General features: G+C 67.5%; 50 protein-coding genes, 2 tRNA genes and 2 pseudogenes (1 of these 54 cut by a window edge). 32 read left to right on the top strand and 22 right to left on the bottom strand.

Annotated elements, in window-relative coordinates; translation table 11 throughout:
- Window positions 1-1,799, top strand: partial view of a GGDEF domain-containing protein gene (locus tag AC56LK_RS22840; protein WP_497186757.1) — the 3' portion only. It extends 220 nt beyond the left edge of the window; the window shows 1,799 of its 2,019 coding nt (coding positions 221-2,019); its start codon lies off the left edge, out of view; its stop codon occupies window positions 1,797-1,799.
- A 3-nt stretch (window positions 1,800-1,802) separates the two neighbouring features.
- Here the strand turns inward: AC56LK_RS22840 and AC56LK_RS22835 are convergent, their stop codons facing one another.
- Both AC56LK_RS22835 and AC56LK_RS22830 read right to left on the bottom strand, forming a co-directional pair.
- Window positions 1,803-3,788 carry a hybrid sensor histidine kinase/response regulator gene (locus AC56LK_RS22835; RefSeq protein ID WP_497186756.1) on the bottom strand — a complete coding sequence of 662 codons (1,986 nt, stop codon included), beginning with the start codon at window positions 3,786-3,788 and terminating at the stop codon, window positions 1,803-1,805.
- Window positions 3,789-3,935: 147 nt separating this feature from the next.
- Window positions 3,936-4,919 carry a diguanylate cyclase gene (locus AC56LK_RS22830; protein ID WP_497186755.1) on the bottom strand — a complete coding sequence of 328 codons (984 nt, stop codon included), beginning with the start codon at window positions 4,917-4,919 and terminating at the stop codon, window positions 3,936-3,938.
- A 225-nt stretch (window positions 4,920-5,144) separates the two neighbouring features.
- Between AC56LK_RS22830 and AC56LK_RS22825 the strand changes: the two genes are divergently transcribed.
- From AC56LK_RS22825 to AC56LK_RS22810, 4 genes are all read left to right on the top strand, one after another.
- Window positions 5,145-5,426, top strand: coding sequence for a helix-turn-helix domain-containing protein (locus tag AC56LK_RS22825; RefSeq protein WP_497186754.1), 282 nt, complete (start codon window positions 5,145-5,147; stop codon window positions 5,424-5,426).
- Window positions 5,427-5,597: 171 nt separating this feature from the next.
- Window positions 5,598-6,467 carry a protease HtpX gene (htpX, locus tag AC56LK_RS22820; RefSeq protein ID WP_497186753.1) on the top strand — a complete coding sequence of 290 codons (870 nt, stop codon included), beginning with the start codon at window positions 5,598-5,600 and terminating at the stop codon, window positions 6,465-6,467.
- A gap of 23 nt (window positions 6,468-6,490) precedes the next feature.
- Window positions 6,491-7,519, top strand: a complete 1,029-nt coding sequence (locus tag AC56LK_RS22815; protein ID WP_497186752.1) for an AI-2E family transporter — start codon at window positions 6,491-6,493, stop codon at window positions 7,517-7,519.
- A 73-nt stretch (window positions 7,520-7,592) separates the two neighbouring features.
- Complete coding sequence (locus AC56LK_RS22810) at window positions 7,593-8,198, top strand: PEP-CTERM sorting domain-containing protein (RefSeq protein WP_497186751.1); 606 nt, start codon at window positions 7,593-7,595, stop codon at window positions 8,196-8,198.
- Between the two features lie 53 nt (window positions 8,199-8,251).
- On the opposite strand, the gene AC56LK_RS22805 is transcribed toward AC56LK_RS22810, so the two are convergent.
- The 5 genes from AC56LK_RS22805 to AC56LK_RS22785 form a co-directional block, all read right to left on the bottom strand.
- Window positions 8,252-8,326: transfer RNA gene (locus AC56LK_RS22805), tRNA-Val, on the bottom strand.
- 134 nt (window positions 8,327-8,460) lie between these two features.
- Window positions 8,461-8,535 (bottom strand) — tRNA-Val (locus AC56LK_RS22800).
- A 26-nt stretch (window positions 8,536-8,561) separates the two neighbouring features.
- Window positions 8,562-9,281, bottom strand: coding sequence for a DNA polymerase III subunit epsilon (gene dnaQ / locus AC56LK_RS22795; protein WP_497186750.1), 720 nt, complete (start codon window positions 9,279-9,281; stop codon window positions 8,562-8,564).
- 62 nt (window positions 9,282-9,343) lie between these two features.
- Window positions 9,344-9,802, bottom strand: a complete 459-nt coding sequence (rnhA, locus tag AC56LK_RS22790; protein WP_436106149.1) for a ribonuclease HI — start codon at window positions 9,800-9,802, stop codon at window positions 9,344-9,346.
- A complete protein-coding gene (locus AC56LK_RS22785; protein ID WP_497186749.1) occupies window positions 9,799-10,572 on the bottom strand; it encodes a class I SAM-dependent methyltransferase in 774 nt (257 codons plus the stop codon). The genes rnhA and AC56LK_RS22785 overlap by 4 nt, the downstream gene beginning before the upstream one ends.
- Before the next feature lie 47 nt (window positions 10,573-10,619).
- Between AC56LK_RS22785 and gloB the strand changes: the two genes are divergently transcribed.
- Complete coding sequence (gene gloB / locus AC56LK_RS22780) at window positions 10,620-11,423, top strand: hydroxyacylglutathione hydrolase (protein WP_497186748.1); 804 nt, start codon at window positions 10,620-10,622, stop codon at window positions 11,421-11,423.
- A 32-nt stretch (window positions 11,424-11,455) separates the two neighbouring features.
- Here gloB and aceB read toward each other — a convergent pair whose 3' ends face one another.
- Window positions 11,456-13,045, bottom strand: a complete 1,590-nt coding sequence (gene aceB / locus AC56LK_RS22775; RefSeq protein ID WP_497186747.1) for a malate synthase A — start codon at window positions 13,043-13,045, stop codon at window positions 11,456-11,458.
- Window positions 13,046-13,201: 156 nt separating this feature from the next.
- Between aceB and AC56LK_RS22770 the strand changes: the two genes are divergently transcribed.
- Window positions 13,202-14,104 carry a LysR family transcriptional regulator gene (locus tag AC56LK_RS22770; RefSeq protein ID WP_497186746.1) on the top strand — a complete coding sequence of 301 codons (903 nt, stop codon included), beginning with the start codon at window positions 13,202-13,204 and terminating at the stop codon, window positions 14,102-14,104.
- A gap of 60 nt (window positions 14,105-14,164) precedes the next feature.
- On the opposite strand, the gene AC56LK_RS22765 is transcribed toward AC56LK_RS22770, so the two are convergent.
- The 4 genes from AC56LK_RS22765 to AC56LK_RS22750 all read right to left on the bottom strand — a co-directional run bounded on the left by AC56LK_RS22765 (window position 14,165) and on the right by AC56LK_RS22750 (window position 17,501).
- Window positions 14,165-14,368 carry a cold-shock protein gene (locus AC56LK_RS22765; protein WP_027867533.1) on the bottom strand — a complete coding sequence of 68 codons (204 nt, stop codon included), beginning with the start codon at window positions 14,366-14,368 and terminating at the stop codon, window positions 14,165-14,167.
- Between the two features lie 344 nt (window positions 14,369-14,712).
- A complete protein-coding gene (locus AC56LK_RS22760; protein ID WP_497186745.1) occupies window positions 14,713-15,060 on the bottom strand; it encodes an Hpt domain-containing protein in 348 nt (115 codons plus the stop codon).
- Between the two features lie 24 nt (window positions 15,061-15,084).
- Window positions 15,085-15,735, bottom strand: coding sequence for a uracil phosphoribosyltransferase (upp, locus tag AC56LK_RS22755; RefSeq protein WP_436106155.1), 651 nt, complete (start codon window positions 15,733-15,735; stop codon window positions 15,085-15,087).
- A gap of 104 nt (window positions 15,736-15,839) precedes the next feature.
- Window positions 15,840-17,501: an isovaleryl-CoA dehydrogenase gene (locus AC56LK_RS22750; RefSeq protein WP_497186744.1), complete on the bottom strand. Its 1,662-nt coding sequence runs from the start codon at window positions 17,499-17,501 to the stop codon at window positions 15,840-15,842.
- Between the two features lie 355 nt (window positions 17,502-17,856).
- Between AC56LK_RS22750 and AC56LK_RS22745 the strand changes: the two genes are divergently transcribed.
- Both AC56LK_RS22745 and AC56LK_RS22740 read left to right on the top strand, forming a co-directional pair.
- Window positions 17,857-19,590 (top strand): putative bifunctional diguanylate cyclase/phosphodiesterase, encoded by a 1,734-nt coding sequence (locus AC56LK_RS22745; protein WP_497186743.1) that lies wholly within the window; start codon window positions 17,857-17,859, stop codon window positions 19,588-19,590.
- Window positions 19,587-21,080 (top strand): HDOD domain-containing protein, encoded by a 1,494-nt coding sequence (locus AC56LK_RS22740; RefSeq protein ID WP_497186742.1) that lies wholly within the window; start codon window positions 19,587-19,589, stop codon window positions 21,078-21,080. The genes AC56LK_RS22745 and AC56LK_RS22740 overlap by 4 nt, the downstream gene beginning before the upstream one ends.
- A gap of 13 nt (window positions 21,081-21,093) precedes the next feature.
- On the opposite strand, the gene aroC is transcribed toward AC56LK_RS22740, so the two are convergent.
- Window positions 21,094-22,188 (bottom strand): chorismate synthase, encoded by a 1,095-nt coding sequence (gene aroC, locus AC56LK_RS22735; RefSeq protein WP_497186741.1) that lies wholly within the window; start codon window positions 22,186-22,188, stop codon window positions 21,094-21,096.
- A 206-nt stretch (window positions 22,189-22,394) separates the two neighbouring features.
- Here aroC and AC56LK_RS22730 point away from each other — a divergent pair, with 206 nt between their 5' ends.
- Entirely contained in the window at window positions 22,395-24,686 is a 2,292-nt protein-coding gene (locus AC56LK_RS22730) for a putative bifunctional diguanylate cyclase/phosphodiesterase (RefSeq protein WP_497186740.1), read from the top strand.
- Window positions 24,687-24,696: 10 nt separating this feature from the next.
- Here the strand turns inward: AC56LK_RS22730 and AC56LK_RS22725 are convergent, their stop codons facing one another.
- Complete coding sequence (locus AC56LK_RS22725) at window positions 24,697-25,149, bottom strand: CBS domain-containing protein (protein WP_436106161.1); 453 nt, start codon at window positions 25,147-25,149, stop codon at window positions 24,697-24,699.
- A gap of 182 nt (window positions 25,150-25,331) precedes the next feature.
- Here AC56LK_RS22725 and AC56LK_RS22720 point away from each other — a divergent pair, with 182 nt between their 5' ends.
- The 3 genes from AC56LK_RS22720 to AC56LK_RS22710 are packed head-to-tail and all read left to right on the top strand — an operon-like array spanning window position 25,332 to window position 27,779.
- Entirely contained in the window at window positions 25,332-26,642 is a 1,311-nt protein-coding gene (locus AC56LK_RS22720) for an O-acetylhomoserine aminocarboxypropyltransferase (RefSeq protein WP_497186739.1), read from the top strand.
- Between the two features lies 1 nt (window position 26,643).
- Window positions 26,644-27,477: an alpha/beta fold hydrolase gene (locus tag AC56LK_RS22715; RefSeq protein ID WP_497186738.1), complete on the top strand. Its 834-nt coding sequence runs from the start codon at window positions 26,644-26,646 to the stop codon at window positions 27,475-27,477.
- A complete protein-coding gene (locus AC56LK_RS22710; RefSeq protein WP_497186737.1) occupies window positions 27,474-27,779 on the top strand; it encodes an Mpo1-like protein in 306 nt (101 codons plus the stop codon). Before AC56LK_RS22715 ends, AC56LK_RS22710 begins: the two co-directional genes overlap by 4 nt.
- A gap of 15 nt (window positions 27,780-27,794) precedes the next feature.
- Here the strand turns inward: AC56LK_RS22710 and AC56LK_RS22705 are convergent, their stop codons facing one another.
- Together AC56LK_RS22705 and AC56LK_RS22700 are read right to left on the bottom strand one after the other, a co-directional pair.
- A complete protein-coding gene (locus tag AC56LK_RS22705) occupies window positions 27,795-27,989 on the bottom strand; it encodes a hypothetical protein (protein ID WP_497186736.1) in 195 nt (64 codons plus the stop codon).
- Window positions 27,990-28,068: 79 nt separating this feature from the next.
- Window positions 28,069-29,415 carry a YihY family inner membrane protein gene (locus tag AC56LK_RS22700; protein WP_497186735.1) on the bottom strand — a complete coding sequence of 449 codons (1,347 nt, stop codon included), beginning with the start codon at window positions 29,413-29,415 and terminating at the stop codon, window positions 28,069-28,071.
- 64 nt (window positions 29,416-29,479) lie between these two features.
- Between AC56LK_RS22700 and wrbA the strand changes: the two genes are divergently transcribed.
- The 9 genes from wrbA (at window position 29,480) to AC56LK_RS22655 (ending at window position 40,621) form a co-directional block, all read left to right on the top strand.
- Window positions 29,480-30,088: an NAD(P)H:quinone oxidoreductase gene (gene wrbA, locus AC56LK_RS22695; protein WP_497186734.1), complete on the top strand. Its 609-nt coding sequence runs from the start codon at window positions 29,480-29,482 to the stop codon at window positions 30,086-30,088.
- Window positions 30,085-30,486, top strand: coding sequence for a DUF2069 domain-containing protein (locus AC56LK_RS22690; RefSeq protein ID WP_436106167.1), 402 nt, complete (start codon window positions 30,085-30,087; stop codon window positions 30,484-30,486). The genes wrbA and AC56LK_RS22690 overlap by 4 nt, the downstream gene beginning before the upstream one ends.
- Window positions 30,479-31,903: an FAD-binding oxidoreductase gene (locus AC56LK_RS22685; protein ID WP_497186733.1), complete on the top strand. Its 1,425-nt coding sequence runs from the start codon at window positions 30,479-30,481 to the stop codon at window positions 31,901-31,903. Before AC56LK_RS22690 ends, AC56LK_RS22685 begins: the two co-directional genes overlap by 8 nt.
- A 14-nt stretch (window positions 31,904-31,917) precedes the next feature.
- Window positions 31,918-32,346 carry a DUF4124 domain-containing protein gene (locus tag AC56LK_RS22680; protein ID WP_497186732.1) on the top strand — a complete coding sequence of 143 codons (429 nt, stop codon included), beginning with the start codon at window positions 31,918-31,920 and terminating at the stop codon, window positions 32,344-32,346.
- Window positions 32,334-34,895 (top strand): FtsX-like permease family protein, encoded by a 2,562-nt coding sequence (locus AC56LK_RS22675; protein ID WP_497186731.1) that lies wholly within the window; start codon window positions 32,334-32,336, stop codon window positions 34,893-34,895. Before AC56LK_RS22680 ends, AC56LK_RS22675 begins: the two co-directional genes overlap by 13 nt.
- Complete coding sequence (locus tag AC56LK_RS22670; RefSeq protein ID WP_497186730.1) at window positions 34,896-35,975, top strand: lipocalin-like domain-containing protein; 1,080 nt, start codon at window positions 34,896-34,898, stop codon at window positions 35,973-35,975. It abuts the gene before it with no gap.
- Between the two features lie 32 nt (window positions 35,976-36,007).
- Window positions 36,008-37,843 (top strand): ABC transporter transmembrane domain-containing protein, encoded by a 1,836-nt coding sequence (locus tag AC56LK_RS22665; RefSeq protein WP_497186729.1) that lies wholly within the window; start codon window positions 36,008-36,010, stop codon window positions 37,841-37,843.
- Between the two features lie 153 nt (window positions 37,844-37,996).
- Window positions 37,997-40,021, top strand: coding sequence for a methyl-accepting chemotaxis protein (locus AC56LK_RS22660; RefSeq protein ID WP_497186728.1), 2,025 nt, complete (start codon window positions 37,997-37,999; stop codon window positions 40,019-40,021).
- A 162-nt stretch (window positions 40,022-40,183) separates the two neighbouring features.
- Window positions 40,184-40,621 carry a hypothetical protein gene (locus tag AC56LK_RS22655; protein ID WP_497186727.1) on the top strand — a complete coding sequence of 146 codons (438 nt, stop codon included), beginning with the start codon at window positions 40,184-40,186 and terminating at the stop codon, window positions 40,619-40,621.
- 6 nt (window positions 40,622-40,627) lie between these two features.
- Here AC56LK_RS22655 and AC56LK_RS22650 read toward each other — a convergent pair whose 3' ends face one another.
- Window positions 40,628-41,167: a hypothetical protein gene (locus AC56LK_RS22650; protein ID WP_497186726.1), complete on the bottom strand. Its 540-nt coding sequence runs from the start codon at window positions 41,165-41,167 to the stop codon at window positions 40,628-40,630.
- A gap of 111 nt (window positions 41,168-41,278) precedes the next feature.
- On the opposite strand from AC56LK_RS22650, the gene AC56LK_RS22645 reads away from it, so the two are divergent.
- The 6 genes from AC56LK_RS22645 (at window position 41,279) to AC56LK_RS22620 (ending at window position 47,118) form a co-directional block, all read left to right on the top strand.
- On the top strand, window positions 41,279-41,656 hold the full coding sequence (locus AC56LK_RS22645; protein ID WP_497186725.1) for an SRPBCC family protein: 378 nt from the start codon (window positions 41,279-41,281) through the stop codon (window positions 41,654-41,656).
- Between the two features lie 56 nt (window positions 41,657-41,712).
- The gene (thyA, locus tag AC56LK_RS22640) at window positions 41,713-42,507 is read left to right on the top strand and encodes a thymidylate synthase (RefSeq protein ID WP_497186724.1); all 795 of its coding nucleotides are present in this window, start codon (window positions 41,713-41,715) and stop codon (window positions 42,505-42,507) included.
- Between the two features lie 82 nt (window positions 42,508-42,589).
- Window positions 42,590-43,099 (top strand): dihydrofolate reductase, encoded by a 510-nt coding sequence (locus AC56LK_RS22635; RefSeq protein WP_497186723.1) that lies wholly within the window; start codon window positions 42,590-42,592, stop codon window positions 43,097-43,099.
- A 1-nt stretch (window position 43,100) separates the two neighbouring features.
- Window positions 43,101-43,739: a DUF4337 family protein gene (locus AC56LK_RS22630; protein WP_497186722.1), complete on the top strand. Its 639-nt coding sequence runs from the start codon at window positions 43,101-43,103 to the stop codon at window positions 43,737-43,739.
- A gap of 187 nt (window positions 43,740-43,926) precedes the next feature.
- Window positions 43,927-46,185: an Orn/Lys/Arg family decarboxylase gene (locus AC56LK_RS22625; protein WP_497186721.1), complete on the top strand. Its 2,259-nt coding sequence runs from the start codon at window positions 43,927-43,929 to the stop codon at window positions 46,183-46,185.
- A 66-nt stretch (window positions 46,186-46,251) separates the two neighbouring features.
- On the top strand, window positions 46,252-47,118 hold the full coding sequence (locus AC56LK_RS22620) for a sigma-70 family RNA polymerase sigma factor (protein ID WP_497186720.1): 867 nt from the start codon (window positions 46,252-46,254) through the stop codon (window positions 47,116-47,118).
- Here AC56LK_RS22620 and AC56LK_RS22615 read toward each other — a convergent pair.
- Genes AC56LK_RS22615 through AC56LK_RS22605 form a run of 3 tightly spaced genes read right to left on the bottom strand, consistent with a single transcriptional unit; the run spans window position 47,105 to window position 49,254 of the window.
- The gene (locus AC56LK_RS22615; RefSeq protein WP_497186719.1) at window positions 47,105-47,761 is read right to left on the bottom strand and encodes a cation efflux transmembrane domain-containing protein; all 657 of its coding nucleotides are present in this window, start codon (window positions 47,759-47,761) and stop codon (window positions 47,105-47,107) included. The two genes, AC56LK_RS22620 and AC56LK_RS22615, sit on opposite strands and share 14 nt — an antisense overlap.
- 55 nt (window positions 47,762-47,816) lie before the next feature.
- Window positions 47,817-48,383: a dCTP deaminase gene (gene dcd, locus AC56LK_RS22610; protein ID WP_497186718.1), complete on the bottom strand. Its 567-nt coding sequence runs from the start codon at window positions 48,381-48,383 to the stop codon at window positions 47,817-47,819.
- A 37-nt stretch (window positions 48,384-48,420) separates the two neighbouring features.
- A complete protein-coding gene (locus AC56LK_RS22605) occupies window positions 48,421-49,254 on the bottom strand; it encodes an alpha/beta fold hydrolase (protein WP_497186717.1) in 834 nt (277 codons plus the stop codon).
- 202 nt (window positions 49,255-49,456) lie between these two features.
- On the opposite strand from AC56LK_RS22605, the gene AC56LK_RS22600 reads away from it, so the two are divergent.
- From AC56LK_RS22600 to AC56LK_RS22585, 4 genes and pseudogenes are all read left to right on the top strand, one after another.
- A complete protein-coding gene (locus AC56LK_RS22600; RefSeq protein ID WP_497186716.1) occupies window positions 49,457-51,655 on the top strand; it encodes a DUF4214 domain-containing protein in 2,199 nt (732 codons plus the stop codon).
- A gap of 78 nt (window positions 51,656-51,733) precedes the next feature.
- Window positions 51,734-51,811: pseudogene (locus tag AC56LK_RS22595) on the top strand (DNA-binding response regulator); the annotation flags it as partial.
- Window positions 51,812-51,873: 62 nt separating this feature from the next.
- Complete coding sequence (locus AC56LK_RS22590) at window positions 51,874-52,023, top strand: hypothetical protein (protein WP_497186715.1); 150 nt, start codon at window positions 51,874-51,876, stop codon at window positions 52,021-52,023.
- 61 nt (window positions 52,024-52,084) lie between these two features.
- Window positions 52,085-52,686: pseudogene (locus AC56LK_RS22585) on the top strand (sensor histidine kinase).
- On the opposite strand, the gene AC56LK_RS22580 reads toward AC56LK_RS22585, so the two are convergent.
- Together AC56LK_RS22580 and AC56LK_RS22575 are read right to left on the bottom strand one after the other, a co-directional pair.
- Window positions 52,610-54,964 (bottom strand): DNA internalization-related competence protein ComEC/Rec2, encoded by a 2,355-nt coding sequence (locus tag AC56LK_RS22580; RefSeq protein WP_497186714.1) that lies wholly within the window; start codon window positions 54,962-54,964, stop codon window positions 52,610-52,612. The pseudogene AC56LK_RS22585 and the gene AC56LK_RS22580 sit on opposite strands and share 77 nt — an antisense overlap.
- A 51-nt stretch (window positions 54,965-55,015) precedes the next feature.
- Window positions 55,016-55,309 (bottom strand): PAAR domain-containing protein, encoded by a 294-nt coding sequence (locus AC56LK_RS22575; protein WP_497186713.1) that lies wholly within the window; start codon window positions 55,307-55,309, stop codon window positions 55,016-55,018.
- Window positions 55,310-55,525 lie beyond the last annotated feature (216 nt).

Genomic DNA, 55,525 nt, shown 5'->3' with positions numbered 1-55,525 from the left:
GCCTGCTGCGCCGCATCCACGGCGATGCCGGGCAGCTGAGCGAGGCGTATGCGGTGGACGAGCGCATCATCGCCCTCGCCGGCGCCGCCGGCGACGCCCTGCACGTGGCGCTGGGCAGCCTCGGACGCGTCCACAAGCGCCTCAACGACAACGACCCGGCCGCCGCGATGGCCCTGCTGGAAACCCTGAATGCCCGCTACCGCGCACTGGCCGGCAGCGAGTTCGAGGCCCATGCCGAGGTGGCCTACGGCGCGATCTACAACACCACCGGCCAGCACGACCGTGCGCTGCGCCACTACCTGCGCGCGCTGGAGCTGGTCCAGCGCCAGCCCGAACCGTGGGGACCGCGCGAGGCCGACATCCGGCTGGCGCTGGCGCGCCTGTACGTCAACAGCGACAACGCCGCCAAGGCGCTCGAAACCACCCAGGCCTACCGCGAAGCGCGCAGCGGGCGCAAGGCGCCGGCGGATGCGATCCCGCCGCGGGTCGAGGCCCTGATGCATTTCATGGACGGACGTGCCTACGTCTCCCTGCGCCAGTTGCCGCAGGCCCATGCCGCTTTTGAACGCGCGCTGGTGCTGGCGCGCAGGTACGAGCTGCGCTGGATCGAAGCGAACGTGCTCGGCAACCAATCCGACGCCTGGCTCCGGGGCCAGCGCTATGTCGAGGCCGAGCGCGCCGCCCGCGCGGCGGTCGCGCTGTCCGAAGAGGTGACGGACCAGAGCATCATCCAGATGGTGTATGCCAACCTGGGCTTCGCGCTGTACGGCCAGGGCCGGCTCGCCGAAGGCTCGGTGTACATCGACCGCACCGCGCGCGAGCTGCGCAAGGCCGGCGCCATGCTGGCCGTCTCGAACATCCTGGCCGAGAAGAGCGTGGCGCAGGAAAAGGCAGGCCTGCACAAGCAGGCCTTGCAGACGGTGCGCGAGCGCGAGGAGATCCAGGAAACCCTGGCGGTCGAACGCCGCAACAAGGCATTCGCCGCCCTGCAGGAGCAGTTCAACGCCAAGGAGCGCGCCGCCCAGATCGAGCGCCTGCGCCAGGAGAACGCGGTCAAGGACGCCGAGCTGCACAACCGCAACCTGCGCCTGGCGCTGGCCTCGCTCGGGGCGGTACTGGCGCTGGTGCTGCTCGGCTTCGTGTCCATGCTGTACCGGAAGTCGCAGGCGACCAGCCGCCGCCTGGCCGAACTGAACGCCGAGCTGGCGCACAGCTCCGCCCACGATCCCCTCACCGGCCTGTTCAACCGGCGCTCCTTCGTCGACCAGATGCGCGCCAGCGAGGCAGCCTTCAACGATTGCTTTACCCTGCTCGACATCGACCACTTCAAGCGCATCAACGACCAGCACGGCCACGCCGCCGGCGACGCGGTGCTGGTCGAGGTGGGCCGCCGCCTGAACGAGGTGGTGCGCGGTTCGGACATGGTGCTGCGCTGGGGTGGCGAGGAATTCCTGGTGTATTCGCAGGGCGTGAGCGAGGCCCGGCGCCCGCTGCTGGTGCAGCGCATCCTGAACGCCATCGCCAGCGCGCCGGTGGTGCTGGAAGACGGCACCGTGCTGCAGGTCAGCGCCACCGCCGGGGCGGTTTCGCTGCCGCTCGGTTCCGGTGAAGCCTTCGGTTGGGAACAGGCGATCGCGCTGGCCGACCGCGCCCTCTACAAGGGCAAGGAAGCGGGCCGCAACCGCGGCTTCATCGTCGAGGGGGTCGAAGGCGGCGCTGCCGGCCAGAACGCCGGCGACGAGCGCGGCCTCCAGCTGCACCTGGTGCTGCCGGACATGTACTGGCAGCCGGCCAGCTAGCAATCACGCCCGGCTGAGCGCCCGACGCCCCGCCATCCCGATCACGGTCTGCAGCAGCACCGCCGGGCGCAGCGGCTTGGCCAGGTATTCGTCAAAGCCGGCTTCCAGCGCGCGCTGCTGGTCTTCGCGGCGTGAAAAGGCCGTCAGCGCGATCGCCGGCACGCCGGCCAGGTTGCGCTGGCGCCCGGCCCGGATACGCCGGATCAGTTCGAAACCATCCATCAGCGGCATGCCGATGTCGCTGATCAGGAGGTCAGGCTGGTGACGCTCGAGCATGCGCAGGGCGTCGCTGGCGCTGGTGGCGGTCACGATCACGGCGCCGGTCTCGGCCAGCACCTGCTGCACCAGTTCCAGCGAGTCGGGTTCGTCGTCCACCACCAGCAGCGTCATGCCGGCCAGGCTGCCCGTGGACGGGGTGCCCGCCGCGCCGTCCGCCGCGGGAGCGGGAGCGGGCGCCGGCGGCTCGGCCGGGGCCGCGCCCTTGCAGAGCGGCAGGTGCAGGGTGAAGGTGGCGCCCTTGCCCTCCCCCGGGCTGGCGACGCTGATCGTGCCGCCCTGCAGCTCGACCAGCTGGCGCGCGATGGACAGGCCCAGCCCGAGACCGCCGTGGCGCCGCGCCGACGAGGAGTCGGCCTGGCGGAAGCGGTCGAACACGTAGGGCAGGAAGTCCGGATCGATGCCGATCCCGGAATCGGTGACGTCGATCGCCACTTCTTCGCCTTCGCGCCGCACGCTGACGGCGACGCGGCCGCCCGGTTCGGTGAACTTGATCGCGTTCGACACCAGGTTCGACATCACCTGCTGCATGCGTCCGAGGTCGCCCAGCACCGGTCCGGCGTCGTAGTCGACTTCGGCCACGAGCTGGATCTGCTTGCCGAGGGCCGCGGGGCGCGCGGTCTCGAGTGCGGCGTTGACGAATTCGGTCGGCGTCACCGCACGCGCTTCTACTCGTATCTTGCCGGCCATCAGGCGGCTCATGTCCAGCATGTCCTCGATCAGCTGCGACTGGGCGCGCGCGTTGCGCTCGATGGTTTCCAGGCCGCGGCGCAGCATCGCCTCGTCGCGGTGGCCCTGCAGCAGCAGTTGCGACCAGCCCAGCATCGCGTTCAGCGGGGTGCGCAGCTCGTGCGAGAGCGTGGCCAGGAATTCGTCCTTCAGCTGGCCCAGGTGTTCGGCCTCGACCCGCGCCTTCTGTTCGCGCAGGTACAGTTGCTGGCGCTCGGCCGCCGTCTCCAGCGAGGCCGCCAGGGTGCGGGTGCGCGACTCGAGGCGGGTGTCGAAGATGGCGGCCAGCAAGGCGATGCTGAGCACCGCGAAGCTCGCCACCGCGACCAGGATCGCCAGGTGGTCCTGGTTGACCCCGTTGCCGGCGGCGCGGCACACACTGGCGGCATCGAAATGGGCCGCGGCCATGCCGGTATAGTGCATGCCGGAGATCGCTCCGCCCATGACGACGGCGGCGCCCAGCTGCAACAGGCGCCGGCGCCTGACGTTCTCGTTGAGCTTGAAGCTGATCCACAGTGCGCCGGCGGAAGCGCCGATCGCGATGCCGACCGAGGCCAGGAACAGCCAGGGGTCGTAGCGGATGGCCGGGTCCATGCGCATGCCGGCCATGCCGGTATAGTGCATCGCGTTGATGCCCAGGCCCAGCAGCAGCGCGCCCCAGGCCAGGTGGCGCCCGCCCAGTTCGCGGTGGCGCAGCTGCCACAGGGCCAGGCCGGAAACGAATACCGGCAGCAGCCAGGACACGAAGGTGATCAGGGGATCGTAGGCGAGCGGCATCGGCAGGCGGAACGCAAGCATGCCGATGAAGTGCATCGCCCAGATGCCGCTGCCCATGGCGAAGGCGCCGCCGGCCATCCAGGCATGCGGCGCGTAGCCCTGCGATCGCTTGACCCGCAACGCGAGGCTCAGCGCCGTGTAGGACGCGAAGATCGCGACCAGGATCGAGAGCAGCACCAGCTTGGGTTCGTAATGGCCGATCAGCATAAGAAGTCGTGAAATCCCTTCGTGTCCGCAGCAGCGCGCGGCAAGCCTCGCGGCCCGAGTGTACACGAGCCAAGCCGGACTTGGCGCTATCGGATCTGACAGAGATGCGCGCGTTAATATTCTTAACGTTATTTCTTAACGGCAATTCTACAGGACTTGGGCCGGCGCGTCGCCGTCGACCACCACGCGGTCGCGCCCACCCCGCTTGGCGGCATACAGGGCCTTGTCGGCCGCCTCGATCAGGCGCGCCGGTTCATTCAGGCGCGTCTGGTCGAAGCCCGCCACCCCGATGCTGAGGGTGACGTGGGGGCGCAGCGCATTCGGGGCATGCGGCAGCCGCAGCCCTGCCACGTGTTCGCGGATCGCCTCGGCATGGGCGCGTGCCTGCTCCGCCGTGGTGTCGGGCAGGATCGCGGCGAACTCCTCGCCGCCGTAGCGCGCGGCGACGTCGGCCGGGCGCTTGCACATGGCGGCCAGCGCCTGGGCCACCGTGCTCAGGCAGGCATCGCCCTCCTGGTGGCCGAAGTGGTCGTTGTAGGCCTTGAAGGAATCGATGTCCATCAGCAGCAGGGACAGGGCGCCGCCGTTGCGCTGGGCGCGGCGCAGTTCGCGGTCGAGGGCGACGTCGAAGTGGCGGCGGTTGGCGATGCCGGTCAGGCCGTCCACATAGGAACGCGCACGCAGCGATTCGGCGTGGTCGAGCAGGCGCCGCTCGCGGTCCACCGTGCCGCTGACGTCGCGGATCTCGACCAGGCAGAAGCGCTCGCCGCCTTCGCTGAAGGGCGTCACGCTGACCGCCTGCTCGATGCGCGCGCCGTCGAAGCTGCCGGCCTCGCGCAGCGGGAAGGGCGAGCGCCCGCTGGATGCCGGCACCGTGGTGGCGATGTCCTCGGTGAGCGCCGCCAGCACCGCCGACTCGATCCGCGAGCCGCGCAGTTCCGGGAACACGTCGAACAGGGAACGCTCGCGCACGCGCGCGGCGGCGTAGCCGGAACGCGGCACCATCCAGCCGTTCCACAGGACGATGTCATGGCCGGCGTCGAGCACGACCAGGCCGCAGTCGACCAGGTTGACGGCGCGCGCGGCGAAAGCGAGGGCGAGCGGGTTGGCGGGTTCGGTCTTGTTGTTCATCGCCGGCAGAGTGATCGAAAATGATGTCAGAAAGAAACTACCGGATCATACCCGAGTTTGCAGCATTCTCGGCAACTTCTGTATCCAAGGCGCTATTTACAAAAAGTGCATGGTCGTGATTTTTCGTGAGCCTTGGAGCATATCTTTCCGGCTACGATCAAGTCTTTGGTGCGGTCCGCCGGGCCGCAAGCGAGTCTCGACATGGGCGAACGGAAGGAAGAAGCAATGGCTGGCAAGATGGGTGAAGAATTCGGTATGGACTCGGTCGGCATCGACCTGGTGGCGGAGGCGGTGCCGCACAACGCGCCCTGGCCGGCGGCCCCGCATGAACTGCGCCGCCTGCGCATCCGCAAGCGCGAGAGCCAGGAAAAGTTCTGGAGCCGTTTCGGCGTCACCCAGTCCAGCGGCAGCCGCTTCGAAACCGGCGTCGTGATCCCGCCGCCGGTCGCCATCCTGCTGCGCCTGTACGTCAACGGCACCCTCAAGGACGACGACCTGCACGGCTGAGCCCTTCCCGGCGCCGTCCGCTGCGGCGCCCCTCTGCATTACTTCTCTTTTAGTGAAGTAATGTTTCTGATTTCTTCGCTTTTCCAGGACCCACCGGGTGCTTTATCCTTATGCATGAGCAAATGCGGCCACGGCCGCATTTGACGCTATCGATCAACGCACACCGGAACCATGAAACGCATCGTACTTCTCATCGCCACCAACCTCGCCGTCATGCTGGTGCTGGGCATCTCGGCCAGCCTGCTGGGCGTGAATCGCTTCCTCGGCGCCAACGGGTTGAACCTCGGCGCCCTGCTCGCCTTCGCCGGCCTGATGGGCTTCGGCGGCGCCTTCATCTCGCTCCTGATCTCGAAACCGATGGCCAAGTGGTCGACCGGCGCACGCGTGATTGGGCAGCCGTCGAACGGGACCGAATCCTGGTTGCTGGACACCGTGGCGGCCCAGGCGCGCCGCGCCGGCATCGCGATGCCCGAAGTCGCGGTCTACGAGGGCGAGCCGAATGCCTTCGCCACCGGCGCCTCGAAGAACGCTTCGCTGGTGGCCGTGTCCACCGGCCTGCTGGCCTCGATGACCCGGGACGAGGTCGAGGCGGTGCTGGCGCACGAGGTCGCGCACATCGCCAACGGCGACATGGTCACGCTGACCCTGATCCAGGGCGTGGTGAACACCTTCGTGATCTTCCTGGCGCGCGTGGTCGCCTACGCGGTCGACAGCTTCCTGCGCAAGGACGAGGATAACGGCGGCCCCGGCATCGCCTACACCATCACGGCCATCGTCTGCGATATCCTGTTCGGTATCCTGGCCAGCATCATCGTGGCCTGGTTCTCGCGCCGGCGTGAATTCCGCGCCGACCGCGGCGCCGCACGGATTCTGGGCACGCCGCGCCCGATGATCGATGCGCTGGCCCGCCTGGGCGGCTTTGTGCCGGGCGCGCTGCCGAAGAACATGGCTGCCTCGGGCATCGCCGGCGGCGGCGTGCTGTCGCTGTTCAGCAGTCACCCCGCGTGCGAGGAGCGCATCGCCGCCCTCCAGCACGCCTGAGCATGTCACATTAAAGGAGCCGGATGCGCTACTCGTCACTCGTGCTGCCGGTGCTGTTCGCAACCGCGCTGGCCTTCCTGCTGCAGCACTTCCTCGGCTCGCTGGCCTGGGCCGGCCTGCTGGCGGTCATCACCTGGCCGCTGCACGAACGCCTGCAGGCGCGCGGCCTGCCGCGCCTCGCCAGCGCCGGCGTGCTGGTCGGCCTGCTGGTGTTCTGCTTCCTCGGTCCCTCGCTGCTGCTGGTCAAGGCCCTCGGTAACGAACTGGTCGGCCTGCAGCGCCTGCTGGCCGAGCTCAACCAGGTCGGCGTTCCGGCCCCTGCCTGGCTGGCCGGCATCCCGGTCGTCGCCGAGCGCATCCTCGCCTGGTGGAACGAGCACCTCGCGGTGCCGGGCGGGTTGAACGCACTGATCCAGACCACCCTCGGCGACGTGATGCCGCACCTGACCGGCGCGGCGCGCTTCTGGGGCTCGGTGATCCTCGCCAATGCGCTCTACCTGTTCCTCACCCTGCTGACCCTGTTCATCCTCTACCTGCACGGCCCGGCCGTGGTGCGCTACGTCGACGGCGCAGGCAGCCGCCTGCTGCCCGACCACTACGGCAACCTGCGCCGCATCCTGCCGCTGTCGGTGCGCGGCACCGCGCTCGGCCTGTGCTCGATCGCGGTGCTCGAGGGGATCGTGCTGGGCATCGCCTACTACATCGCCGGCGCCCCGGCCCCGGCCATGCTGGGCGTGATTACCGGCTACCTGGCCCTGATCCCGGGCGGCGCCCCGCTGTCCTTCACCATGGTGTCGCTGCTGCTGCTCGGGCAGGGCCATGCCGGCGCGGCGCTCGGCCTGTTCACCTGGGGCGCGGTGGAACTGTTCATGGTCGACAAGTTCATCCGGCCGAAGCTGATCGGCCACCGCGTCAACCTGCCCTTCCTGGCCGTGCTGTTCGGCCTGCTGGGCGGTGTGTCGACCCTGGGCGTCATCGGGCTGTTCGTCGGTCCCTTCATGATGGCGGTGCTGTTCAGCTGGTTGCGCGCCGCGCAAAGCACGACGGGCTAGCGGAGGACGGCTCAACAGTGCGCCGCGAAAATTGTTTATTAGATAATAATGAACATTATTTCCGGAGACGCCGATGAAACTCGCATCCACCCTGGCCCTCGCGGCCTGCCTGCTCGCTCCCCTTGCCGGCCAGGCGGGCGTCATCTACGAATGGCGCCCGACCAACGACGGCACCCCGCGCGACATCACGTTCCGGCTCGAATTCACCCAGCAGACCGTGGATAGCGGCGCCTTCAGCTTCGTCCTTCCCATGCACGACGACCGCTCGTCCTATCCGGATTCCGGCCTGCTGTCGCTGCTGTACACCTTCCCGGGCATTGCCGGTTACATGAGCTACCAGCCGCCGACCGAGAAGTTCCGCAATGGCCTCGGGCACCTGAACATGGACATCCGCTTCGAAGCCGGCGGCTATCTGAGCGGACGCATCTATGCCAACAATGCAGAGAGCCATATCGACATGCGCTCAGCCGGCACGCTGTTCACAATCGTCGACGCCAACAGCGACGCCGGCATGCCCGGCGCCGGCTGCGGCCGCTTCGCCTGCGGCGGCGCGACGGGCTACCTGCGCGATGTGCGCATGAACGAGGTCCCCGAGCCGCATGCGCTGGCGCTGTTCGGACTCGGTGCATTGGCTGCGCGCGGCGCACTCCAGCTTCGGCCGCGGCGACGCCAGGCCTGAGCGCACATGCAAAAAAGGCCCGCAACGTTTCCGTTGCGGGCCTTTTGAAATCCTGGTGGGAAGTGCAAGTTTCGAACTTGCGACCCCTGCAGTGTGAATGCAGTGCTCTACCCCTGAGCTAACCTCCCGAGTGCGCGTATTATGCACTAACTATTGAGATTCATCAATATCAAACTGCAATCACCGGCATTTGCATCGATCGCGCATGCCTTGCTGCAGAAACAAAAAAGCCGCACTGTGCGCGGCTTTCCTGATGAATCCTTGGTGGGAAGTGCAAGTTTCGAACTTGCGACCCCTGCAGTGTGAATGCAGTGCTCTACCCCTGAGCTAACCTCCCGAAGCGAGGCGTATTATGCCACAGGATCACCCTGCCGTCACCCCTGCTGGAGAATAATTCCTCCACACACAGCTGCCTTTTACGTTCTTGTCGAGGCCGGCCAGTACCTCCTCGTGCGCGGCGAGCTCGTCGCTGCTTGCCGCGAGCACGATGATCTCGCCCAAGGGGCCCGCATCGCCCAGCTCGCCGCCGGCACTCGCCTCGACCGCCATATCCATGGTCAGTGAGTTCTGGCCGCGCGTCATTGCGAGATACACGTCCGCCAGCAGCTCGGAGTCGAGCAGCGCGCCGTGCAGCTTGCGGTGCGCATTCGAGATTTCGTAGCGGTCGCACAGCGCATCCAGCGAGTTGCGCTTGCCCGGATGCAGCTCCTTGGCCTGCACCAGGGTGTCGATCACGCCGTTGCAATAATCCGTGAAGGGCGGCAGCCCCAGGCGTGCGAACTCGGCGTTCAGGAAGCCCAGGTCGAAGGGGGCATTGTGGATGATGACTTCGGCGCCCCGCACGAAGGCGCGCAGTTCCTCGGCGATCTCGTGGAACTTCGGCTTGTCGCTCAGGAATTCCGTCGTGAGGCCGTGGACGGCCAGCGCCGCCTCGTCCGAATCGCGCTCCGGATTGATATAGCGGTGAAAATTATTCCCGGTCAGCTTGCGGTTGAAGATCTCCACGCAACCGACCTCGATGATGCGGTCGCCCGTGCGGGGATTCAGGCCGGTGGTTTCGGTATCGAGGACGATCTGGCGCATGGGCGTTTACTGATGAGTTGGAGCGAGCCGCAGTATAGCAAACCGCGGCTGCAACAACTGTCTTATCGGCGCACGGACGCTGCGCCGCGGTTGGCGAGCACGTCGGCACGCTCGTTGCCCGGATGGCCGTTGTGGCCGCGCACCCAGCGCCATTCGACCGCGTGCTGCTGCTGGGCCAGGTCGAGCGCCTTCCACAGGTCGTCGTTCTTGACGGGCTCCCTGGTCGAGGTCTTCCAGCCGCGCGCCTTCCAGCCGTGGATCCACTCCGAGATCCCCTTCTGCACGTACTGGCTGTCGGTGTGCAGCACCACCTGGCAGGGGCGGTTCAGCACGCCCAGCGCCTCGATCACGGCACGCAGCTCCATGCGGTTGTTGGTGGTGTTCGGCTCGCCGCCGAAGATTTCCTTTTCGTGGCCGCCCGAGACCAGCAGCGCGCCCCAGCCGCCGGTACCGGGATTGCCCTTGCAGGCGCCGTCGGTGAAGATTTCCACCTTGCTTGAATTGGTTTGTGTGTCGCTCATTCTCTATTCGCAGCCGGCACTGCTGCCGGGCGCTTGCTCGTTTTCTTGTTCCATGCAGGTCCGATGATGTGCATGCCCTTGACCCGCTTGATGGCGTGGACCACGTACACGGCGCCCAGGTAGGGCCACCAGCGCCGGCCGGCCGACTCCATCATCGAGAACCGGCTCAGCCAATGGGTTGTCCGGCACGGCGGAGCGTAGCAGCCGAAGTGGCTGCGGCTGACGCCGAGATTCAGCAATTTTAACCAGTCCTTCAGGCGCGGCATAGAGATGAACTCGCCGGAGGCCGGCAGGTAGCCGCTGCGGGTCACCTTGCCCACGCCCTGGCGCATGCCCCACAGGCTGGCCGGATTGAATCCGCAGATGATCAACTGCCCTTCCGGAATCAGGACGCGCTCGACCTCGCGCAAGACCTGGTGCGGTTCGCTGGCGAACTCGAGCACGTGCGGCAGCACCACCAGGTCGATGCTGTGCGATGCGAAGGGCAGCTCGGAGAAATCGAGCGCCACCGCGATCTGCTTGCCGCTGGCCGCGAAGGCCAGCTCGTCGGCGGTCGAGGTGCGGATCGCCGCCTGCCACTTGTTGGGCATGCGGCTGGCCGCCAGCGCATCCAGCTGGGGCACGCCGATCTGCAGCGCATTGAAGCCGAAGATATCGACCGTCAGCTCGTCGAGGCAGGCCTGCTCGAAGGCGCGCACGTAGGCGCCCGCCGGCGATTGCAGCCAGTGGTCGAGCGCTATAATGGATTTTTCCGATGCCGCGCTGTCCATACCACCCTTGAGCCTTCCCTATTTCACCTGCTGTTCTACACCACACCATGACGAGCCCAGCGCATAGCGACCTGTCGGTCCTGACCCTACCCGCCTTCAACGACAATTACCTGTGGTTGATTCATGACGGCGTCAACGCGGCCGTGGTCGACCCGGGCGACGCCGGACCGGTCCGCGACGCGCTGGCCGAACACCGCCTCACCCTGACTGCCATTTTACTCACCCATCACCATGCTGACCACATCGGCGGTGTGCCGTCCCTGCTGGCAGACAATCCGGTGCCGGTATTCGGGCCGCGAAATGACGGAATCGAGGGCATCACCCGGGCCCTGGGCGAAGGCGAGCGCTTCACCGTGCCCGGGCTCGACCTGGAACTCGCGGTGCTGGAGGTGCCCGGCCACACCCTGGGGCACATCGCCTACGTTCGGTGCACCCCGGGTGCGCACTGGCTGTTCTGCGGCGACACCCTGTTCGCCGGCGGCTGCGGCCGGCTGTTCGAAGGCACGCCGGCGCAGATGGCGGACTCGCTCGCCAAGCTGGCGGCCCTGCCCGACGATACACTGGTTTACTGCGCGCACGAATATACGGTGGCGAACCTGCGCTTTGCGCAGGCGGTGGAACCCGACAACCAGGGTCTGGCCTTGCGCATGAAGGACGCGAGCGAGAAGCGCGGCACCAGGCTGCCGACGGTGCCCTCGACCATCGGGCTGGAGCGCGGAACGAATCCCTTCCTGCGCTACACGGAGCCGGGGATCGTGAAAAGCCTGGTGGAGGCCGGCAGGCTGGAGGAAGCTGCGTCGGCGGTGGAAGCCTTCGCAGCTTTGCGGGAGTGGAAGAACGTGTTCAAGTAGGGTGGACGGTAAAACAGTCTACCCAAGGACCATCAGATTTCTTCGTACAGCGGCAAGGTCAGGAACTCCGCAAAGTTCTCTGAAGTCGACATCTGCTCGAAAATCTCGGCCGCACGCGCATAGCTCGGGTTGTCGCCATTCGGCGCGTCGCCCTTCACTTTGGCCAGCTCTTCCGGGATCATTGCGCGCACCATCTCCGCCGTGACCTTGCGGCCGTCTTCCAGCACGCCCTTCGGCGAGCGGATCCATTGCCAGACCTGCGAACGGCTGATCTCGGCGGTCGCCGCGTCTTCCATCAGGTTATGGATCGGAACGCAGCCATTCCCCGCCAGCCATGCGCCGAGGTAGTGGATGCCGACGTTGATGTTGTAGCGCAGGCCCGCTTCCGTGATGGGCGCCTCCGGCTTGAAGTCGAGCAGCTCGCGCGCGCTGACTTCGACGTCCGGACGCTGCTTGTCGATCTGGTTGGGCCGGTCGCCCAGCACCTTGGTGAACTCGGTCATCGCCAGCTCGACCAGCCCCGGGTGGGCCACCCAGCCGCCGTCGTAGCCGTCGGTCGCGTCGCGCGCCTTGTCGATGCGCACGCCGCCCATCGCGACCTCGTTCTTCTCCGGGTCGTTCTTGATCGGAATCAGGGCCGCCATGCCGCCGATCGCCGGCGCGCCGCGCTTGTGGCAGGTCTTGAGCAGCAGCAGCGCATAGGCCCGCATGAAGGGCGCGGTCATGGTTACCTTGGCGCGGTCGGCCAGGCAGAAGTCCTTGTCCAGCTTGAACTTCTTGATGCACGAGAAGATGTAGTCCCAGCGGCCTGCGTTGAGGCCGGCGCTGTGCTCGCGCAGCTCATACAGGATCTCGTCCATCTCGAAGGCGGCCAGGATGGTCTCGATCAGCACGGTCGCCTTGATGGTGCCGCGCGGCAGGCCGAGCGCTTCCTGGGTCATCACGAAGATGTCGTTCCACAGGCGCGCTTCCAGGTGCGATTCCATCTTCGGCAGGTAGAAATACGGACCGGCGCCGCGCGCCAGTTGCTCCTTGGCGTTGTGGAACATGAACAGCGCGAAGTCGAAGATGCCGCCCGAGACGCGCCTGCCGTCGACCAGCACGTGTTTTTCGTCGAGGTGCCAGCCGCGCGGGCGCACCACCAGCGTGGCCACCTTGTCGTTCAGCTTGTAGGTCTTGCCGTTCTGCTCGAGCGAGATGCTGCGGCGCACCGCGTCGACCATGTTGAGCTGGCCGGTGATCTGGTTGTCCCAGTTCGGCGTGTTCGAATCCTCGAAGTCGGTCATGTAGCTGTCGGCGCCCGAGTTCAGGGCGTTGATGACCATCTTGCGTTCGACCGGGCCGGTGATTTCGACGCGCCGGCATGCGAGCGCCTGCGGAATCGGGGCGATCTTCCAGTCGCCGTCGCGGATATGGGCGGTCTCCGGCAGGAAGTCCGGACGATCGCCGGCGTCCAGACGTCGCGCACGCTCGGCGCGCATGGCCAGCAATTCCTGGCGGCGCGGCTCGAAGGCGCGCGACAGCCGGGCGACCAGTTCGAGTGCGGCCGGGGTCAGGATGTTTTCGTAACCGGGCTTGATTTCGGCGGTGATCTGCATGCCGGCGGGGGTGGCGATGGTCATTGCGCTAACTCCTGTAAGTGGAAAACCGGTGTCGCCGAAGACGCGCAGCCTGCGCCTTGGCGTTTGTCATAGCATCAAGTATATTCACTTCCAGATAGCTAAACGATACATTTACTCACTACATCTGTGCGTTTTTGTATCAAATCAGGAGGATGATTGGACAAGTTCAGGCAGATTTCCACCTTCGTCGACGTGGTGGCGCGCGGCAGCCTGTCGGCGGCGGCGCGGGCCGAAGGCATCGCGCCGGCTATGATCGGACGGCGCCTCGATGCCCTGGAGGCAAGGCTGGGGGTCAAATTGCTGCAGCGGACCACGCGCCGCCTCGTCCTCACCGACGAGGGCGCCGCCTTCCTCGAGGATTGCCAACGCATCCTGGTCGAACTCGAGGAAGCCGAGTCCGCGGCCACCGAGCGTAGTGCGCGCGCCACCGGCCACCTGTTCGTATCGGCCCCGGCCGGCTTCGGGCGCCAGCACGTGGCGCCCCTGCTGCCCTCCTTCCTGGCCGAGCACCGCGAAGTCACGGTCAACCTGAACCTGACCGACCGCCTGGTCGACGTCGTCGGCGAAGGCGTGGACGTGGCGATCCGGATCGCCAGCCTGAACGACTCGAACCTGGTCGGCACCAAGCTGGCCGACAACCACCGCGTGGTGGTCGGCACGCCCGCCTACCTGAAGCGGCACGGTCGGCCGTGCGTGCTGGCCGACCTGGCCAGGCACAACTGCCTGGCGATCAGCAGCGAAGGCAGCCAGCGCGGCTGGACCTTTCTCGACAAGGGCAAGCCGGTCACGCTGAAGGTGGGCGGGAACATGGAATGCAACGACGGCGCGGTGCTGCACGCCTGGGCGCTGGCCGGCAAGGGCCTGGCATGGCGCTCGATGTGGGAAGTGGGCGCGCAGATCGCTGCGGGCGAGCTGTGCACGGTACTGGACGAATTCGCCGCGCCCGGCAACGACATCCATGCGGTATTCGCGCAGCGCCAGCACCTGCCCCTGCGGATCCGCGCCTTCGTCGACTTCCTGCGGCGCAGCTATGCGCAGCCCGAGTACTGGCGGATCTGAATCCGATAGGCAAAAAAAATCCCCGGCTACCCGGGGATTTTTGCTATCGCTGGAGAGCGATTACAGCGGCTGGATGTTCGCGGCCTGCTTGCCCTTCGGGCCAGTGGTCACGTCGAACGAAACGCGCTGGTTCTCTTGCAGCGATTTGAAGCCGTTGCTCTGGATTGCCGAGAAGTGTGCGAACAGATCTTCGCCGCCTTCATCAGGGGTGATGAAGCCGAAACCCTTCGAGTCATTGAACCATTTAACGATGCCAGTTGCCATTACAATTTCCTATTTCAGTTAAGTTGGGCTTACGCCCGTTTAAGATCGTTTGAAGAAGCAAGAAAGAAATGACAGACAGACTGCACTACTATCTACAACCCAACGATCCTGCATTATACCGAATAAAAACGGCGCGACACGCACTTCGCAAAATAAAAAAGCGGGTTTTCGCAACAATTCCCATAAAACTTCCTTACTTCAACTTTTATAGGCGGGTTCTGATTCGGCAGTAGGGAAAATATAGGCCATCGAGTGGCGGGAAATTTGCGCGAGATCAAACGATTCTGCAATCATGTATTGCGATAGAACATAATCGCGATGTCGCTGACAGGTTAGTGCTGACTTCAGCCGAGGCCGTGCGGGTCGCGCCGCGCCGCCTCGACGAACTGGCCCAGCTCGTGGAGCCAGGCCGCCCATTCGCTGGCGGCGACGGCGTCGAAGGTCGTCAGGACGCGCAGGCGCTGCTCGAGCGCGCGCGCATGCTGGCCCAGGCCGCGGTAGCCGAAGGTGACGGCCGAACCGGCCATGGTGTGCAGCATCGCCTGCAGTTCGCCGGCGGCGGCGGCCGGGGCCAGGGGATCGAGCTGGGCGCCGAGCGCGCCGAGACGCTCGAGGATGGCCGGCAGCCGGCCGGCGAAACTGGCGTTCGCCGTTGCCAGGCGCGAGAAGAACTGCTGGTCCGCCGCGTGCATGGTCTCCCCTCCCCTTGATCCGGCTTACTTGGTGCCGAAGATGCGGTCGCCGGCGTCGCCCAGGCCCGGGACGATGTAGGCGTCCTCGTTCAGGTGCGAATCGAGCGAGGCGACGTAGACCTTGACGTCCGGGTGCGACTTCTGGAACACCTCGATGCCTTCGGGCGCGGCCACCAGGGCCAGGAACAGGATCTGCTCGCTCGGCACGCCGCGCTTCTTCAGCACGTCGACCGCGTGCACCGCCGAATTGCCGGTCGCGACCATCGGATCGCACAGGATGAAGGTACGCTCGTTGGTATCCGGCAGGCGCACCAGGTATTCGACCGGCTCGTGGGTGTCCGGGTCGCGGAACACGCCGATGTGGCCGACGCGCGCCGACGGCACCAGTTCCAGCAGGCCGTCGCTCATGCCGATGCCGGCACGCAGGATCGGCACGATCGCCAGCTTCTTGCCGGCGATGACCGGGGCCTCGATGGTCATCAGGGGCGTCTGCACGGTGCGCGTGGTCAGCGGCAGGTCGCGCGTGATCTCATACCCCATCAAGAGCGTGATCTCCCGCAGCAGCTCGCGGAACGTGCGCGTGGAGGTGTCGTGCTCGCGCATGTGGGACAGCTTGTGCTGGATGAGCGGGTGGTTCAGGATGAAGAGGTTGGGAAAGCGCGGGTCTTGTTTCATGGTCGGTATTAAACGAATTTTGTGTGAAGCCTGGGGCGCCATTATCCCAGCCGCGCGGCCGTTTGTCCTTTTTTTCTGCACATTTCGACAAGTCGGGCCGCGCTTCAGGGACGCAGGGCCCGCTCGAGGATCGCCGCACAGTCGGCGGCCGCCGGCAGGCGCCCGAAGGCGCCGCCCGGCTCGACGGCGATGCGCGAGGCGACGAAGGCATCGGCGACATAGCCCGGCGCATGGCGCAGCAGCAGCGCCGCCTGCACTGCCAGCACCAGGCGCTCGGCCAGGCGGCGCGCGCCGCCCTCGTCCCGGGCCAGGACCGGCAGCTCGTCGAGCAGCTGCTGCGCATAGGCGCCAAAGCGGGCATCGAGGCCGGCGGCGGGCAGCAGCTCGGCGGCCAGGGCCGCGTGCGCCTCCGGCAGCGACTTGCCGAGCGCGCGCAGCACATCCAGGCACATGACGTTGCCCGAGCCCTCCCAGATCGAATTCACCGGAAACTCGCGGTACAGGCGCGCCAGCGGTCCGTCCTCGACGTAGCCGTTGCCGCCCATGACCTCCATGGCCTCGGCGCCGAAGGCCGGTCCGCGCTTGCAGATCCAGTACTTGCCGGCCGGCGTCAGGATGCGTCCCAGCAGTGCCTGGGCCGGGTCGTCCTGTTCGTCGAAGCAGCGCGCCAGGCGCAGCGCGAAGGCGGTGGCGGCCTCGGATTCCAGCGCGAGGTCGGCCAGCACGTTCTGCATCAGGGGCTGTTCGCTGAGCAGCCGTCCGAACGCGCTGCGTCCGCGCGCGTGGTGCAGAGCGTGGCACAGCGCGGCGCGCATGATGCCGGCGCTGCCCAGCACGCAGTCGAGCCGGGTGTAGGCGCCCATTTCGAGGATGGTCGGGATGCCGCGCCCCGGCTCGCCGACCATCCAGCCGAAGGCGTCGTGGAACTCGACTTCGGACGAGGCATTGGAGCGGTTGCCCAGCTTGTCCTTGAGGCGCTGCACGCGGATCGCGTTGCGGCTGCCGTCCGGCAGGAAGCGCGGCACGAAGAAGCAGCTCAGGCCCGCATCGCCGCCACCCCCGGTCTGCGCCAGGATGAGGTGCGCGTCCGCCTGCGGGACCGAGAAGAACCATTTATGGCCGACGATCCGCCAGGCGCCCTCGTGCGCCTCGCCGCGCGGCAGCGGCGTGGCGCGGGTGGTGTTGGCGCGCACGTCGCTGCCGCCCTGCTTCTCGGTCATGCCCATGCCGACCAGGGCGCCGCGCTTCTGCGCGATGGGCAGCGAGCGCGGGTCGTACTCGCTGGAGAGGATCTTCGGCAGCCATTCGGCCGCCAGCTCAGGCACGCGGCGCAGCGCCGGCACCGAAGCGAAACTCATGGTCACCGGGCATTGCGCGCCGTTCTCCACCTGCCCGAACAGCAGGTATTGGGCGGCGCGCGCGACCTGGGCGCCGGGACGCGGCGCGCGCCAGGGCGCGGCGTGGGCGCCGGCCCCGATCAGCATCGCCATCAGCCGGTGCCAGGCCGGATGGAACTCGACCTCGTCGATCCGCTTGCCCATCCGGTCGTAGCTCACCAGGCGCGGACCGTTGACGTTGGCCACGCGCGCCAGGTCGAGGGTCTCCGCGCGGCCCAGTTCGGCCCCAAGCGCATCCAGGTTCTCCCCGGCCCAGTCCGCCCCCTCGCGCTCGACCGCTTCCAGCAGCGCCGGATCGCAGCGGAACAGGTTCACGTCGGCGAAGGGGGTGGCCTGGTTCAGGACCTCATGGGTGTCGAAGGAGTTCATTTTTCGCTTTCTCAACCGATAAACATCAGGAATACCGCGGCCAAGTGTTGCATCCTGACATCAAATTTGGACTAGCCATCGAGCAATAATTTGCTAGAGAGCAATAATCGGCGACAATAGTCGTGTACGTATAGCTTGTCCAAGCTACAAGAACGCTAACGCAAAGCCTGCATCGACGCAAGCCGCTGCGTTAGGACAAACTGCGTGGCAAGACGGGTGAAACGCGAGCGGGCTTGTGATTTTTAATGCCTTTCGGAATCTTTCAATGCTAGAGTCAGCCTTGGTTTGGTAGACTTGCATGGTTTACACGTGTCCTGTCAGCGCGTGCCAGTAACAACAAGGCAGACATTAAAGAATGCACACCAGTTCCACCGCCGCCAAGTTCGAGCCCCGCAAGCAGCCCCCTGCGCTGCTCGACAGCCTGCTCGAAGCGGCCGGCGACATCGTGTTCCGCGTTGCCCTCGGTGGCCAGGTGCGCGCCGCCAGCCGCCGCGCCCTGACGCTGAGCGGCGTGGAAGCGGGCGGCCGCCCGCTGGTGTCGCTGGTCCATGACGTCGACCAGCCGGCGCTGCGCAATGCCCTGGCCAGCGCCGGCGCAAGCGGCGACCCGGTCCTGCTCGAAGCGCGCTTCCGCTGCGGCGAGCGCGACATCAGGTTCGAACTGCGCATTGCCCTGATCACCTCCGGCGACGATGCCCCGCTGCTCGTCATCGGCCGCGACATGTCGGCCCAGCACGCAACCGAAGAGCGCCTGCGCCACATGGCGACCCACGATTCGCTCACCGAACTGCCGAACCGGGTCCTGCTGTCGGACCGCATCCGCATGGTGATCGCCAACGCACGGCGTTCCGGCCAGGGTTTCGCGGTCGCGACCATCGGCCTGGACGGCTTCAAGAAGGTCAACGACGGCCTCGGCCACGCAGTCGGCGACGCTGTGCTGCGCATGGCCGCGGGCCGCCTGCGCCGCACCCTGCGCGACAGCGACACCCTGGCCCGGGTCGGCGGCGACGAATTCGTCGCGGTCCTGCCGGGATCCGCCAACGAGGCCCAGATCAAGCTGGTCACCGGGCGTTTGATGGCCGCCCTGCAGTCGCCCTTCGAGATCGACGGCCACACCATCTACCTGGCCGGCTCGATCGGCGTGGCCACCTATCCGGACCATGCCGAGGACGAAGTGCGGCTGGTGACGCTGGCCGACACCGCCATGTCGCGCGCCAAGGAGACCGGCAAGGCGCGCTCCGTCACCTACAGCCCGCGCGACCAGGGCCCGCCCGAGCACGACATCTCGCTCGAGGCGGCGATGTTCAACGCGGTGCGCGAAGGCGAATTCCAGCTCTACTACCAACCGATCGTCGACGCCCGCAGCCGCACCATCGAGGGCTTCGAGACCCTGATGCGCTGGAAGCACCCGACCCTCGGCATGGTGCCGCCGGTGCGCTTCATCCCGATCGCCGAGACCAACGGCCTGATCAACCTGCTGGGCGCCTGGGCGCTGAAGGCGGCCTGCATGCAGGTGCGCCAGTTCGAGGAAGTGGCCGGGCGCGAGCTGTACATCTCGGTTAACATCAGCCCGCGCCAGTTCAGGAGCGACAAGTTCCTGACCGTGCTGGACGATGCGCTGGCGCTGTCCGGTACCCCGGGCAGCAAGCTGGTGCTCGAGATCACCGAAGGCACCCTGATGGTCGACCCGGCGCATGCCGAGGCGGTCCTGGCCAAGATGGCCGAGCGCGGCGCCCGCATCGCGATCGACGACTTCGGCACCGGCTATTCGTCGCTGGCCTACCTGAAGCGCTTCCCGATCTCGGTGCTGAAGGTCGACCGCGCCTTCGTCAAGGACCTGCCGGGCGCCGAGAAGGACGCGGCGATCTGCAACGCGGTGCTCGACCTGGCCAAGCACCTCGACCTGTCGGTGGTCGCCGAAGGGGTCGAGACCGAAGCGCAGCTGGCCTGGCTCTCCGATCTCGGTTGCCACTACGTGCAGGGCTACCTGACCGGCAAGCCGATGCCGGCCCATGTGGCGCTCACTGCGCTGAAAGAAAATCTCTACACAGAATTACTGCCGGCCGACTTCCGGGCGGTCAAACCATGACGACATTAGCCGATATTGCGCGCACGCCCCGGGCCGAAGCCACCCTATCCCTGCTGTGGGAGCGCATCCGCAGGCAGGGCGACATGCCGGGCTTCACCAAGGCCATCAACGCGATCCTCGCCTCCATGCGCGGCGAGGACGAGCGCGAGTTCTCGATGACCCAGACGGTGCTGTCGGACCCGGTCCTGACCCAGAAGGTGCTGCGCCTTGCCAACAGCGGCATGTATTCGGCCTTCGGCCAGCGCATCAACACGGTGTCGAAGGCGGTCCTGGTGCTCGGGACCGAGGCCATCGGCCACCTGGCGCTGGGCCTGAAGCTGATCGAGGAATTAGCCAAGTCCACGCCCGACACCGAGACCGCCCACATCGAGATGGAGAAGGCTGTGCTGGCCGGGATGGTCGCGCAGCAGGTGGCGGCCAGCGCGGTATCGCGCGACCCGGAGGAAGCGGTGGTGTGCTCGATCCTGCATTCGCTCGGCCGCATGATGGTCACCTTCTACATGCCGGAACGCTGGCTCCAGCTGCGCGATACCGCAGGCGCGGGCCGCGAGGAGCTTGCCGCCGAAGCGCAGCTCGGCCTGTCGCTGGAAGCCATCGGCCGCGCCACCGCCGAACACTGGGGCCTGCCGCACAACCTGGTGGCCAGCATGCGCCGCGTCGAACCGGGCGAACGCAGCGAAGGCTTCGGCCACGACGACTGGCTGGCCGCGCTCGGCACCATGTCGACCCAGGCCGCGGACGCGCTGTGGCACGACGACGAGGCCACCGCCACCCGCGTGGCGGCCCTGGCCGAGAGTTTCGCACCGATGCTGGGCGTGGAAACCGCCGGCCTGCTCGGCGCCATCGACAAGGCGCGCGAGACCGCCGCCTCGGACCTGACGATCGCTCCGCTGGCCAAGCCGGCCGAGAAGCGCGCCAAGCTGGCCGCCGCCACCCGCAAGCGCATGGCCGGTAACAAGGTCTTGATGAGCGGCGTGGCCGACATGCGCGATGCCGGCGCCAACGCGACGCCGGGCCAGATGATGTCGATGGCGCTCGAAACCATCCACCAGGGCCTGTCCTTCACCCGCTCCTTCGCTTTCCTGCGCAACCGTCGCGAAGGGCGCTACGCCGCCCGCCTGGGCCTGGGCGAAGGCAGCAAGGCGCTGCTGCCGAACCTGGTGTTCGATGACGCCTACGAACCGAACGTGTTCCACGCGGCGCTGGGCAGCGACCGCGTGATCTTCATCGAGAACGCACGCGACGCCAAGTTCGCGGCCAAGCTGCCGGGCTGGTGGAAAGGCACGCTGAACGAGGCCCGCTGCTTCGTCGTGATCCCGTTGTGCGCGCACGGCCAGCCGGCCGGCTTCGTCTACGGCGAATGGGACGACAGCTTCCCCACGGTCGTGCTGAGCCAGACCGAGTTTTCGCTGCTGAACGATTTGCGCGGACTGGTGGTGCGCGCCGTCGAGCGGCGGCACCAGGCCGAGGCGGTGGCGACGCGGGTCTGACCCGCAAGGACGATCAACCCAGCTTTGGCGTCCCTACCCTCACATCCGCGCACTGCGCGCGGTGCATCAGCGCGTGGTCGATCAGCACCAGCGCCAGCATCGCCTCGGCGATCGGCGTCGCGCGGATGCCGACGCAGGGATCGTGGCGGCCGAAGGTCTCGACCATCACCGGATTGCCGTCCTTGTCGATCGAACGGCGCGGCGTGCGGATCGAGGACGTCGGCTTGATCGCGATCGAGACCGTGATGTCCTGCCCGGTCGAGATCCCGCCCAGCACTCCGCCGGCATTGTTCCCGACGAAGCCTTCCGGCGTGAGTTCGTCGCCGTGCTCCGAGCCCTTCTGCGCCACCGATGCGAAGCCCGCACCGATCTCCACGCCCTTGACGGCATTGATGCCCATCATCGCGTAGGCGATGTCGGCGTCCAGCTTGTCGTAGATCGGCTGGCCCCAGCCCACCGGGACGCCGCGCGCCACCACGTCGATGCGCGCGCCGATCGAATCGCCGGCGCGGCGCAGCTCGTCCATCGCGGCTTCCATGCGCGCCAGCAGGTCGGCATCGGCGGTCGCCGCGAAGAAGGGATTCGCATGCACGTGCTCGAAGGACTGGAAGGGCACGGCGATGTCGCCCAGCTGGGTCATGCAGCCGAAGAACTCGGTGCCGAACTGCTCGCGCAGCCATTTCTTCGCCACCGCGCCCGCGCCCACCACCGGGGCGGTCAGGCGCGCCGACGAGCGGCCGCCGCCGCGCGGGTCGCGCACGCCGTACTTGTGCCAGTAGGTGTAGTCGGCATGGCCGGGCCGGAAGGTCTCGGTGATGTTGCCGTAGTCCTTGCTGCGCTGGTCTTCGTTCTGGATCAGGAGCGCGATCGGCGTGCCGGTCGTGACGCCCTGGTAGACACCCGACAGGATCTGCACCCGGTCGGCTTCCTGGCGCTGCGTCACGTGGCGCGAGGTGCCGGGCTTGCGGCGGTCCAGCTCGGGCTGGATGTCGGCTTCGCTCAAGGCCATGCCGGGCGGGCACCCGTCGATGACGCAGCCGATGGCCGGGCCGTGCGACTCGCCAAAAGTGGTTACGGAGAACAGCTTGCCGAAGGAGTTACCGGACATGGTGGGTCTGTTTTCAAAATAGTGGGTTTGTCATTCTACCAGCCTGGCGGCAAGGGTGAGGAAGCGGCCCTCTGCGCGTTTGAACCCGAAAACAGTTGCCGCAAGGATACATTTTTTGTTGCATCGGCCATTTGCAGGGCTTCCATATTGGCAATTACATATATACTGGCTGCTCCAAAAGCCCAGCCACACTGGAGATGTAGCGCATGTCTGCCCCGATGCCGCCCTCAGGCACCACGACCGAAGCCGGAGAAAACCGCGGACAGGACCGCGATGAGCTCGTCTTCGTCGACGAGGCCGACGCTCCCGCGTCCACGACATCCGCGCCGGCCTGGCGCGTCCTGGTCGTGGACGACGACGCCGACGTGCATTCGACCACCACCTTCGCCCTGAAGAACGTCGAGATGCAGGGCCGTCCGCTGGAATTCCTGCACGCCTACTCGGCACGCGAAGCGCGCGCCATGCTCGAACGCGAACCCGACATTGCCGTGGTCCTGCTCGACGTGGTGATGGAGCGTCCCGACGCCGGCCTGCAGCTGGTGCGCCAGATCCGCGAAGAGCTGGGCATGATCGAGGTCCGCATCATCCTGCGCACCGGCCAGCCGGGCTACGCGCCCGAGCTCGAGGCCATCCGCGGCTACGACATCAACGATTACCGCACCAAGTCCGAACTCACCCGCACCAAGCTGTATACGGCGGTCGCCGCCGCGGTGCGCTCCTACCAGCAACTGCGCGCCCTCGACGCCAGCCGCGCGGGACTCGAGCAGATCGTCGCGGCCGGCGCCTCCCTGATGTCGCTGCACGGCGTGCGCGACGTGGCCCAGGGCGTGCTGCGCCAGGCCGCCACCCTGCTCGGCCAGGCGCCTGCCGGCGTGCTGTGCGTACGCGAGAGCGGCCACGGCCGCCCCGACACCCTGCACGTGGTCGCCGCCGCCGGCGAGCATGCCCAGCTCGAGGGACGCGAACTGAGCCCGCAGCGCCACCCGGTGCTGGCCGGCGCGGTCGGACGCACCCTGGGCACCCGCGGCGGCGTCCACGCCGAGGGCTGGCTGTCGCTGCATTTCCCCGGCAAGGCCGGCCGCGATTTCGCCGCCTGCATTCCCTTCGGGCGCAAGGTCGGCGACATCGAACGCCGCCTGCTCGACGTGTTCGCCAGCGTGGTGGCCGTCGGCCTCGACAACGTGGAGCTGGTGACCCACCTGAACCTGGCCGCCTTCCGCGACCAGCTCACCGGCCTGCCGAACCGCACCCGCCTGGTCGAGCTGGTCGACGCGCTGCTGGCCAGTCCGCAGCGCGGCAGCGCCACGCTCGCCCTGGTCGACCTCGACCACTTTGCCGAGACCAACGACGCGCTCGGCCACCATTTCGGCGACCTGCTGCTGGTCGCGGTCGGCAAGCGCCTGGAATCGCGGCTCAAGTCGGGAAGCGATGCGCAGCTGGAAGTGGCGCGCATCGGCGGCGACATCTTCTGCGTGCTGGGCGACGCCGGCGCGGTGCAGCCGGCCGCGATCCAGGACCTGTTCCGCGTGCCCTTCCATATCGACGGCCAGGACGTGCAGGTCTCGGCCACGCTCGGCCTGGTGCGCCTGGTCGAACACGACGGCAGTGGCGCCGACGCGCTCAAGGATGCCGACATCGCGCTCAAGCGCGCCAAGTCGCAGCAGCGCGCCGGCCACTTCTATTTCTCGCGCAGCATGGGCGTCGAGATCCGCGAACGGGTGCGCATGATGCACGCCCTGCGCAGCGGCTTCCAGCGCGGCGAGCTGTTCCTGGCATACCAGCCGCAGGTCGATCTCGCCACCAACCGCCCCTTCGGCGCCGAAGCGCTGCTGCGCTGGCGCACCGAGGACGGACGCCTGGTGGGGCCGGACCGCTTCATCCCGATCGCCGAGTATTCCGGCCTGATCGTCGACATCGGCGAATGGGTGCTGCGCCAGGCCCTGGCGGAACTGGTGCGCCTGCGCGCGGCCGGGCACCGCGCGTTCACGATGTCGGTGAACGTCTCGCAAGTGCAGTTCCGCCACCCGCAGTTCCTCGACATGCTGCGCCGCGCACTGGACGATTCCAGGGCGCCGCCCGAGTTCGTGGAACTGGAAATCACCGAATCGATGGCGATGGAAGAGCCGGCGCTGCTGGTCGAAAAGCTGGCCCAGATCAAGCGCACCGGCGTGTCGATCGCGATCGACGACTTCGGCACCGGTTTTTCCTCGCTGTCGCACCTGCAGCGGCTGCAGGTCGACCGGCTCAAGATCGACCGCACCTTCGTTACCGAAATCACCGGCTCGGCGCGCGGCAGCAGCATCGCCGAAATGGTGATCCAGCTGGGCAGCAACCTGGGACTGTCGGTGATCGCGGAAGGGGTCGAGGACGAACGCCAGGCGCACATCCTGCGTTCGCTGGGCTGCCCGCTGGCGCAGGGCTTCCTGTTCGCGCGTCCACTGACGCCGGAGGCACTGCTGGCGTGGCTGGGGGATCAGGCGCTGACGCAGGCGGCCTGATCCCGGCAAATCAGTCTTCGGTCGCCTGTTCGGCCGGCCAGTCGCGGATATACGCTTTGAGCATGCGGTTCTCGAAGCTCTGCGCTTCCAGCACCGCCTTGGCCACGTCATAGAACGAGATCACACCCAGCAGGGTGCGGGCATTCATCACCGGCAGGTAGCGCGCATGCTTTTCCAGCATGATGCGGCGCACTTCGTTGACTTCGGTGTCCGGGGTGACGGTGATGGGGCTGTCGTCCATCACCTTGCGCACGGTGCCCGAACCGAGGGTGCCGCCCTGCGCATGGAGTTCCTTGATCACTTCGCGGAAGGTCAGCATGCCGACCAGGTCGCCGTATTCCATGACGACCAGCGAGCCGATGTCCTTCTCCGCCATCGTCTCGGCCGCTTGCAGCAGCGGCATGTCGGGCGTGACGGTATAGAGGATTTCGCCTTTCACCTGCAGGATCTCGGAGACTTTCATGGTGGCCACCCCGTCCGGTTGGTTTGTAATTGCAGCAATATTTGTATAACTCATAACTCCGACTGTAGCCGATGCCCGTCAAAAAATCCAGCATCGCACTGATTTGGTGAAACGCAATGTTGCGCAAGCATAAATAGATGCTAGGATGCGGCCCATCGCGTTCCATGGATGAGACAACAACGATGAGCGGTCCCCACTATCCCGGCTTCGACACGCTGGCCCTGCACGCCGGCAGCTCGCCCGACCCGAGCACCGGCGCGCGCGCCACGCCGATCCATTTCACGTCTGCCTTCGCCTTCCGCGATTCCGACCACGCAGCCGCCCTGTTCAACATGGAACGCGCCGGCCACGTGTACTCGCGCATCTCGAACCCGACCAATGCGGTGCTGGAAGAGCGCATCGCCGCACTCGAGGGCGGCGTCGCCGGCATCGCCACCGCCAGCGGCCAGGCCGCGATGCACCTGGGCCTGGCCACCATCGCCGGCGCCGGCAGCCACGTCGTCGCCTCGCGCGCGCTGTACGGCGGCGCCCACAACCTGCTGCATTACACGCTGCGCCGTTTCGGCATCGAGACCAGCTTCGTCGATCCGCGCGACCTGGATGCCTGGCGCGCCGCGATCCGGCCGAACACCAAAGTGCTGTTCGGCGAGACCCTCGGCAACCCGGGCCTCGACGTGCTCGACATCCCTGCCATCGCCGCGATCGCCCACGAGCAGCACCTGCCGCTGATGGTGGACGCGACCTTCACCACGCCGTATCTGCAGCGGCCCTTCGAGCTCGGCGCCGACCTGCTGTTCCATTCGGCCACCAAGTTCCTGTGCGGCCACGGCACCGCGATCGGCGGCCTGCTGGTCGACGGCGGGACCTTCGACTGGGACGCCGCCCACGCCGCCAGCGGGCGCTTCCCGGAACTGTGCGAACCTTACGAGGGCTTCCACGGCATGGTGTTCGCCGAAGAATCCACGGTCGGCGCCTTCGCGCTGCGCGCCCGCCGCGAAGGCCTGCGCGACTTCGGTGCGGCGATGAGCCCGCACAACGCCTTCGCCATCCTGCAGGGCATCGAGACCCTCGGCCTGCGCATGGACCGCCACGTCGCCAACACCCGCCGCGTGGTCGAGTTCCTGCTGTCGCACCCGGCCGTCGAATCGGTGTCCTATCCGGAACTCGAGTCGCACCCGGACCACGCGCTTGCACAGCGCCTGCTGCCGAAGGGCTGCGGCGCCGTGTTCACTTTCAACCTGAAAGGCGACCGCGCCGCCGGCCGCCGCTTCGCCGACGGGCTGCAGCTGTTCTCGCACCTTGCCAACGTGGGCGACGCAAAGTCGCTGGTGATCCACCCCGCCTCGACCACGCATTTCCGGGTCCCAAGCGACCAGCTGGCGGCCGCCGGCATCAGCGAGGGCACGATGCGCCTGTCGGTCGGCCTGGAAGATCCGGACGACCTGATCGACGACCTGAAACGCGCGCTGAAACTGGCGCAGAAGGGAGCCTGAGATGCAATTCGATATCGATGGCGCCCTTGCCTACGCCTACACCGGCGGCAAGGCCTTCGACCCGGCCCTGCCGGCGCTCGTGTTCATCCATGGTGCGCAGAACGATCACTCGGTCTGGGCGCTGCAGAGCCGCTACCTGGCCCACCATGGGTATGCGGTGCTGGCCGTGGACCTGCCGGGCCATGGGCGCAGCGCCGGTCCGGCCTTGCAGAGCGTGGAGGCGATGGCGGACTGGGTCATCGCGGTGGCGCGGGCCGCCGGCGTGCGGCGCGCGCTGCTGGCCGGCCACAGCATGGGCTCGCTCATCGCACTGGAGGCGAGCCGCCGCGCACCCGACCTGGTCGCCGGCCTGGCCCTGCTCGGCACGACCTATCCGATGAAGGTCGCCGACGCCCTGCTCGAGACCGCGCGCACGGATGAACAGGCTGCGATCGACATGGTCAACATCTGGTCGCATTCGTCGATCGCGCACAAGCCGTCCTGCCCCGGCCCGGGCTTCTCGGTGATGGGCGGCGCACGCCGCCTGATGCAGCGCATGTCGGCGCGCAATCCGCACCAGCTGTTCTACACGGATTTTGCGGCCTGCAACAGCTACGCGGGCGGCGAAGCGGCGGCCCGCGCGGTGCGCTGCCCTAGCCTGTTCGTCCTCGGCAGCAAGGACGTGATGACGCCGCCGCGCTCGACGAAACTGCTGACTGGCGCGATCGCCCATGGCAAAATCGTCAGCGTGGACGCCGGCCACCAGATGATGGCCGAAGCGCCCGACGCGGTGCTCGACGCCCTGGCGGGTTTCGCCGCGTCGATTCCTTTTGTGGAGACCCAGGAGACGCCATGACGGCCCGTTACGCCAGCTTTGCGGAATTCTATCCCTACTACCTGAGCCAGCACGCCGACCGCCGCTGCCGGCGCGCCCACTTCATCGGCACCTCCTCGGCGATCGCGGCGTTCGCCCAGTACATCGACAGCCTGAACGCCTGGTGGCTGCTGTTCGCGGTCGTCAGCGGCTATGGCGGGGCCTGGATCGGCCACTTCTTCTACGAGAAGAACAAACCGGCCTCGTTTTCCCAGCCCTGGCTCTCGTTCCGCGCCGACTGGGTCATGTATTGGCAGATGCTGACAGGCAAGCTCAGCTGGTAAGCGAGGACGCTCAGATCATCTCGTGCCAGCTCGCCTTCGACGCGTAGGCGCCGGTGTATTCGCACAGCAGGCCGCGGCCTTGTGCACCTGGCCGGCCACGGCCTGGCGGGCGGCATCGGCCGCGACGTTCTTGAGGAAATCGCCGAACCGGGCGTGACTGTCGAGGGAGACGCCGGCGCTCAGCGCCAGCAGCAGGGAAAGATGTTTCATTGCAGGCGCGCATGGAATCGGGATGCCGCGCAGTGTAGTGCGCGGTCCTGCCGCCGTGACCCATCCTCGGTGGGGGACTTCAGGGAGAGCCGGCGAAGTGCTCCGCCAGCGACTGTTCCAGCCCATCCTCGACCGCGGCTTCCACCCGCCGCGCCAGCGCCGCCGTGTCGAGTGCCAGCGGCGTCGCCGGCGCGCTGTCACCGCCGCCGGCTTCGAACACGAACAGGCGATAGACCTCGGCCAGGCGCAGCTTGCCGGGATCGGCCAGCAGGACCCAGTTGTCGACGTTCTCGCGCGCGCCGCGTCCCCAGCGCGCCCGTGCCGGCAGTTCGTCCTGCACCCTGCCGACCCAGCCGGCCGCCACCATCTTCTCGAGCAGCATCGACATCTCGTCGTAGCCGATGCGCGTATGGGCCCGGATCGCCGCGCTCGACACCAGCGCAGTCCCGGTCAGCTGCGAACTGCCGTGCAAGACCTTGAGCACCGCCATCGCGTCCACGAAGGCGCTGCCGGGCGCGGGCTGGTGCTTCCAGCGCTCGTACTTGACCACCGGCAGCGCGGCCGCCAGCACCGCGCCCAGCAGGGTGATCAGCCAGGACAGGTAGATCCAGACCAGGAACAGCGGCAGCGCGGCCAGGGCGCCGTAGATGATCGCGTAGGTCGGGAACTGGCGGATGAACAGCGCGAATCCGCGCTTGGCGATCTCGAAGGCGATCGCCGCCGCCAAGCCGCCCCACAAGGCGTCGCGCCAGACCACGCGCCGGTTCGGCACCGCCATGTAGAGCAGCGTATAGGCGCCCGTGGTCAGGGCGATCGACACCAGGGTATAGAACAGCGCGCCGACGAAAGGCAGGGATTTCACCAAGCCGCCGGTGGCGCTGAACAGCTGGCCGGTGGCGCTGAGCGAGAGGCCGAACAGGATCGGGCCGAGCGTGATCAGGGCCCAGTAGACCAGCACCCGCTGCGACCAGGGACGCGGACGGCGCACGCCCCAGATCTGGTTGAAGGCGCGCTCGATCATGCCCATCATGGCGGTCGTGGTCAGCAGCAGGAGCACGGCGCCGAGCAGGGACAGGCCCTTGGCCTTGCTGGCGAACTGGGTCAGGTTGGAACTGATGGTATTGGCGATCGCCTTCGGCATCAGGGTCTGCACGAACCAGGTGTCGAGGGCCGTGCGCAACTGGCCGAAGACCGGGAAGGTGGTCAGGATCGCCAGCACGATGGTCAGGAGGGGCACCAGGGCCAGCGTGGTGGTGAAGGTCAGGCTGCCCGCAACCTGCGGCAGTTTTTCCTCGCGCAGGCGGCGCCGCGCGAAGCCCAGCAGGTCGCGGGTTTCACCCAGGGTCAGGCCGCGCGCGCGGTCGACGCCGAGGGCCAGCATATCGGTGGTGGAGCGCGACAGGGAGTGGACGGTTTTGGAAAGCATCGGGTGTTCGATTCGCCCTTTCAAAAGGCATGTCTTTTCGGCAAAGCGCCCTATAATACCAACGATGAAGCCGACCCTGACTCTTCTTGTGTTGTACTACTCGCGCCACGGCGCCACCCGCAAACTGGCCGAACTGGTCGCCCAGGGCATCGAGAGCGTGCCCGGGGCCGAAGCGCGCCTGCGCACCGTGCCCGCCGTCTCCACCGTGGCCGAGGCCACCGCGCCCGACATCCCCCTCGAGGGCGCACCCTACGTCGAACTGGACGACCTGCGCGACTGCGCCGGCCTGGCGCTCGGCTCGCCGACCCGCTTCGGCAACATGGCCTCGAGCGTGAAGTACTTCCTCGACGGTACCGCCGCCGACTGGGTCAACGGCACCCTGACCGGCAAGCCGGCGGTCGTGTTCACCTCCACCGGCAGCCTGCACGGCGGACAGGAATCGACCTTGTTGTCGATGATGATCCCCTTATTACACCACGGCATGCTGGTAATGGGCCTGCCCTACGCACATCCTGAACTCATGAATACCGCCAGCGGCGGCAGCCCCTACGGCGCCTCGCACTGGGCCGGCGCCGACGGCAAGCGCGTCCTGACCGAGGACGAGCGCGTGCTCGCCATCGCCTTGGGCAAACGTCTGGCCCTTGCTGCGGTCAAACTGCAAGGAATGGAATGATGGATACCGCAAAAGTCTTTCATGCCGGCGCGATCGCGAGCCTGATCTGGCTGATCGGCTGGCTCGTGGCCTGGGAAGTGTTCGTCGCGCCCCTGCACCCGGGCGGCTCGCTGCTCGCGCTCAAGGCCCTGCCCCTGCTGCTGCCGCTGCGCGGCGTGATCAAGCGCGACCTGTATACGCTGCAGTGGTCGTCGATGGTCATCCTCGTGTATTTCGCCGAAGGCGTGGTGCGCGCCTGGGCCGACACCACGCAAGCCTCGCGCGGCATGGCGATCGGCGAGATCGTGCTGGTGCTGGTGTACTACGCCTGCGCGCTGCTGTTCCTGCATCCGTACAAGAAGGAAGCCAAGCGCCTGGCCAAGGAACTGCTCGACAAGGTCAAAGTGCCGCATGACTGAGCCGCTGCCGGCCGGCGATTTCCTGTCCGGCCTCGAGGCCATCGTCGGGGCGCAGCACCTGCTCACCGACAGCGCGGAGATGGCGCCCTTTCTCGCCGACTGGCGTGGCCGCTTCAGCGGCCGCGCGCGTGCCGTCGTGCTGCCTGCCGACACCGGCGAAGTGGCGCGGGTGGTGGCCGCCTGCGCGGCGGCGCGCGTGCCCATCGTGCCCCAGGGCGGCCGTACCGGCCTGGTGCTCGGCAGCGTGCCGGACGCCAGCGGCGCCGCCATCGTCCTGTCGCTGCGGCGCCTGAACCGCATCCGCGAGGTCGACGCCGCCAACCGCGCCATGACGGTCGAGGCCGGCTGCATCCTGCACGACATCCAGCAGGCCGCGCTCGAGGCCGGCATGCTGTTTCCGCTCTCCCTGGCGGCCGAGGGCAGCTGCACCATCGGCGGCAACCTGTCGACCAATGCCGGCGGCACGGCGGTGCTACGTTACGGGAATACGCGCGAGCTCTGCCTCGGCCTGGAAGTCGTCACCGCCGCGGGCCAGGTGTGGGATGGCTTGCGCGGTCTGCGCAAGGACAACACCGGCTATGCGCTGCGCGAGCTCTTCATCGGCGCCGAAGGCACGCTCGGGGTGATCACCGCCGCCGTGCTGAAACTCTATCCGCAGCCGAAAGCCGCCTTGACGGCGCTGGTCGCGCTGGAATCGCCGCGCAGCGCCCTCGCGCTGCTGGGGCTGATGCAGGAGCGCTGCGGCGCCGCGCTGACCGGCTACGAGCTGATGTCCGATTTCTGCCTGCGCCTGGTGGCCACCCAGTTTCCGGCGCTGCCCAGGCCCTTTGCCGCGCATTACCCGCAGTACGCCCTGGTCGAACTGTCGAGCAACGAATCCGAAGACCATGCGGCCGACCTGGTCGAATCGGCCGTCGGTGCGGCGCTCGACAGCGGCATCGCGCTCGACGCCGTGCTGGCGACTTCCGGCAGCCAGGCGCTCGGCCTGTGGCAGCTGCGCGAGCACATCCCGCTGGCGCAGGCGGCGGCCGGCAAGAACATCAAGCACGACATCTCGCTGCCCGTCTCCAGCATTCCGGAATTCATCGAGTCCACCGACGCGCTGCTGCAAGCCGCCTACCCGGGCTGCCAGGTCGTATGTTTTGGGCACTTGGGCGACGGCAACCTGCACTACAACGTTGCGCCACCGCCAGGCATCAGGCACGAGGATTTCCTGGCCCACCAGGATGCCGTCAACCGCATCGTCCACGACAGCGTCGCCGCCTTCCGGGGCTCGATCTCGGCCGAACACGGCGTGGGCGCCCTCAAGCGCGACGAGTTGACCCGCTACAAGGCGCAGGTCGAGCTGGACATGATGCGTGCCGTCAAAGCCGCACTGGACCCGCTCGGCATTATGAATCCTGGCAAAATTCTATGACCGGGGACCTGAGCATGCACAAGCAAGTATCGATGGCGATCATCTGCCTGGCCTCAAGCGCTGCGGCTGCGGATACGATCTATAAATGCAAGGAAGGCGGCAGGATCAGCTACAACGACCGGCCCTGCGGCCATGCCGCGGTCGCTTTGCACGTGCAGGCCGCAGCGGCGCCTGCTCCCGAATCCCTGCAGCGGATCGCCCGCGAGCGCGCCATGCTGCAGCAAATCGAGGACGCACGCGCCGCGCGCGAGGAAAGGGCTGCCCGTGACAGCGCAAGGGCGCAGCGAGAGGCTGCCGCCCTCAAGCGTCGCTGCGACAAACTGCGCCTGCAGCGCAAGTGGGCGGAAGAAGACGTGACGCGCGCCGGGCGTGAACAGGCCGAGAGCGCGCGCCTCAAGGCACGGCGCCAGGCCGAGGCAATGGCGGTGGAATGCCCGGCCTGAGCACCCCTTCCGGCACACTCACGCGCTGGCTGCTGTTCGGCGAATGGCGCGCCCATCCCGTGCGGGCGCTGCTGGCCATCGCCGCCATCGCGGTCGGCGTCGCGATGGGCTTCGCCATCCACCTGATCAACGCCGCCGCCTTCAACGAATTCTCCGCCGCCGTCAAGAGCCTGTCCGGCCAGGCCGACATCCAGGTCGCCGGGCGCGAACCCCTGTTCGACGAAGCCGCGTACGCGCGCCTGGCCGCGCACCCGCAGGTTGCCATGGCGGCACCGGTGCTCGAACTCTCGGCCGGCCTCGCCGGCCAACAGGGAGCGCTGCGCATCGTCGGCATCGACGCCTTCCGTGCCGGCTATATTTCCCCCGATCTCACCGGCGCGCCGCAGGACGGCCGCATGCTGGATGTGCTGGCCGACGACGCGATCTTCCTGTCGCCCGCGGCCCAGAGCTGGCTCGGCAAGCGCACCGGCGAGCGCATCGCGCTGCGCGCGGGCACGGGCGAGGTCAGCCTGCGCGTGGCCGGCCCGGTCCAGCGTGCCCGCGCCGGCCAGCGCATCGCCGTCATGGACATCGGCGCCATGCAATGGCGCTTCGAGAAACTCGGCCGGCTCTCGCGGGTCGACCTCAAGCTGCGCGACGGGGTCGACCGCGCCGCCTTCGAACGCAGCCTGAGGGCCGAACTGGACGGCGCCTACCCGGGCCGCTTCGCGGTGCGCCAGCCGAACGACGGCGATCAGGAAGAACGCAACGCCAACCTGAGCCGCGCCTACCGCGTCAACCTGACCGTGCTGGCGCTGGTGGCCCTGTTCACGGGCGCCTTCCTGGTGTTCTCGACCCAGGCGCTGTCGGTGATGCGCCGGCGCAGCCAGTTCGCACTGCTGCGCGTGCTGGGGCTGGAGCGCGGCCAGCTGCTGCGCCAGGTGCTGCTGGAAGGCGCCAGCCTCGGCATCGCCGGCGCCCTGCTCGGCATCCTGGGCGGCTACGCACTGGCGGCGCTGGCCCTGCATTTCTTCGGCGGCGACCTGGGCGCGGGCTACTTCCCCGGCATCCGGCCGCAGGTCCAGTTCACGCCGGTCGCGGCGGGCGTGTTCTTCCTGCTCGGCCTGGGCGTGGCCCTGCTCGGCTGCCTGGCACCGGCCCTGGAGGCGGCGCGGGCGCGCCCGGCGGTGGCGATCAAGTCCGGCGCCGACGAGGCGGCCCTGTCGGGCCTGGCGCGGGTATGGCCGTCCCTGCTGTGCCTGGGGCTCGCGGCGCTGCTGGCCTTTGCGCCGCCGCTGTTCGAGCTGCCCCTGTTCGGCTACGTGTCGATCGCGCTGCTGTTGATCGGCGGCATCGGCCTGATGCCGCGCCTGGCGGCGCAAGCCTTCCGGCACATGGAAGCCCTGCTGCTGCGCAGCCGCCGCGCGCCGCCGGTCCTCACGCTGGCCCTGGCGCGCCTGGCGAATGCGCCCGGCCAGGCCTCGATCGCGCTCGGCGGCGTGCTCGCCAGCTTCAGCCTGATGGTCGCGATGGGCATCATGGTGGCCAGCTTCCGGGTCTCGGTGGACGACTGGATGGGCCACATCCTGCCGGCCGACCTGTACGTGCGCGCCGCCAGCGGCGGCAATACCGGTTTCCTCAGTCCGCAGCAGCAGGCCGCCCTGGCCGCCATGCCGGGCGTGGCCCAGGCCCACTTCCTGCGCACCCGGCCGGTGTCGCTGGCGCCGGAACGGCCCAACGTGGTGGTCATCGCGCGCGACATCGATGCGCGCGATCCCGGCCGCCTGCTGTTCCTGGTCGGCGACACTGCGCCGCTGCCGCCGGGCGCGCGTCCGGCCTGGGTGTCGGAAGCCCTGCTCGACCTGTACGGGGCGCGCGTCGGCCAGACATTGAACCTGCCGCTGGGCGGCGGCCAGGCCGCCTTCTTCGTTGCCGGCGTCTGGCGCGACTATGCCAACCAGGCCGGCTCGGTCGTGATCCGCCTGGCGGACTACCGCGCCCTGACCGGCGAGGCCGAGGTCAGCGACGCCGCCCTGTTCGCGGCGCGCGGCGGCAGCGTCGAAGGACTGGAAGCGGCGGTGCGCGCCCTGCCCTTCGGCAAAGCCCTGCAGACCATGTCGGCCGGCGAGATCCGCAGCATGAGCCTGAAAATCTTCGACCGCAGCTTCGCCGTCACCTACCTGCTGGAAGCGATCGCCATCGCGATCGGCCTGTCCGGCGTGGCTGCCAGCTTCTCGGCCCAGACCCTGGCGCGCTCCAAGGAGTTCGGCATGCTGCGCCACGTCGGCGTCACGCGCGGCCAGGTGCTGGGCATCCTCGCCTTCGAAGGCGGCTTCCTCACGCTGCTGGGCGTGGCCTGCGGATTCGCGCTGGGGCTGGTCATCAGCCTGATCCTGGTTTATGTTGTGAATCCCCAGTCCTTCCACTGGACGATGCAGCTGCACCTGCCGTGGACCTTGCTGGGAAGCGTTGCCGCCGTGCTGGTGGGAGCGTCCGTCGCGACCGCACTGGTGTCGGGACGCTATGCGCTGTCGGGCGGTCCGGTACGCGCGGTCAGGGAGGATTGGTAGATGCGCGCTGCGCTGTTCGGTTTTCTGATGGTGATCTGCCTGTGCTGCCAGTCGGCCTGGGCCGGGCCGCCGCAGTTCGCCCCGGTCACGCCCGGCACCGCGCTGTCCTTCCCGCGCGATTACGGCGCCCATCCCGAGTTCCGCACCGAGTGGTGGTACGTCACCGGCTGGGTCGAGACGCCCGACCGCAAGCCGCTCGGCTTCCAGGTCACCTTCTTCCGCAGCCGCACCGAGCACGATCCGAAGAACCCGAGCGCCTTCGCGCCGCGCCAGCTGGTGATCGGCCACGCCGCCCTGTCCGACCCGGCCCTGGGCCGCTTGGTGCACGACCAGCGCAGCGCGCGCGAAGGCTTCGGCCTGGCCTGGGCGCGCACCGGCAATACCGACCTGAAGCTCGACGACTGGCGCATGGTGCGGGAAAGCTCCGGCAGCTACCGCGTGAGCATCCGCGCCAGCGAACTGACGCTGGAGCTGCGCCTGCAGCCGACCCAGCCAGTGCTGGTGCAGGGCGAAGGCGGCTATTCGCGCAAGGGCGCCAGCCCCCAGCATGCCAGCCATTACTACAGCGAGCCGCAATTGAAGGTGAGCGGCAAGGTGGGCCGCGCCGGCAGCCTGCCGATCGAGATCACGGGCAGCGCCTGGCTCGACCACGAATGGTCGAGCGAAGCCCTGCAGCCCGAGGCCACCGGCTGGGACTGGATCGGCGTGAACCTCGACGACGGCGGCGCCCTGATGGCTTTCCAGATCCGCAGCAGGCAAGGTGGTAAACTATGGGCGCACGCCACCGTGCGCGATCGCGCGGGCCGAGTCACCCGCTATGCGCCGGACCAGGTCAGTTTCACGCCCAGCGCGCGCTGGAAGTCGCCGCGCACCGGCGCCGAGTACCCGGTGGCCGCGCTGGTCACGACGGGTCCGCTGCGCTGGCAGCTCGATCCCCTGCAGCCCGACCAGGAACTCGACTCGCGCCGCTCGACCGGCGCGGTCTACTGGGAAGGCGCGGTGACGGCCAGCCGCGACGGCAAGCGCCTGGGCCGCGGCTACCTGGAAATGACGGGCTACGTGCGCCCGATGAAGCTTTGAACGAACAAGAAACAAGAACCCGCACCGAGACGATGACCTCCCGCTCCACCGGCACCACCGATTCCGCAGAATCCACTCCTTCCCGCAAAAGCAGCCTGGCCGCTTTCAAAGGGCTCCTGCCCTTCCTGCGCCCCTACCGCCGCCAGTTCGTGTTGGCCGGCATCGCGCTGCTGTTCGCGGCCGGCGCCACGCTGGCGATTCCGGCCGCGTTCAAGCAGATGATCGACCACGGCTTCGGAGCCAGCGCAGGGGGCCGGAGCATCGCGCACGTAGATGCCACCTTCCTGGCCCTGTTCGGCGTGGCCGCGGTGCTGGCTGTCGCCACCGCCGCGCGCTTCTTCACCGTGTCCTGGCTGGGCGAGCGCGTGGTCGCCGACATCCGCGCCGCCGTCTACCGCCACGTGGTGCACCAGAGTCCCGAGTTCTTCGAGACCAGCCGCACCGGCGAGGTGCTGTCGCGCCTGACTACCGACACCACCCTGATCCAGACCGTGGTCGGCACCAGCATCTCGCTGGCACTGCGCAATACCCTGCTGTTCGCGGGCGGCCTGGTGATGCTGTTCGTGACCAGCCCGAAGCTCACTGCCATCATCCTTGGCCTGCTGGTGCTGGTGGTGCTGCCGATCGTGCTGTTCGGCCGCCGCGTGCGCCAGCTCTCGCGCGATTCGCAGGACCGCATCGCCGACGCGTCGGCGCTGGCCGGCGAGATCCTGAATGCCATGCCCACGGTGCAGTCCTTCACCCACGAAGAGCTCGAAGCCTTGCGCTTCCAGAAGTCGGTCGACGGCGCTTTCCAGACCGCGATCCGCCGCATCCGCGCGCGCGCGACGCTCACCATGCTGGCCATCGTGCTGGTATTCGGCGCCATCGTGTTCGTGCTCTGGCTCGGCGCCCACGCCGTCCTGGCCGGCAGCATGACCGGCGGCGACCTCGGCCAGTTCATCCTGTACGCCGCGATCGTGGCCGGCTCGGTCGGCGCCTTGTCGGAGGTGATGGGCGAAGCCCAGCGCGCCGCCGGCGCCACCGAGCGCCTGCTGGAACTGCTGGCCGCGCGCTCCGACATCCAGGACCCGGCGCACCCACGGGCCTTGCCCCCGCGCCTTGCCAACGGCGCCCGCGTCAGCCTCGACGACGTCAGCTTCAGCTACCCGTCGCGCCTCGACGCCGCGGCGCTGTCGCACCTGAAGCTCGACATCGCGGCCGGCGAAACGGTCGCCCTGGTCGGCCCTTCGGGCGCCGGCAAGACCACCTTGTTCCAGCTGCTGCTGCGCTTCTACGATCCGCAGGCGGGCGCCATCCGCCTGGACGGCATCGACATCCGCGACCTGTCCCTGCACACGCTGCGCGGGGCGATCGGCATCGTCCCGCAGGACACCGTCATCTTCTCGGGCAGCGCGATGGAGAACATCCGCTACGGCCGTCCCGAGGCCAGCGACGAGGAAGTGATCGCGGCCGCCAGGATGGCCGCCGCCCATGAATTCATCGAGCGCCTGCCGCAGGGCTACGGCTCTTTCCTGGGCGAGCGCGGCGTGCGCCTGTCCGGTGGCCAGCGCCAGCGCATCGCGATCGCGCGCGCCCTGCTCAAGAACCCGCCGCTGCTGCTGCTCGACGAAGCCACCAGCGCGCTCGACGCCGAGTCGGAACGCCTGGTGCAGCGCGCCCTCGAAGCGGCGATGGTCGGGCGCACCACCATCATCATCGCGCACCGCCTGGCGACGGTGCAGCGCGCCGACCGCATCATCGTGCTGGACGAAGGCCGGGTGGTGGAATCGGGTACCCATGCGGCGCTGGTCGCCCATGGCGGCGTGTATGCGAACCTGGCGGCGCTGCAGTTCCAGGCGCACGCGCCCATGCACCAGCCGGCGTGAGTGCAGAACTTGTTCGACTGACATAAAAATCGTTGAAATTCAAGCACTTGTGTTGTTCCCATACGCCGTTTTCTTGTCATTTTGAGAAAGCTTCGTTGCGATAGAGAAATGTCCAACTGTATGATGGCCATGTCTACCTTGCGGCCATCCTCCATGAACACCTCTAGCTACCACCCCGCCAACTGGAACGTCGGCACCCGCATCAGCGCGATCACCTTCGTACTGATGGGCAGCGTCATCGCCGCCCTGCTCGCGGCCATTACCTTCAGCACCTCGGCGATGCTGGAAGCGCGCGCCCGCCAGAGCGTCTCCAGCGAACTGCGCAGCGTCGCCAACACGGTGGAGCTGTTCAACAAGAGCGTCAGCAGCTCGGCGAAAAGCTTCGGCCACATCTTCAGGAACTCGGTCCCCGGGACCCTCGAGCTGGACCCTGCGACCACGGTGGACATCAACGGCACCGCCACGCCCACGCTCAAGCTCGACGGCAAGCCGCTGAACCTCGATTTCAGCGCCCCCGACGCCTTCACCGCGCACACCGCCGGCAATGCGACCATCTTCGCGGTCGACGGCGAGGACTTCGTGCGCGTGACCACCTCGGTCAAGAAGGAAAACGGCGAGCGCGCCATCGGCACCAAACTCGACCGCAACAGCCCGGCCTACGCCGTGCTGCGCGACGGCCGCACCTACATCGGCCTGGTGACCCTGTTCGGCAAGCAGTACATCACCCAGTACGAACCCGCGCGCGACGCCGCCGGCAAGGTGGTGGCGGTACTCTACGTGGGCGTCGACATCGCCGACGACATGAAGCTGCTGAAGGACCGCATCCGTGCCATCAAGGTCGGCGAGACCGGCTACTTCTATGTGCTGAGCGCCGCGCCCGGCAAGACCTACGGCGACCTGATCGTCCACCCGGCCAAGGAAGGCAGCAACCTGCTCGCCAGCCGCGCCGCCGACGGCCGCCTCTTCATCAAGGAAATGCTCGAGAAGAAGACCGGCGAGATTGTCTACGACTGGCAGAATCCGGGCGAAGCACAGGCGCGCGAGAAATTCGTGGCCTACACCCACATCAAGGACTGGAACTGGATCATCGCCGGCGGCACCTACCGCGACGAGATCACCGCGGCCGCCAGCCAGCTGCGCAACCGCTTCATCGGCTTCGCCCTGGCCGCCCTGGCGCTGCTGGCGGGGATCCTGTACCTGCTGGTGCGCAGCAGCGTGTCGCGCCCGCTCGCCGACGTCCGCGAGGTCGCCGCGCGCATCGCCGACGGCGACCTGTCGGCCCGCATCGCCAGCACCCGCCGCGACGAGATCGGCCTGCTCACCGGCGCCATCAATACCATCGGCGCCAAGCTGTCGGACGTGGTCGGGAAGGTGCGCGAAGGCGCCGAGCAGATCGCCCACGCGTCGCAGGAAATCTCGGCCGGCAACCTCGACCTGTGCCAGCGCACCGAAGAGCAGGCCACCAGCCTGGCCGGCACCGCGTCCTCGATGGACCAGCTGACCGCCACCGTGCGCCAGAACGCCGACAATGCGCGCCAGGCCAACCAGCTGGCGGAAAGCGCATCCAGCGTCGCCCAGAAGGGCGGCAACACGGTGGCCCAGGTGATCGAGCGCATGGATGCGATCAGCCAGTCCTCGCGCAAGATCTCGGACATCACCAGCGTCATCGACGGCATCGCGTTCCAGACCAACATCCTGGCGCTGAATGCCGCCGTCGAAGCGGCGCGTGCCGGCGAACAGGGCCGCGGCTTCGCCGTGGTCGCGAGCGAGGTGCGCAACCTGGCGCAGCGCTCGGCCGCCGCGGCCAAGGAAATCAAGACCCTGATCGACGCCTCCAACGGTGAAGTCGTGGCCGGCAGCAGGCTGGTGGCCGAAGCCGGCGTGACCATGGACGAGGTGCTGGCGAGCGTGGCGCGGGTCACCGACATCATGTCCGAGATCAGCGCCGCCAGCGTCGAGCAGACCGGCGGCATCGAGCACGTCAACCGTGCGGTCGGCGCGATGGACGAGGCGACCCAGCAGAACGCTGCCCTGGTCGAAGAGGCCAGCGCCGCCGCCCAGGCGATGCAGGACCAGGCCGCCGAGCTGGCCCGCGCGGTGCGCCTGTTCCGCCTCGCCGACGACGGTGCTGCCGGCGTCGCCGCCGAACCGCGCCGCCTGGCGCTCGGCACCCGCTGATCTTTTCCACGGCGCCCAGTTCGGTGTAGAGTGGCAGGCTTCTTCCGGAGCCCGCCTAGAACGACACCGAACTGCAGCGCCGCTGCGACACCATCTTCCCGGGCCACCGCGCCCGTCCGCCCACCGTCGCTGTACAAGGGCATCGGCGGCCTGGGAGGCGCGATGCTGGCCGGCAGCCGCGAATTCATCGAGCGCGCCGCGGAATGGTTCCCGCGCCAGGGCGGCAACCTGATCCATCGCTCGCCCTACGTGGTCGCCGCGGCGATGCAGTTCGAGGAACGCGTGGCCGCGATGCCGGCGTACCTGGAGCGCTCCCGTTTCCTGTACCGGGTGCTGGCGGCCCATCCGCTGATCCGCGTGAACCCCGCGGCACCGCAGGTGAACATGCTGCACCTGCATCTCCCGGTGACGCCGGATCGCGCGCTGGCGATCCGGCGCGAACTGGCCGAGCAGCACGGCATCTGGATGTTCAACCGCATCGCCAGCGCCGCCCTGCCCGGCACCAGTTCCTTCGAGCTTTACGTGGGGGACAATCTCCTGAATACGCCGGACGACAAGGTCCATGCGGCGCTGGCCCTGTTCGCGCGGGCCCTCGCTTAGCCGCCGTCAACCGGCGGCAAGGCCGCATACCAGTCGGCGTACGGCGTGTCCTTCACCATGCGGCGGTTGAAATCCGGCGCGGCGTTCGGCGTCAAGATCGCCTGCCCGTTTCGCCTGGCCCACCTGCCTGCGCGCGTCCATCAGCCGGTCGACGTAGCGGTCGATGAATGCCTTTACGCCGCCCGGATTGGCCGCCATCCAGGCCTCCAAGGCCGGCCGGTGGGACTGGCGGAACAGCAGGATCAGGATCGCCGGCTCCAGCTCGCCATCCTGGGCCAGGGCCTGCATGCGCAGCAGCGCCGGGCCGCCCTGCGACAGGTGCAGGATGAGGGCCGCGGCCGCCGACAGCGGGACCGATGCCTGCGGTTCGGCTTGCTCCGCTTCCTTGAACTTCTGCAGCGCTTCCTGGTACTTGCCCTGGCCCGCCAGCGCGCCCGCTTCGCCCACCAGGCGCCTGCAGGCTTCGGCGCAGGGGTTGGCGGCGCTTGCGGCCGGGATGGTCGACGCCAGCAGGAGGGACAGCGACAGGGTGCGGAGAAGCTTCATGGCGTGGCGAGGAGAAGACCGAAAAGGATAATGGCCCATCTTAGCGCGTGGCGCGCCCTCCCTTATTCACCGATTCCCACGCCCATCCGGCGTCCGAACTCTGCTGGAGTCATGCGCATCGGCCCTGATCGCGCTGTACCAGAACGCGACCGCCTTCGACTTCCGCTCGCTCGATCCGGGGACGCCCCGGCACGCGCCGGAGTGGCTGCGGCGCCGGCCGCTGCGCAGGTTCCCGCTGCTGGTCGCGGCTTCCGTTCCACCGCCGAGCGCGTGTTCGGCGCCTTCACCACCCCGGCCGCCTACGCCAAATGGCTGCCGCCGCACGGCTTCACCGGCACCGTCCGCGAGATGGACAGCCGGGTCGTCCACATCGTCCGGGAAGGCATCCCCGAGGTGATCCCGGCGGAGGCCTGCTACCTCGGCCGGCAGGAGTCGCTCGAACTGCTCGCGGAGCTGGTCGAGGCCGAAGTGACGGAGCAAGCGTATTGACGTACTGGCACGCGGTCTCGGGTACAATGACGGGCTGTCTCCCATAGGCATTCCGAATGCGCCAATACCTAGAATTCATGCGCCATGTGAAAGAGCATGGCGCCGTCAAGACCGACCGCACCGGCACCGGCACGCTGTCGGTGTTCGGCTACCAGATGCGTTTCGACCTGGCCGCCGGCTTTCCGCTGCTGACCACTAAGAAAGTCCACCTCAAGTCGATCATCCATGAGCTGATCTGGTTCCTGCAGGGCTCGACCAATATCGCCTACCTGAAGGAAAACGGCGTCAGCATCTGGGACGAGTGGGCCGACGAGAACGGCAACCTGGGCCCGATCTACGGCTACCAGTGGCGCAGCTGGCCGACCCCGGACGGCGGCCACATCGACCAGGTCGCCCAGGTGCTCGACCAGATCCGCAACACGCCGGATTCGCGCCGCATGATCGTCTCGGCCTGGAACGTGGCCGACGTGCCGAACATGAAGCTGCCGCCCTGCCACGCCTTCTTCCAGTTCTACGTGGCCGACGGCAAGCTGTCCTGCCAGCTCTACCAGCGCAGTGCCGACATCTTCCTGGGCGTGCCCTTCAATATCGCCTCGTATGCCATCCTGACCCACATGATGGCGCAGCAGGCCGGCCTGGAAGTGGGCGACTTCATCTGGACCGGCGGCGACTGCCACCTGTACAGCAACCACATGGAGCAGGTCGACCTGCAGCTGTCGCGCACGCCGAAGGAGCTGCCGCGCCTGGTCATCAAGCGCAAGCCGGATTCGCTGTTCGACTACCGCTTCGAGGATTTCGAGATCACGGGCTATGACCCGGACCCGGCCATCAAGGCCCCCGTCGCCGTCTGAGCCCGGGCGTACATATTCCTTGACTTTCTGCTTTCAAAGCGACAACATTTTGTACTTGCAATTACATCGGGACGGTAACAACATGGGCAGCCTCACCAATGCCGAGCCACGCCTCACCCTGGTCGTGGCGATCGACGCCCAGCGCGGCATCGGCATCGACAACCAGCTGCCCTGGCACCTGCCGGAAGACCTCGCCCACTTCAAGCGCGTCACCCTGGGCAAGCCCATCCTCATGGGACGCAAGACCTTCGACTCGATCGGCCGCCCGCTGCCCAAGCGCCGCAACATCGTCATCACCCGCAACCCGGACTGGTCGCACGAAGGCGTGGACACCGCCGCCTCCCTGCAGGCCGCCATCGACCTGCTGCACGGCGAGCCGGCCAGCATCATCGGCGGCGCCCAGATCTTCCAGGAAGCGATCGCGCTGGCCGATTGCATGATCGTCACCGAGATCGATCACGTGTTCCGCTGCGATACCTTCTTCCCGCCGATCGACCCTGCCCGGTGGCAGGAAACGGCGCGCGAAACCCATCATTCCCAGGCGAACGGCGTCGACTTCGCCTACGTTACCTATACCCGCAAGGAGCGCTGACATGACGGACCAGGCAATTCGCACCCCCGGCACCCGGGGCGGGGACGGCTTTGCCGGCAAGGTGGCGGTGCTGATCGCCATCCTGGCCACCCTCAGCACCATGTTCGGCTTCATCGGCAGCGCCTCGCACAATAACGCCGCCCTGTTCAAGAGCAATGCGGCGATCGACAAGACCAGCGCGGCCAATGCCTGGAGCCACTACCAGGCCAAGACCAACCGCCAGAACCTGGCCGAGGTCGCCGCGGCGCTGCCGGGCGTCGACCAGGCCCACTATCGCGAAGAGATGCGCCGCTACGGCGCCGAGAAGGAAGCGATCCGCAAGGAAGCCGAGCGTTTCGAGACCGCCTCGAACGAATGGAACATCCTGTCCGAGAAAGAGCTGCACCGCCACCGCCAGTGGGCCGCCGCCGCGGTCGCGCAGCAGATCGCGATCTCGCTGGCCGCCATCACCCTGCTGGCGCGCCGCACCTGGCTGCTCACCCTCACCAGCGCCGTCGCCGCCTTCGGCATCACGCTCGCCTTCTTCGCCGCCATCCAGGCCGATCCGATGCCCTTCTCGGCCGGTCCGCTGGCGGCCGCGGTCGGTGCCGCCGCCCTCACGGAAGCCTTCCGGCGCCTCGGGCGCAGGCTCGCCAGCTAGAGTGCGACAAACATCACGCGCACTGGTTACCCTTGCAATCAGGTTTCGTCGATAAAGTTGTAAAAAAAATGCACCGGCGCGCGTAATTTCTGCGAAAATCCGTTTCCTCTTTTTCCCCGGTGCCGTGGCCGGCGCACCAGCCGATCCGGGCTGAGCGCTTCCGCGGCGCTTCGCTTTGGAGCTGTCCATGAAATTTCGTTTCCCCATCGTCATCATTGACGAGGACTTCCGTTCCGAGAACACCTCCGGTCTCGGCATTCGCGCCCTCGCGGCCGCGATGGAGCAGGAAGGCATGGAGGTGCTTGGCCTGACCAGCTACGGCGACCTGTCCCAGTTCGCCCAGCAGCAGTCGCGCGCATCCGCCTTCGTTCTCTCCATCGACGACGAGGAATTCGGCGGCGGTTCGGCCGAGGAAACCGATTTCGCCCTGACCCGCCTGCGCGCCTTCGTGCAGGAGATCCGCCACAAGAACGCGAACATCCCGATCTACATCTATGGCGAGACCCGCACCAGCCGCCACATCCCGAACGACATCCTGAAGGAGCTGCACGGCTTCATCCACATGTTCGAGGACACCCCGGAATTCGTGGCGCGCCACATCATCCGCGAAGCCAAAGCCTACCTGGACAGCCTGGCGCCGCCCTTCTTCCGCGCGCTGGTCAACTACGCCTACGACGGCTCCTACTCGTGGCACTGCCCGGGCCACTCGGGCGGCGTGGCCTTCCTGAAGTCGCCGGTCGGCCAGATGTTCCACCAGTTCTTCGGCGAGAACATGCTGCGCGCCGACGTCTGCAACGCGGTCGAGGAACTCGGCCAGCTGCTCGACCACACCGGTCCGGTCGCCAAGTCCGAACGCAATGCCGCGCGCATCTACAATGCCGACCACTGCTACTTCGTCACCAACGGCACCTCGACCTCGAACAAGATGGTCTGGCACAGCACCGTGGCGCCGGGCGACATCGTGGTCGTCGACCGCAACTGCCACAAGTCGGTCCTGCACTCGATCATCATGTGCGGTGCGATCCCCGTGTTCCTGATGCCGACCCGGAACAACCTCGGCATCATCGGCCCGATCCCGCTGGAAGAATTCACCCCCGAGTCGATCGCCCGCAAGATCGAGGCCAACCCGTTCGCGCGCGATGCCGTGAACAAGAAGCCGCGCATCCTGACCATCACCCAGTCGACCTACGACGGCGTGGTGTACAACGTCGAGACCCTGCGCGAGATGCTGGACGGGAAGATCGACACCCTGCACTTCGATGAAGCCTGGCTGCCGCACGCCGCCTTCCACAGCTTCTACCGGAACATGCACGCGATCGGCGAGAACCGCCCGCGCGCCAAGCAGTCCATGATTTTCTCGACCCAGTCGACGCATAAATTGCTGGCCGGCCTGTCGCAGGCCTCGCAGGTGCTGGTGCGCGAATCCGAGACCGTCAAGCTGGACCAGGACGCCTTCAACGAGGCCTACCTGATGCACACCTCGACCTCGCCGCAGTACTCGATCATCGCTTCCTGCGACGTCGCCGCCGCGATGATGGAAGCGCCGGGCGGCACCGCCCTGGTGGAAGAATCGATCCTCGAAGCGCTCGACTTCCGCCGCGCGATGAAGAAGGTCGACGCCGAATTCGGCGACGACTGGTGGTTCAAGGTCTGGGGCCCGGACGTGCCCTCGGAAGAAGGCATCGGCGAGCAGAAGGACTGGATGATCCATGCTGAGGACGACTGGCACGGCTTCGGCAAGCTGGCGCCGGGCTTCAACATGCTCGACCCGATCAAGTCGACCATCGTGACCCCGGGCCTGTCGCTGGACGGCCAGTTCGGCGAGACCGGCATCCCGGCCTCGATCGTGACCAAGTACCTGGCCGAGCACGGCGTGATCATCGAGAAGTGCGGCCTGTACTCCTTCTTCATCATGTTCACGATCGGCATCACCAAGGGCCGCTGGAACACCCTGGTGACGGCGCTGCAGCAGTTCAAGGACGACTACGACCGCAACAAGCCGATGTGGCAGGTGATGCCGCAGTTCGCCTCGGCCAACCCGCGCTACGAGACCCGCGGCCTGCGCGACCTGTGCACCGAGATCCACCTGTTCTACAAGCAGTACGACGTGGCGCGCCTGACCACCGAGATGTATTTGTCGGACATGGTCCCGGCAATGAAGCCGTCGGACGCCTTCGCCAAGATGGCGCACCGCCAGATCGAGCGCGTCGCGATCGACGAACTCGAAGGCCGCATCACCGCGATCCTGCTGACGCCTTACCCGCCGGGCATCCCGCTGCTGATCCCGGGCGAGCGCTTCAACAAGACCATCGTCGACTACCTGCGCTTCGCGCGCGACTTCAACGAGCGCTTCCCGGGCTTCGAGACCGACGTGCACGGGCTGGTCAAGCGTGAAGTCGACGGCAAGCGCGGCTACTTCGTGGACTGCGTGATGCAGGACGCGTAAGCGGTACGCAAGCAAAATCGGGGCTCCGCCTGCGCGGGGTCCCGCCATTGCGCTAAGCTAGCGCGCATGGACCCCACCACCTTCTTCACCACCCGCCGCCCGCGCCTCACGCGCATCGCCTACCGCATGCTCGGCTCCGTCGCCGAAGCCGAGGACGTCGTCCAGGACGCCTGGCTGCGCTGGCATGCCGCCGACCGCGAAGCCGTGCTCGAACCCGAGGCATACCTGGTGCGCACCGTGACGCGCCTCTGCCTCGACGTGCTGAAATCAAGCCGCGTCAAGCGCGAGCAGTACATCGGCCCCTGGCTGCCCGAACCCTTCATCGATCCGGACGACGAGGCCGACGACATCACCCTGCCCCTGATGCTGGCCATGGAACGCCTGTCGCCGCTGGAGCGCGCCGCCTTCCTGCTGCACGACGTGTTCGACCTGGATTTCAAGGAAGTGGGTGCCGCCATCGGCCGCGAGAGCGCGGCGGCGCGCCAGCTGGCCAGCCGTGCCCGCACCCACGTGCAGGACGCGCGCCCGCGCTTCCCGGTTGCGCGCGAGGAGCAGGACCGCATCGCCGGCGCCTTCTTCGCCGCCACCCGCGGCGGCGACCTGGCCCAGCTCAAGCAGCTGCTGGCGGAGAATGTGGTGTTCTACGGCGACGGCGGCGGCAAGCGCAACTCGGCGCTCAATCCGATCTTCGGGCTGGACAAGGTGGCGCGCCTGCTGGCTGCGCTGGTGGAGAAAGCGGGATGGGACACCGCCGAGGTGCTGCGCGAGACCCGGATCGGCGGCCTGCCCGGTCAGCTCAGCCGCGAAAACGACGCCATGCTGCAGGCCATGGCGGTGGAGATCGATGGCGGCAAGATCACGGCGATCTACGTCACCCGCAACCCGGACAAGCTCGGCCACCTGGAGCGGCCGGGGACGCTCAGCGGCGCTTGAGTTCGAGCGGCGCGGCAGGCGCCCTCCGCGCCTCGCGCAATTCGCGGCGCGCGTGGGTGATGACGGAGTACGCGGCCGACAGCCCGAGCAGGCCCATCACCGTGGCCACCAGCAGGTCGGGCACGCCGCTTCCGGTCTGGAACACGCCGAGCGCCGCCAGCATCACTGCCACGTTGGAGATCGCATCGTTGCGCGTGCACAGCCATACCGAGCGCATGTTGGCGTCGCCATTGCGGTAGGCGTACAGGAGCGCGCCGACCAAGCAGTTGGCGGCCAGTGCCAGGAGGCCGATCACGCCCATGGTATGCGCCACCGGCACGGTGCCGGCCTGCAGGTGCCACAAGGCGGTGCCGAGCACGAAGATGCCGTAGGCGCCCATGGTCGCGCCTTTCAGCAGCGCGGTACGCGAGCGCCACACCGGCGCCAGCGCGAGCACGAACAGGGAAATGCCGTAGTTGGCGGCGTCGCCCAGGAAATCGACCGCGTCGGCCAGCAGCGCGACCGAGCCCGCGGCCCAGCCGCCGACGATCTCGACGCCGAACATCAGCGCGTTGACCCACAGCGCGATCCAGAGGATGCGCCGGTAGCGCGGATCGACGGGCGGCTTAGCTGGCGAGCAGCCGCCGCTGCAGCAGTCGGACATCGTGGTTCAGCCCATCAATATGATTCATATCTGACAGGCTAGCACGAAAATCGAATCAGGTTTTTGGCAGCGTGACGCCGTGCTGGCCCTGGTACTTGCCGCCGCGGTCCTTGTACGAGGTCTCGCACACTTCGTCGCTCTCGAAGAACAGCACCTGGGCGCAGCCCTCGCCGGCGTAGATCTTGGCCGGCAGCGGCGTGGTGTTCGAGAACTCCAGCGTCACGTAGCCTTCCCATTCGGGCTCGAAGGGGGTCACGTTGACGATGATGCCGCAGCGCGCATAGGTCGACTTGCCGAGGCAGACGGTCAGCACATTGCGCGGGATGCGGAAGTATTCGATTGTGCGGGCCAGCGCGAAGGAATTCGGCGGGATGATGCAGACGTCGCTCTTCACGTCGACGAAGGAATTCGAGTCGAAATTCTTCGGATCGACGATGGTGCTGTTGATGTTGGTGAACACCTTGAACTCGTCGGCGCAACGAATATCGTAGCCGTACGACGAGGTACCCCACGAAATGACCCTGCGGCCGTCCGATTCGCGCACCTGGCGCGGCTCGAAAGGTTCGATCATCCCGGTTTCTTGCGCCATGCGGCGGATCCATTTATCGCTCTTGATAGCCATTGTCGAAATTCCAAATAATCAATCCCGCGATTTTACGCTAAACCACGGACGCCGGCACCGTCCGCTGCCGGCCGCCGGCGGTGGCCAGCAGCCGTTCGATCATCTCGTGGGTCAGCTGCGCGGTCTCGGCAGGCTTCTCGAGCGGATACAAATGGCCGCCCTCGATCATCACCAGGTTCTTGCCGACCAGCCTGCGGGTGGCGTCCAGCCCGGCCTGGCGCAGTTCTTCCGACGTGGTGCCGGCGATGAAGCCGATCGGCAGCGGGTACGGCGCGCGCAGGATCGCGCCCATGTGGTGCGGCAGCGTATTGTAGATCTGCGTTTCCACGTCGCGGTCGAAGCGCAGCTGCACCCCGTCCGGATGCGGCCTGAGGCCGTGGTCGAGGTAATCGTCGAGCGCACCCGGGGCCCAGGCCTGGAACATCGGCTTCGAGATGAAATGCTGGTAGGCCGCGGCGCGGTCCGGCCAGACATTGCGCCGGCGTTCGGAAAACCGCGCCGGCGAAAAGCGCGAACCCATGCCGCGCTGCTTGACCAGGCGCCACAACAGGGCGCGCCAGCCCGCCACCACCGGCGAATCGAGCATGACGACGCAGCGCGCCAGGTCCGGCCGCTGTTTCGCCGCCATCATGCTCAGCATGCCGCCCAGCGAATGCCCGACCAGGATCGGCGGCTGCTCGTAGCCCTCCAGCTGGTGAATCAGTTCGTCCACCAGGCCATGCCAGCCGTCGCCCACCGGAAAACGCGGGTCGTGGCCGTACATATCATGGGCGCGCACCTCGTAGTGCTCGCCCAGGGCCTGGAACAGCCGGCTATAGGTGCCGGCCGGATAACTGTTCCCGTGGGAGAAGTGCAGCAAGGTTTTGCTCATGAGGGCCCGATGGCATGAATGACGACGGGCCATTGTAATGAAAGAGACCAGGATGCGGGCCGCGTTTAGAGGGGAGTGCCTACACCAGACCGCCCCGTATGCACCCCGCTTAATCTACGCCACATGCCCAGTTAAATATTTCCACATGGAAATCAGCATGATAGCATTTGCCCAATAGTGTTTTCATGAAGGAAAGATTGCAATGCAAGGTATCGAGATCACCGGCAGCGGGCGCGACGACGACCTGCGCGGCAGCCAGGGCGACGACCGGATCAACGGCGCAGGCGGCGTCGACGTCATCCTCGGCCTGGAAGGCGACGACAAGCTCCACAGCGGGCTGGTCCTGGACCCGGCGACCGGCACCGTGGTCCAGGATCAGGATGGCGACCTCCTGGACGGCGGCCCCGGCAACGACTACGTGCAGGGCAGCCTCGGCAGCGACCGGCTGATCGGCGGCACCGGCAACGACCGCCTGTATGGCGGCGGCGGCAAGGACAACCTGCAAGGCGGCGACGGCGACGACATCCTGCAAAGCGGCGAGGTCTACGATCCTGCCACCAAGGGTTTCGGCGCCGACACCGTCGGCGATTACCTGGACGGCGGCGACGGCAACGACCAGCTGTTCGGCGAGGACGGCAACGACCTGCTGGGTGGCGGCGCCGGCGACGACCTGCTCGCGGGCCAGCGAGGCAATGACCTGCTGATCGGGGGCGCCGGCCACGACAGGCTGTTCGGCGAGCAAGGCAACGATACGCTGGACGGCGGCAGCGGCGCCAACCAGCTGCTTGGCGGCGCGGGCGACGACATCTATTACGTGCGCAGCGCGATGGACCAGGTCTGGGACGAAAGCGGCAATGACAAGGGCATGATCTTCGCCGACTGGGTTTTGCCGGCTGGCAGCGTCGAGGACTGGAGCTGGGCACCCGGCGTGCAGAAGGTGCCGAACTGGATCGCGGCGCTCGCCGTGCTGGCGCCGGTGGGACGCATCACCGGGGCCACCCGCATCGTCGACTACCACTTCGCCGCCCAGCCCGCGGACTTCTTCAGCGACAAGGACAAGAAGGGCTTCGAGCCGTTCAACGACGCCCAGCGCGCCTTTACCCGCAAGGTATTCGACTACATCAGCACCGTGCTGAACGTGGAGTTTCGCGAAACGGACACGGTCGACAGCAAAGTGCTGGTCCTGGCCAACAACCAGCAGGACGGCTCCTCCGGTTATGCCAGCAGCCGCCTCCTGATGCTGAACAGCGGCCTGGCGCAGAACCTGGCGCCGACCACCGCCAACTACGGCGTCGAAGTCCTGCTGCACGAACTCGGCCACTCGCTCGGCCTCAAGCATCCATTCGCCTATGCCGACTCGTTCGGCAACGTCGGCGCGGGCCCCTACCTGAGCAGCACCGAGGACACCAGCCGGCATACCGTCATGACCTACAATAATGCCTTCGAGGAGCTGGACCTGTCCTACAGCGCGCTCGACCTGGCGGCCCTGCACTACATCCACGGACCCTCGGCACGGCTGGCGGCCGGCGACACCACCTGGACCCTGAGCGCGGCCACGGCGAACTTCATCGCCGACGGCGCCGGCAACGACACGGTCGACGGCAGCGCCTCCTCGGACAGCGGCGGCGGCATCACGGTCGACCTGCGCCCGGGCTACTGGGGCTTCCTGGGCGCCAAGGCCGGATCGATCGTCGAGGCGGGGCAAGTGACGGTCAATTTCGGCACCCTGATCGAGAACCTGCGCGGCGGCGCCGGCCACGACAGCCTGACCGGCAACGACATCGCCAACCGCATCGACGGCGGCGCCGGCCAGGACGTGCTGACGGGCGGCGCCGGCAGCGACCTGCTGGACGGCGGCCTGGGGCAGGACGTGGCGGTCTATGCCGGCACGCGCGCCGACTACAAGATCAGCGTCGGCAAGGACGGCGGCACCGTGCTCGACCTGCGCCGGCCGGCCGACATCGATACGCTGAACGGCATCGAACGCCTGAAGTTCGACGACGCGATGCTCAGCTTCGACCTCGACGGCGTCGCCGGCCAGGCCTACCGCCTGTACCAGGCCGCCTTCAACCGCACGCCGGACATGGCCGGCCTCGGGTACTGGATCAGCCGCATGGACGCCGGCACCAGCCTGAACGACGTGGCCTCGGCCTTTATCGCGTCCGGCGAATTCACCGCCATGTACGGCGCGAAGCCGGCCAACGGCGACTTCCTGACCAGGATTTACCAGAACATCCTGCACCGCGCGCCCGACCAGGCGGGTTTCGACTACTGGCTCAAGGCCATGGACCTGGGCACCAGCGCCACCGACATCCTGGGCCAGTTCAGCCAGAGCCACGAGAACGTGGCGGCGCTGGCAGGCGTGCTCCAGGACGGCATCGCCTACACGCCTTACGGCTGAGCACCCGGCACGTAAAACCAGGTAAATCCCGCCGCTGGGCGGCGGCCCCGTGGCGCGGCTTTTGCTATCCTGCTCGCCATGAACCATGTTTTGCTGATCGACGACGACGTCGAACTCGTCGGGATGTTTTCCGAATACCTCGAACAGGAGGGTTTCCGCACCACCCGCGTCCACAAGCCGCCACCCTGAAGCACGGCGGCCTGCCGGCGCTGCGCGGGATGCTGGGCGAGATGCAGCGCCTCCAGGTGTTCGTGCAGGACAGCCAGGGACGCGAGCTGCTGGCATCCGGCGAGCCGCAGCGCGGCATCCGCCGGCTGGCGGGCCCCACCGGCGAACGCAATCTGGCCTTCGTCATGCGCCCCCAGTAGGCTGGCGCACCAGCAGCCGGACAAGATCGCTTCCTCGCTCGATCGCATCGAGCGCGAGAGCATGCGGATGGATAAACTCGTCGGCGAACTGCTGACGCTGTCGCGGCTCGAAGCCTCGCCCGGCCTGGCCCGGCGCGAGCAGCTCGACCTGAGCGAATTAGCCCATGAGATCGCCGCCGATGCCCGCTTCGAGAGCGGCCCCGGCTGGCCCGACGTCACGGTGGACGCGCCCGGCCCGATCGTGGTGCAGGGCGATCCGGACCTGCTGTGGAGCGCGCTGGAAAACGTGGTACGCAATGCGATCCGCCACGGCGGCAGCGGCGGCATCGTCCAGATCGTCCTGCATGCCGATGCACGGCAGGCCCACGTGGACGTGTTCGACCGCGGACCCGGCATCGCCCCAAGCGACCTGGCCGAGGTGTTCCGGCCCTTCTTCCGCTCGCATCGGAACCAGGTCGACGGCATGGACTCGGGCTGGCGATCGCGCGCCACGTGCTGGTGGCGCACGGCGGCGGCATCAGGGCCGCGAACCGCGAAGGCGGCGGCCTGCAGGTCAGCCTCAGCCTTCCCCTTGCGGCCTTGCGCGCTAGCGGCCGTGCCAGTAGCGGCGGCGCTCCGTGCGGAACTCCGTCACTTCAAGCGCCTGGCCGAAGCGCAGGGTGACGGCGCCGGAAGCGTCGGTGCGCAGCCTGCGGATGCCCAGGCTGCCGTAGCGTTCGTAGACTTCGGCCTTGGGGTGGCGGTAGCGGTTGCGGTAGCCCACCTGGAAGATGCCGAGCGTCGGCTCCACCGCCGCCAGGAAGGCCGCGGTCGACGAGGTTCCGCTGCCATGGTGCGGCGCCAGCAGGACGTCCGCGCGCAGGCGGCCGGCCGCCTCTTCCAGCAGCTGCGCTTCCTGCGCAGCCTCGATGTCGGCGGCCAGCAGCATTGCCTGGCCCTGGCCCGCGACGCGCAGCACGCAGCTGCGGGCGTTGGCTTTCAAGCCGGCGTTCTCGTACGATTGCCGCGTGGGCCCCAGCATCTCGAAGCGCACGCCGTCCCAGGTCCAGGCTTGGCCGGCGCTGCAGCGGCTGTGGCGCGCGGCGGCGCGCACCACCGGATGGGCGCGGCCCAGCGAGGAGTGAACCTGCGCCACATCGACGCCCTCGAGCAGGGTGCGGGCCCCGCCGGCGTGGTCGACATCGCTGTGCGAGACCACCAGAGCATCCAGCGCGCCGATGCCGCGGCCGCGCAGGTAGGGCAGCAGGATGCGCCCCGCCGCGTCGGCGCCCGGCGCGTATTGCGGGCCGGTGTCGTAGAGCAGCCGGTGGCTCCCGGTCTCGACCAGCAGGGCCATGCCCTGCCCTACATCGAAGGCGGTGACCGTGAAGCTGCCGGCGGCCGGTGCGCTCGGCAGCTGGGTGAGCATCGGCGCCCAGGCGGCCAGCCCGGCCCACCGCTGCGGCCAGCCGCGCGGCGCCAGCATCCAAAGGGTACCGGCCAGCGCCAGCGCGAACACCCAGGGCTGCGGCGCCGGCGCGTTCATGATCGCGAGCGGGCTGGCGGCCAGCAGGCCCAAGCCCTTTGCCAGCAGTTCGATGGCCATGTGCGCCAGGCCGAGCACCCAGCCCGCCAGCGGCGCCGGCAGCAGCGCGCCGAGCAGGGCCAGCGGCGTCACCAGCAGGCTGATGACCGGGATCGCGACGGCGTTGGCGAAGGGGCTGGCCAGCGAGACCTGGGAAAACAGCAGCATCGTCAACGGCACCAGGCCGATGGTGACGGCGTACTGGGTGCGGGCAGCCATGCCGAGCGTCTGGCGCCATCCGCGCTCGTCCCGCACCCGCCCCAGGCCGGCGTACAGGATGATGGCGACCGCCCCGAACGAAAGCCAGAAGCCGGCCCCCAGCACGGCCCAGGGATCGATCAGCACGACTACCGCCAGCGCCAGGCACAGGACGTGCGACAGCGCGACGACCCGCCCGAGCCAGAGCGCCGCCGCCACTGCGGCCAGCATGTAGAAGGTGCGCTGGGCCGGCACGCCGAAACCGGCCAGCAGCACGTACAGCAGCGCCACCAGCGCCCCCATCAGCGCCGCGGCCTTTTGCGCCGGCAGGCACAGGGGCAAGGCGGCGCCCTCGATGAAGAAGGAACGGCGCCACAGTGCGGACATGGCCCATGCGGCCATCCCTGCCACCATCGTGATGTGCAGGCCCGAGATCGAGACCAGGTGGCTGATGCCGGTGCGGTTGAAGATATCCCAGTCGGACTGCGGGATGCCGCGCTGGTCGCCGATGACCAGGGCGACGACCACGCCGGCATAGCGCTTGCCCGCGAGCTGCTGGAGGATGTGGCGGCGCAGCGCGGCGCGGGCGCGTTCGACCACATGCTTGGGGCGCGGCACAAAGGCGGAGAGACGGAGGTTGCGTGGGCCGGACGGACGGACGTAGCCGGTGGCGCGCACGCCCTGCTCCAGCAGCCAGGCCTCATAGTCGAAACCGTAGGGATTCGCGTTGCCGTGCGGGCGCTGCAGGCGGACCACCAGTTGCCAGCGCTCGCCGGGTTGCACCGCGTCGCTGCTGTCCTTGCTGGCCACTGGGCCGTACCATGAGACGGCAATCTTCCGCGGCACGGTGGCGCCCGGCGTCAACACCCGTTCGACGCGGACATTGAAGCGCGAGCCGCCGTCGAACTCGTGCGGCAGGCTGTCGACGGTGCCGATGATGGCGACATCCTTGCCCTCCTGTTCGCGCGGCAGCGAATCGGCCAGCGCCAGGTGGGCGAACAAGGCCGCCCATGAGGCGCCGAGCGCGGCGGCAGCGAGCAGGATCGCCAGCTGTTTTCGCGTTGCGCAGAGAGCTAGCGCCACGCCAACGGCGCAGGCCAGTACGCCCGGGTCCGGCAATACGGCGCGTGTCTGCAGCCAGCAGGTCCCGGCCAAGAATGCGAGGATGGCGCAGCGCATGGGGCGGGATGCGGGCCTTGTCGGGCGACAGGGAACCAGACGGAAGGACGTTCAGGGGATGACCTGGCAGTCGTTGAACTGGTCGGCGATCAGCTTGGGCGCCGGCGCGCAGCCGCAGATGCAAAGGTCGTCGCTCAGGGCGCACTCCTTGCCTTCCGACTGGTCGCGCAGGCGCGGCATGACACACTGGATGATGCCCTCTTCGCCGCATGCCGGGCAATCGACCGGATCGCCTTCGCAGGCGACTGGCAGGCCGTCCAAGGTGGTGAAGGTGCTGGTGGCCCTGACGATTCCGTCCGCGGTGGTCGTTGCGCCGGCGCGGATGTAGTAGCGATTGTGGGTCACTGATGCTCTCCTTGTGGGGGAAAGCTGGAATGTAGCTGAGGTGGCGGGATCGGCGTTGCGGTATCGCAGCATCGCCTCAGCACGTGGCAGAGACAGGCGTGAACCGCCCCGAGTTTTGTGGAGGCTCCATTCTTTGAGAAAATGGAGCTATGAAGAAGCAACCCAAGTATTCCCCCGAAGTCATCGAGCGCGCTGTGCGCATGGTCAGCGAAGCGA

Source organism: Telluria sp. ZB4P36 (genome assembly GCF_059685865.1).
This window is presented reverse-complemented; position numbering and strand designations above follow the sequence as displayed.

Coding starts and splice junctions, on each gene's coding strand:
- AC56LK_RS22835 (WP_497186756.1), bottom strand. CDS start 3,788: ATGCTGATCGGCCATTACGAACCCAAGCTGGTGCTGCTCTCGATCCTG.
- AC56LK_RS22830 (WP_497186755.1), bottom strand. CDS start 4,919: ATGAACAACAAGACCGAACCCGCCAACCCGCTCGCCCTCGCTTTCGCC.
- AC56LK_RS22825 (WP_497186754.1), top strand. CDS start 5,145: ATGGCTGGCAAGATGGGTGAAGAATTCGGTATGGACTCGGTCGGCATC.
- htpX (WP_497186753.1), top strand. CDS start 5,598: ATGAAACGCATCGTACTTCTCATCGCCACCAACCTCGCCGTCATGCTG.
- AC56LK_RS22815 (WP_497186752.1), top strand. CDS start 6,491: ATGCGCTACTCGTCACTCGTGCTGCCGGTGCTGTTCGCAACCGCGCTG.
- AC56LK_RS22810 (WP_497186751.1), top strand. CDS start 7,593: ATGAAACTCGCATCCACCCTGGCCCTCGCGGCCTGCCTGCTCGCTCCC.
- dnaQ (WP_497186750.1), bottom strand. CDS start 9,281: ATGCGCCAGATCGTCCTCGATACCGAAACCACCGGCCTGAATCCCCGC.
- rnhA (WP_436106149.1), bottom strand. CDS start 9,802: ATGAGCGACACACAAACCAATTCAAGCAAGGTGGAAATCTTCACCGAC.
- AC56LK_RS22785 (WP_497186749.1), bottom strand. CDS start 10,572: ATGGACAGCGCGGCATCGGAAAAATCCATTATAGCGCTCGACCACTGG.
- gloB (WP_497186748.1), top strand. CDS start 10,620: ATGACGAGCCCAGCGCATAGCGACCTGTCGGTCCTGACCCTACCCGCC.
- aceB (WP_497186747.1), bottom strand. CDS start 13,045: ATGACCATCGCCACCCCCGCCGGCATGCAGATCACCGCCGAAATCAAG.
- AC56LK_RS22765 (WP_027867533.1), bottom strand. CDS start 14,368: ATGGCAACTGGCATCGTTAAATGGTTCAATGACTCGAAGGGTTTCGGC.
- AC56LK_RS22760 (WP_497186745.1), bottom strand. CDS start 15,060: ATGCACGCGGCGGACCAGCAGTTCTTCTCGCGCCTGGCAACGGCGAAC.
- upp (WP_436106155.1), bottom strand. CDS start 15,735: ATGAAACAAGACCCGCGCTTTCCCAACCTCTTCATCCTGAACCACCCG.
- AC56LK_RS22750 (WP_497186744.1), bottom strand. CDS start 17,501: ATGAACTCCTTCGACACCCATGAGGTCCTGAACCAGGCCACCCCCTTC.
- AC56LK_RS22745 (WP_497186743.1), top strand. CDS start 17,857: ATGCACACCAGTTCCACCGCCGCCAAGTTCGAGCCCCGCAAGCAGCCC.
- AC56LK_RS22740 (WP_497186742.1), top strand. CDS start 19,587: ATGACGACATTAGCCGATATTGCGCGCACGCCCCGGGCCGAAGCCACC.
- aroC (WP_497186741.1), bottom strand. CDS start 22,188: ATGTCCGGTAACTCCTTCGGCAAGCTGTTCTCCGTAACCACTTTTGGC.
- AC56LK_RS22730 (WP_497186740.1), top strand. CDS start 22,395: ATGTCTGCCCCGATGCCGCCCTCAGGCACCACGACCGAAGCCGGAGAA.
- AC56LK_RS22725 (WP_436106161.1), bottom strand. CDS start 25,149: ATGAAAGTCTCCGAGATCCTGCAGGTGAAAGGCGAAATCCTCTATACC.
- AC56LK_RS22720 (WP_497186739.1), top strand. CDS start 25,332: ATGAGCGGTCCCCACTATCCCGGCTTCGACACGCTGGCCCTGCACGCC.
- AC56LK_RS22715 (WP_497186738.1), top strand. CDS start 26,644: ATGCAATTCGATATCGATGGCGCCCTTGCCTACGCCTACACCGGCGGC.
- AC56LK_RS22710 (WP_497186737.1), top strand. CDS start 27,474: ATGACGGCCCGTTACGCCAGCTTTGCGGAATTCTATCCCTACTACCTG.
- AC56LK_RS22705 (WP_497186736.1), bottom strand. CDS start 27,989: ATGAAACATCTTTCCCTGCTGCTGGCGCTGAGCGCCGGCGTCTCCCTC.
- AC56LK_RS22700 (WP_497186735.1), bottom strand. CDS start 29,415: ATGCTTTCCAAAACCGTCCACTCCCTGTCGCGCTCCACCACCGATATG.
- wrbA (WP_497186734.1), top strand. CDS start 29,480: ATGAAGCCGACCCTGACTCTTCTTGTGTTGTACTACTCGCGCCACGGC.
- AC56LK_RS22690 (WP_436106167.1), top strand. CDS start 30,085: ATGATGGATACCGCAAAAGTCTTTCATGCCGGCGCGATCGCGAGCCTG.
- AC56LK_RS22685 (WP_497186733.1), top strand. CDS start 30,479: ATGACTGAGCCGCTGCCGGCCGGCGATTTCCTGTCCGGCCTCGAGGCC.
- AC56LK_RS22680 (WP_497186732.1), top strand. CDS start 31,918: ATGCACAAGCAAGTATCGATGGCGATCATCTGCCTGGCCTCAAGCGCT.
- AC56LK_RS22675 (WP_497186731.1), top strand. CDS start 32,334: ATGCCCGGCCTGAGCACCCCTTCCGGCACACTCACGCGCTGGCTGCTG.
- AC56LK_RS22670 (WP_497186730.1), top strand. CDS start 34,896: ATGCGCGCTGCGCTGTTCGGTTTTCTGATGGTGATCTGCCTGTGCTGC.
- AC56LK_RS22665 (WP_497186729.1), top strand. CDS start 36,008: ATGACCTCCCGCTCCACCGGCACCACCGATTCCGCAGAATCCACTCCT.
- AC56LK_RS22660 (WP_497186728.1), top strand. CDS start 37,997: ATGAACACCTCTAGCTACCACCCCGCCAACTGGAACGTCGGCACCCGC.
- AC56LK_RS22655 (WP_497186727.1), top strand. CDS start 40,184: ATGCTGGCCGGCAGCCGCGAATTCATCGAGCGCGCCGCGGAATGGTTC.
- AC56LK_RS22650 (WP_497186726.1), bottom strand. CDS start 41,167: ATGAAGCTTCTCCGCACCCTGTCGCTGTCCCTCCTGCTGGCGTCGACC.
- AC56LK_RS22645 (WP_497186725.1), top strand. CDS start 41,279: ATGCGCATCGGCCCTGATCGCGCTGTACCAGAACGCGACCGCCTTCGA.
- thyA (WP_497186724.1), top strand. CDS start 41,713: ATGCGCCAATACCTAGAATTCATGCGCCATGTGAAAGAGCATGGCGCC.
- AC56LK_RS22635 (WP_497186723.1), top strand. CDS start 42,590: ATGGGCAGCCTCACCAATGCCGAGCCACGCCTCACCCTGGTCGTGGCG.
- AC56LK_RS22630 (WP_497186722.1), top strand. CDS start 43,101: ATGACGGACCAGGCAATTCGCACCCCCGGCACCCGGGGCGGGGACGGC.
- AC56LK_RS22625 (WP_497186721.1), top strand. CDS start 43,927: ATGAAATTTCGTTTCCCCATCGTCATCATTGACGAGGACTTCCGTTCC.
- AC56LK_RS22620 (WP_497186720.1), top strand. CDS start 46,252: ATGGACCCCACCACCTTCTTCACCACCCGCCGCCCGCGCCTCACGCGC.
- AC56LK_RS22615 (WP_497186719.1), bottom strand. CDS start 47,761: ATGTCCGACTGCTGCAGCGGCGGCTGCTCGCCAGCTAAGCCGCCCGTC.
- dcd (WP_497186718.1), bottom strand. CDS start 48,383: ATGGCTATCAAGAGCGATAAATGGATCCGCCGCATGGCGCAAGAAACC.
- AC56LK_RS22605 (WP_497186717.1), bottom strand. CDS start 49,254: ATGAGCAAAACCTTGCTGCACTTCTCCCACGGGAACAGTTATCCGGCC.
- AC56LK_RS22600 (WP_497186716.1), top strand. CDS start 49,457: ATGCAAGGTATCGAGATCACCGGCAGCGGGCGCGACGACGACCTGCGC.
- AC56LK_RS22590 (WP_497186715.1), top strand. CDS start 51,874: ATGCTGGGCGAGATGCAGCGCCTCCAGGTGTTCGTGCAGGACAGCCAG.
- AC56LK_RS22580 (WP_497186714.1), bottom strand. CDS start 54,964: ATGCGCTGCGCCATCCTCGCATTCTTGGCCGGGACCTGCTGGCTGCAG.